General features: G+C 58.4%; 42 protein-coding genes. 27 read left to right on the top strand and 15 right to left on the bottom strand.

Annotated features, from left to right (window positions below):
- From V7665_RS03165 to V7665_RS03145, 5 genes are all read left to right on the top strand, one after another.
- Positions 1–115, top strand: a 115-nt coding sequence (locus tag V7665_RS03165; protein WP_335663087.1) for a 3-hydroxyacyl-CoA dehydrogenase family protein, incomplete at its 5' end; no start/stop codon positions are given.
- A 101-nt stretch (positions 116–216) separates the two neighbouring features.
- Positions 217–1,362 (top strand): epoxide hydrolase family protein, encoded by a 1,146-nt coding sequence (locus tag V7665_RS03160; RefSeq protein ID WP_335663084.1) that lies wholly within the window; start codon positions 217–219, stop codon positions 1,360–1,362.
- 6 nt (positions 1,363–1,368) lie between these two features.
- Entirely contained in the window at positions 1,369–2,289 is a 921-nt protein-coding gene (locus tag V7665_RS03155) for an ABC transporter permease (protein WP_335663083.1), read from the top strand.
- Between the two features lie 4 nt (positions 2,290–2,293).
- The gene (locus V7665_RS03150; RefSeq protein ID WP_335663082.1) at positions 2,294–3,082 is read left to right on the top strand and encodes an ABC transporter permease subunit; all 789 of its coding nucleotides are present in this window, start codon (positions 2,294–2,296) and stop codon (positions 3,080–3,082) included.
- Positions 3,079–4,626 (top strand): ABC transporter ATP-binding protein, encoded by a 1,548-nt coding sequence (locus tag V7665_RS03145; RefSeq protein WP_335663081.1) that lies wholly within the window; start codon positions 3,079–3,081, stop codon positions 4,624–4,626. The genes V7665_RS03150 and V7665_RS03145 overlap by 4 nt, the downstream gene beginning before the upstream one ends.
- 56 nt (positions 4,627–4,682) lie before the next feature.
- Here the strand turns inward: V7665_RS03145 and V7665_RS03140 are convergent, their stop codons facing one another.
- From V7665_RS03140 to V7665_RS03120, 5 genes are all read right to left on the bottom strand, one after another.
- A complete protein-coding gene (locus V7665_RS03140; protein ID WP_335663080.1) occupies positions 4,683–5,519 on the bottom strand; it encodes a TorF family putative porin in 837 nt (278 codons plus the stop codon).
- Between the two features lie 247 nt (positions 5,520–5,766).
- A complete protein-coding gene (locus V7665_RS03135; RefSeq protein WP_335663079.1) occupies positions 5,767–7,104 on the bottom strand; it encodes a mechanosensitive ion channel family protein in 1,338 nt (445 codons plus the stop codon).
- Complete coding sequence (metC, locus tag V7665_RS03130; RefSeq protein WP_335663078.1) at positions 7,101–8,300, bottom strand: cystathionine beta-lyase; 1,200 nt, start codon at positions 8,298–8,300, stop codon at positions 7,101–7,103. The genes V7665_RS03135 and metC overlap by 4 nt, the downstream gene beginning before the upstream one ends.
- A gap of 26 nt (positions 8,301–8,326) precedes the next feature.
- Positions 8,327–9,163, bottom strand: coding sequence for a 3-mercaptopyruvate sulfurtransferase (gene sseA, locus V7665_RS03125; RefSeq protein ID WP_335663077.1), 837 nt, complete (start codon positions 9,161–9,163; stop codon positions 8,327–8,329).
- A 134-nt stretch (positions 9,164–9,297) separates the two neighbouring features.
- Positions 9,298–10,827, bottom strand: coding sequence for a cryptochrome/photolyase family protein (locus tag V7665_RS03120; protein WP_335663076.1), 1,530 nt, complete (start codon positions 10,825–10,827; stop codon positions 9,298–9,300).
- A 117-nt stretch (positions 10,828–10,944) separates the two neighbouring features.
- On the opposite strand from V7665_RS03120, the gene queF reads away from it, so the two are divergent.
- The 3 genes from queF (at position 10,945) to V7665_RS03105 (ending at position 12,977) form a co-directional block, all read left to right on the top strand.
- Complete coding sequence (gene queF, locus V7665_RS03115) at positions 10,945–11,415, top strand: preQ(1) synthase (RefSeq protein ID WP_335663075.1); 471 nt, start codon at positions 10,945–10,947, stop codon at positions 11,413–11,415.
- Positions 11,415–12,503: a glutathione S-transferase family protein gene (locus V7665_RS03110; protein ID WP_335663074.1), complete on the top strand. Its 1,089-nt coding sequence runs from the start codon at positions 11,415–11,417 to the stop codon at positions 12,501–12,503. Before queF ends, V7665_RS03110 begins: the two co-directional genes overlap by 1 nt.
- Before the next feature lie 81 nt (positions 12,504–12,584).
- Positions 12,585–12,977, top strand: a complete 393-nt coding sequence (locus V7665_RS03105) for an acyl-CoA thioesterase (RefSeq protein WP_335663073.1) — start codon at positions 12,585–12,587, stop codon at positions 12,975–12,977.
- Between the two features lie 56 nt (positions 12,978–13,033).
- On the opposite strand, the gene V7665_RS03100 is transcribed toward V7665_RS03105, so the two are convergent.
- The 5 genes from V7665_RS03100 to hflK all read right to left on the bottom strand — a co-directional run bounded on the left by V7665_RS03100 (position 13,034) and on the right by hflK (position 18,884).
- Entirely contained in the window at positions 13,034–14,614 is a 1,581-nt protein-coding gene (locus tag V7665_RS03100) for a helicase HerA-like domain-containing protein (protein ID WP_335663072.1), read from the bottom strand.
- Between the two features lie 105 nt (positions 14,615–14,719).
- Positions 14,720–16,261 carry a Do family serine endopeptidase gene (locus V7665_RS03095; RefSeq protein ID WP_335663071.1) on the bottom strand — a complete coding sequence of 514 codons (1,542 nt, stop codon included), beginning with the start codon at positions 16,259–16,261 and terminating at the stop codon, positions 14,720–14,722.
- A gap of 287 nt (positions 16,262–16,548) precedes the next feature.
- Complete coding sequence (locus V7665_RS03090) at positions 16,549–16,989, bottom strand: nuclear transport factor 2 family protein (RefSeq protein WP_335663070.1); 441 nt, start codon at positions 16,987–16,989, stop codon at positions 16,549–16,551.
- Positions 16,990–16,995: 6 nt separating this feature from the next.
- Positions 16,996–17,847 carry a protease modulator HflC gene (hflC, locus tag V7665_RS03085; protein WP_335663069.1) on the bottom strand — a complete coding sequence of 284 codons (852 nt, stop codon included), beginning with the start codon at positions 17,845–17,847 and terminating at the stop codon, positions 16,996–16,998.
- Positions 17,847–18,884, bottom strand: a complete 1,038-nt coding sequence (gene hflK, locus V7665_RS03080) for an FtsH protease activity modulator HflK (RefSeq protein ID WP_335663086.1) — start codon at positions 18,882–18,884, stop codon at positions 17,847–17,849. The genes hflC and hflK overlap by 1 nt, the downstream gene beginning before the upstream one ends.
- A 131-nt stretch (positions 18,885–19,015) precedes the next feature.
- Between hflK and V7665_RS03075 the strand changes: the two genes are divergently transcribed.
- From V7665_RS03075 to V7665_RS03020, 12 genes are all read left to right on the top strand, one after another.
- On the top strand, positions 19,016–19,978 hold the full coding sequence (locus V7665_RS03075; protein WP_335663068.1) for an Mrp/NBP35 family ATP-binding protein: 963 nt from the start codon (positions 19,016–19,018) through the stop codon (positions 19,976–19,978).
- A gap of 18 nt (positions 19,979–19,996) precedes the next feature.
- On the top strand, positions 19,997–20,419 hold the full coding sequence (locus tag V7665_RS03070; RefSeq protein ID WP_335663067.1) for a CoA-binding protein: 423 nt from the start codon (positions 19,997–19,999) through the stop codon (positions 20,417–20,419).
- 4 nt (positions 20,420–20,423) lie between these two features.
- Positions 20,424–22,712: a xanthine dehydrogenase family protein molybdopterin-binding subunit gene (locus tag V7665_RS03065; RefSeq protein ID WP_335663066.1), complete on the top strand. Its 2,289-nt coding sequence runs from the start codon at positions 20,424–20,426 to the stop codon at positions 22,710–22,712.
- A gap of 3 nt (positions 22,713–22,715) precedes the next feature.
- Positions 22,716–23,723 carry a ferrochelatase gene (gene hemH, locus V7665_RS03060; protein WP_335663065.1) on the top strand — a complete coding sequence of 336 codons (1,008 nt, stop codon included), beginning with the start codon at positions 22,716–22,718 and terminating at the stop codon, positions 23,721–23,723.
- Entirely contained in the window at positions 23,714–23,977 is a 264-nt protein-coding gene (locus V7665_RS03055) for a ribbon-helix-helix domain-containing protein (RefSeq protein ID WP_335663064.1), read from the top strand. The genes hemH and V7665_RS03055 overlap by 10 nt, the downstream gene beginning before the upstream one ends.
- Before the next feature lie 9 nt (positions 23,978–23,986).
- On the top strand, positions 23,987–24,364 hold the full coding sequence (gene crcB, locus V7665_RS03050) for a fluoride efflux transporter CrcB (protein WP_335663063.1): 378 nt from the start codon (positions 23,987–23,989) through the stop codon (positions 24,362–24,364).
- Between the two features lie 68 nt (positions 24,365–24,432).
- Positions 24,433–25,650 carry an RluA family pseudouridine synthase gene (locus V7665_RS03045; protein ID WP_335663085.1) on the top strand — a complete coding sequence of 406 codons (1,218 nt, stop codon included), beginning with the start codon at positions 24,433–24,435 and terminating at the stop codon, positions 25,648–25,650.
- 121 nt (positions 25,651–25,771) lie between these two features.
- Complete coding sequence (locus V7665_RS03040; protein WP_335663062.1) at positions 25,772–26,428, top strand: HAD-IA family hydrolase; 657 nt, start codon at positions 25,772–25,774, stop codon at positions 26,426–26,428.
- Positions 26,425–26,727 carry a hypothetical protein gene (locus V7665_RS03035; RefSeq protein WP_335663061.1) on the top strand — a complete coding sequence of 101 codons (303 nt, stop codon included), beginning with the start codon at positions 26,425–26,427 and terminating at the stop codon, positions 26,725–26,727. The genes V7665_RS03040 and V7665_RS03035 overlap by 4 nt, the downstream gene beginning before the upstream one ends.
- The gene (locus V7665_RS03030) at positions 26,724–27,422 is read left to right on the top strand and encodes an ATP12 family chaperone protein (protein WP_335663060.1); all 699 of its coding nucleotides are present in this window, start codon (positions 26,724–26,726) and stop codon (positions 27,420–27,422) included. Before V7665_RS03035 ends, V7665_RS03030 begins: the two co-directional genes overlap by 4 nt.
- Before the next feature lie 55 nt (positions 27,423–27,477).
- Positions 27,478–28,920 (top strand): AMP nucleosidase, encoded by a 1,443-nt coding sequence (locus V7665_RS03025; RefSeq protein WP_335663059.1) that lies wholly within the window; start codon positions 27,478–27,480, stop codon positions 28,918–28,920.
- A gap of 326 nt (positions 28,921–29,246) precedes the next feature.
- Complete coding sequence (locus V7665_RS03020; protein ID WP_335663058.1) at positions 29,247–30,542, top strand: dicarboxylate/amino acid:cation symporter; 1,296 nt, start codon at positions 29,247–29,249, stop codon at positions 30,540–30,542.
- Between the two features lie 64 nt (positions 30,543–30,606).
- Here the strand turns inward: V7665_RS03020 and V7665_RS03015 are convergent, their stop codons facing one another.
- Entirely contained in the window at positions 30,607–31,563 is a 957-nt protein-coding gene (locus V7665_RS03015) for a tetratricopeptide repeat protein (protein WP_335663057.1), read from the bottom strand.
- Positions 31,564–31,804: 241 nt separating this feature from the next.
- On the opposite strand from V7665_RS03015, the gene V7665_RS03010 reads away from it, so the two are divergent.
- The 5 genes from V7665_RS03010 (at position 31,805) to V7665_RS02990 (ending at position 40,247) form a co-directional block, all read left to right on the top strand.
- Complete coding sequence (locus V7665_RS03010) at positions 31,805–34,255, top strand: cyclic nucleotide-binding domain-containing protein (RefSeq protein ID WP_335663056.1); 2,451 nt, start codon at positions 31,805–31,807, stop codon at positions 34,253–34,255.
- A complete protein-coding gene (locus tag V7665_RS03005) occupies positions 34,255–35,136 on the top strand; it encodes a hypothetical protein (protein WP_335663055.1) in 882 nt (293 codons plus the stop codon). The genes V7665_RS03010 and V7665_RS03005 overlap by 1 nt, the downstream gene beginning before the upstream one ends.
- Before the next feature lie 15 nt (positions 35,137–35,151).
- Positions 35,152–36,957, top strand: coding sequence for a cytochrome c3 family protein (locus V7665_RS03000; RefSeq protein ID WP_335663054.1), 1,806 nt, complete (start codon positions 35,152–35,154; stop codon positions 36,955–36,957).
- 27 nt (positions 36,958–36,984) lie between these two features.
- Entirely contained in the window at positions 36,985–37,833 is an 849-nt protein-coding gene (locus tag V7665_RS02995) for a phosphodiesterase (protein WP_335663053.1), read from the top strand.
- Between the two features lie 170 nt (positions 37,834–38,003).
- Entirely contained in the window at positions 38,004–40,247 is a 2,244-nt protein-coding gene (locus tag V7665_RS02990) for a M3 family metallopeptidase (protein WP_335663052.1), read from the top strand.
- A 48-nt stretch (positions 40,248–40,295) separates the two neighbouring features.
- Here the strand turns inward: V7665_RS02990 and V7665_RS02985 are convergent, their stop codons facing one another.
- Positions 40,296–41,855, bottom strand: coding sequence for an MFS transporter (locus tag V7665_RS02985; protein WP_335663051.1), 1,560 nt, complete (start codon positions 41,853–41,855; stop codon positions 40,296–40,298).
- A gap of 470 nt (positions 41,856–42,325) precedes the next feature.
- On the opposite strand from V7665_RS02985, the gene V7665_RS02980 reads away from it, so the two are divergent.
- On the top strand, positions 42,326–43,234 hold the full coding sequence (locus tag V7665_RS02980; protein ID WP_335663050.1) for a haloalkane dehalogenase: 909 nt from the start codon (positions 42,326–42,328) through the stop codon (positions 43,232–43,234).
- A gap of 112 nt (positions 43,235–43,346) precedes the next feature.
- On the opposite strand, the gene V7665_RS02975 is transcribed toward V7665_RS02980, so the two are convergent.
- The 3 genes from V7665_RS02975 to V7665_RS02965 all read right to left on the bottom strand — a co-directional run bounded on the left by V7665_RS02975 (position 43,347) and on the right by V7665_RS02965 (position 47,031).
- Positions 43,347–44,888, bottom strand: a complete 1,542-nt coding sequence (locus V7665_RS02975; RefSeq protein ID WP_335663049.1) for a M20/M25/M40 family metallo-hydrolase — start codon at positions 44,886–44,888, stop codon at positions 43,347–43,349.
- Between the two features lie 72 nt (positions 44,889–44,960).
- Positions 44,961–45,221, bottom strand: coding sequence for a hypothetical protein (locus V7665_RS02970; protein ID WP_335663048.1), 261 nt, complete (start codon positions 45,219–45,221; stop codon positions 44,961–44,963).
- 286 nt (positions 45,222–45,507) lie between these two features.
- On the bottom strand, positions 45,508–47,031 hold the full coding sequence (locus tag V7665_RS02965; RefSeq protein ID WP_335663047.1) for an acyl-CoA carboxylase subunit beta: 1,524 nt from the start codon (positions 47,029–47,031) through the stop codon (positions 45,508–45,510).
- 536 nt (positions 47,032–47,567) lie between these two features.
- On the opposite strand from V7665_RS02965, the gene V7665_RS02960 reads away from it, so the two are divergent.
- Complete coding sequence (locus tag V7665_RS02960; protein ID WP_335663046.1) at positions 47,568–48,806, top strand: hypothetical protein; 1,239 nt, start codon at positions 47,568–47,570, stop codon at positions 48,804–48,806.
- The last annotated feature ends 313 nt before the right edge of the window (positions 48,807–49,119 follow it).

The following is a 49,119-nucleotide window of genomic DNA, read 5'->3' as shown; positions in this document are numbered from 1 at the left end:
CAAATATCGTCCGGCGCCAATCTTGTGTAAATATGTCGAGGCCGGCTGGCTGGGCCGCAAGACGGGCAGGGGTTTCTATGATTATTCGGGCGAAGCGCCGGTCCCGACGATGTAGGCGAAAACCCGCTCATCCCGAGCTTTTTCGGAGGATGAAGACAAGAATAGAGCAATCGCCCGGCGACAGGCTCAGGGCGAACGGATAGAGGATGACATGTTGTGAGCGACGAAATCAGAGACTTTGAAATTGATATCCCGAAGACCGCGTTGGACGATCTCGACATTCGCTTGCGGCATGTGCGCTGGCCTGATCCGGAGCCGGTTGACGACTGGTCGCAGGGTATTCCGCTCGACTATGTCAAGACGATCGTCGACCATTGGCGGACCAGCTATGACTGGCGGCGCTGCCAGGATGCGCTCAACCAATATTCCCATCATCTGACCGAGATTGATGGCGTCGACATCCACTTCATGCATATCCGCTCTCCGGAAGCGGATGCACGACCGCTGATCATGACGCATGGCTGGCCGGGATCGATCGTCGAGTTCATGGACGTGATCGGCCCGCTGACCGATCCGGTTGCCTATGGCGGCGAGGCGAAAGATGCCTATCATCTGGTGGTGCCGTCGCTGCCCGGATATGGTTTTTCCGGCAAGCCGACGACGACCGGATGGGGTCTGGAAAAAATTGCGACAGCATGGGACACGCTGATGACCCGGCTCGGCTATGACCGTTATTTTGCGCAGGGCGGCGACTGGGGCGGGATGGTGACCTCCGTAATCGGCGCGCAAAATCTCGGACATTGTGCCGGCGTCCATGTCAATCTCGTGGTCGTTGGTCCACCATCCGAAGAGATCATGACCAATCCGACACCGGAAGAGCAGGCATCGCTGGCGCATTTTGCGGTCTATCAGTCGCAGGGCGCGGGCTATGCCGAAATCCAGCGGACCCGGCCGCAGACACTCGGCTATGGTCTGGCCGATTCACCGGTTGGGCAAATGGCCTGGATCATGGAGAAATTCCAGGGCTGGTCCGATGGTGCCAAGGCACCGGATGAAAATTTCGATTGCGATCATTTGCTCGACAATGTGATGATCTATTGGCTCAACAACGCCGGCGCGTCCTCGGCGCGGCTGTACCGCGAAAGTTTCGGCGCGCCCAATATTGATCCGGTTGAAATTCCCTCCGGATGCAGCATCTTCCCCAACGAGATCATCACCCCCTCGCGTCGCTGGGCCGAGCAACGGTTCAAGGATTTGCGTCACTGGGGCGAGCCTGAAAATGGCGGTCATTTTGCGGCGATGGAAGTGCCGGAGCTGTTTGTCCAGGAAGTGCGCAGCTGTTTCGGAGCGATGGAGCTCTAGCGGCACGTGCTTTCCCTGATCACCCGGCGGCTGATGACGGCGATCCCGACGCTGCTGGTGATCATCTTGGCGTCTTTCTTCCTGATGCGGCTGGCACCAGGCGGGCCGTTTGATGGTGAACGTCCGCTGGATCCGGCCACGCAGGCGGCGTTGCAACAGGCTTATGGTCTGGACCGGCCATTGTGGGAACAGGCGTGGCTCTATGTTTCGCGGCTGGTGCAGGGGGATTTCGGACCATCGCTGGTCTACCGCGACTTTACCGTGTCGGAGCTGATCGCGCAGGGCCTGCCGATTTCGCTGACTCTGGGAGGGCTGGCGATAGTGCTGGCGCTGATGATTGGGATTACGGCTGGTTTGTTTGCTGCCGTGCGAGCGGGGCAGGCGGCGGACAAGACGATCATGATGCTGGCGACGATTGCCACCGCGCTGCCGACCTTTGTCACCGGGCCCGCGCTGGCGCTGTTCTTTGGACTGTGGCTGGGTTTGCTGCCGGTCTCGGGAACTGGTGAGGGTGGTGCCTGGCTGATCATGCCGGTCGTGGCGTTGGCACTGCCGGTGTCGGGTGCGATCGCCAAACTCACGCGCGCCGGACTGGCCAGCGTGCTCAAGCAGGATCATATCCGCACCGCGCGCGCGCGCGGCCTTTCCGAAACCAAAATTCTGTTCAAACACGGACTGCGGCCAGCCCTGGTTCCGGTGGCGAGCTATTTGGGGCCGGCAGCGGCTGGCCTTTTGACCGGGGCGGTCGTGGTCGAAACCGTCTTCGGACTGCCCGGTCTGGGGCGCTATTTCGTCCAGGGTGCGCTCAACCGCGACTATCCGCTCGTGCTTGGCGTGGTCACGCTCTATGCGGCGCTGATCATATTGTTCAACCTGTTCGCCGACCTGATCTACGGCTGGCTCGACCCCAGAATGCGGGAAGGGTGAAGCGGTGCTGAAAGGCCATTTCCCGCTTGTTCTGGTGCTGGCGATTGTGGCGCTGGCGCTATTGCTGCCGTTCCTGCTGCCGTGGAATTATGACCAGATCGACTGGGATGCCGTCCGCGCCCCGGCGTTCAGCGGATCGCATTTTTTCGGTACCGATGAAATTGGCCGGGACCGCCTGGCGCGGCTGGCAGCGGGAACCCGGATCACGCTGATGGTCGCAATGGCCGCGGCGCTGGTCTCGCTGATCGTTGGCATCGCCTGGGGCGCGACAGCGGGCTGGATCGGGGGCAGAGTCGACGAGGCGATGATGCGGATTGTCGACGGTCTATATGCGCTGCCATTCATGTTCATCGTCATCCTGCTGATGGTGGTATTCGGACGATCGATCTTGCTGGTGTTTGTCGGCATCGGGCTGGTCGAATGGCTGACCATGGCGCGGGTGGTCCGGGGGCAGGTGATGGCGCTGAAACAGCGACCCTTCATTCTGGCTGCCGAGGCGGCGGGAACGCCGTCGATCGCGATCATCTTGCGCCACATATTGCCGAATATCGCCGGTGTCGCGCTGGCCTATCTGATGCTGACCGTGCCGCAGGTGGTGATGGTCGAGAGCTTCCTATCCTTTCTCGGTCTGGGTGTGCAGGAACCGCTGACCTCGCTCGGCATATTGGTCAAGGAGGGCGCGGACGACATGGATATGGTGCCGCTCGGTCTGGCGCTGCCCGGCGGTCTGCTGGTGGTGATATTGGTCTGCCTGACGATCGAAGGCGAACGGCTGAGAGACCGCTTTTCATGAGCCTTTATGAAATCCGGAATCTGGCTGTGGACATTGCCGGAAAGCGGCTGGTCGAGAATGTCAGCCTGACCGTCGAGCCGGGACAGTGCACCGCCCTTATCGGAGCATCGGGTTCCGGGAAAAGCCTGACCTGCCTGTCGCCTTTCGGGCTCACCCCCGGTGTCGTTTCCGGTTCGATGATATTGGATGGTATCGACCTGGGGAGCGCCGATACCCGTCATCTAAGAGATGTTCGTCGGCGGCTCACCGGATTCGTGTTTCAGCAGCCATTGACGGCACTGACGCCGCATCTGACGGTCGGCGCGCAATTGCAGGAAGCGACGATGCAGGCTGGTGCCGCCCGGCCGTCGCGCCGGGAGCTGGCCCGCAAGCTGGAGCGGGTTGGCCTTTCCCGGGCGGGTGAGCGGCTCGACCAGTTTCCGCACCGGTTGTCCGGTGGTGAACGCCAGCGAGTGATGATTGCCGCTGCGATCGCGCATAGCCCAAAATTACTGATCGCCGACGAACCGACCAGTGCTCTGGACGCGGCCCTGCGCGCCGAGATCATGGCACTGCTCGACGAATTGCGAGCCGAGCAAGGGCTGGGCATGCTGCTGGTCAGCCATGATCTTGCCTCGGTTGAGGGTCATGCCGACCAACTGGTGGTGATGGACAGGGGCCGGGTGGTTGAAATTGGCTCGGCAGGCGCTGTCATCGCCAATCCGGCGGAAGATTATACCAGGCGCCTGATCGCCGCGACGCCGCGTCTCGACGAGCCATCACCGGAACTTGGCGAGCCTCGTGACCTGTTGCTTGAAACCTTAGATGTCGGCGTCGAATTTGAGCGTCCCGGTTGGCGTCGGGGAAAGATTCGTGCCGTGGTGGATTCCGGCATCATATTGCGGCAGAACGAATCTCTCGCCCTGGTTGGCGGGTCCGGTTCCGGAAAATCAACGCTCGGACGCGCCATTGCCGGTATCGGCCCGGTGACCGAGGGCGAAATCTTGTGGCAAAGAGCGCCGCTTCCCGAGCGTCGCAAGCGCAGTCTGGACATGCGCCGGCTGATCCAGCCGGTTTTTCAGGACCCGGTCGCCAGTCTCGATCCGCAATGGCAGGTCCTCGACATTGTCACCGAACCGCTGCGCAATCTGCGCCCCGACCTGATGAAAGCCCAATGCCGTGAGATGGCGCAGCAAGCCTTGTCCGCTGTAGACCTGGCGGAGGACTTTCTGACCCGCTTGCCAGCCAGCCTGTCGGGTGGTCAGGCGCAACGGGTTGCGATCGCCCGGGCGATTATTTCTTCCCCACAGCTGCTGGTGCTCGATGAGGCGACATCCGCGCTTGATCCGTTGGTCGGAGCGGAAATTCTCGAACTGCTCCTCCGGCTACAGGTGGAGAACGGATTGAGCCTGTTGTTCATCACCCACGACATCGCTGCTGCGCGCCGATTGTGCCACCGCATTGCGGTGATGGAAGAAGGGCGGATTGTCGAAACTGGTGATATGCAGGCTGTGATCGACGATCCCCGGCATCCGGCGACGCAAAAGCTGATCGCAGCCAGTTAAAAAAAAGGCCACCCGGTTGTCCGAGTGGCCCCCTTTTCAGCGTGGCTTTTGTGAATTTAGAACGATACGCCGAGAGTGAAAATAAATGCAGAGTCGGTGAAATCTTTCTGTGCCGGGGAATCATCGGTGTCCGTATAGGCCACTCCCAGCGTCAGATTTTCGGTGATCGCATAATCAACACCCAATGACCAATCAATGTAGTTGCTGTCGGTGCCCTGCAGGGTACTGAGGAAGCTCTTGCCATCCGAATAGCCCAAATGAGCATTCAAGGTCACCGGAGTGTCGGGGATGCCCGCGCTCAGGTCGGTATAAAGATAGATATTATCCTGGTCAGCCAGCGCACTTTGTCCGCTCCACGAATAGGCAGCACCAACGGTGGCTTCAACTGGACCTATGGTAGCCGAAAGCGAGGCATAAGGTTCAAAGAAATCGGTTGCACCGCCGCCAACACCACCGGCGTCGGGGTAGAAATAATACAGCAAGCCAACATCCGCTGAAATGCCGGACGCCAGTTCACCGGACCAGCCACCGTAAATATCAAGTTCAGTGCCACCGGCAAAGTTGATCGAAGAGCCCCAGGTTCCGATATACAAGCCGCTTTCATGGCCAATATCGATACCGCCTTGAATGGCTACGTCGCCGCCGGATTGAGCGACACCGCGGAAGCGATAGTCAGTTGTGACTGCCGCGTTTCCGGAAATCGTGAAGGCGCTGGAAGATACTTCTGCATCCTGCGCCAATGCTGGTGCGGCCGTGGTGGCCAGCAAGATGGCCGAGAGGCCTACGATAGTTGATTTGGCTTTTCCGCCAAGAATAGCTTTATTGGACGTGCGCATGGAAATCCCTTTCTCGTTAATGCGTATCGCCCCTCCTGATATTGTCACGGCTGTCATTTTATTACGCCAGATGCCCCGAACGCGAACAGTCTCTAAACAACTGCAGGAAAGCTGGTCTATATTATTGCGCTGCACAAGAAAGAAAACGACAGGAAAGGTGACATAATTTCGAAATGTTGCACTTGCGCCACAAAGTGATATTTGGCCGCTTAAAATTTAGGCGGATTTGATTCTGAATGACTAATAAAGCATCATTTCGTGCTCGAAACCTTTGTCATTGCAGTTCGATCGCGCGGGCTTAGCCTTATTCGGTCGCGGTCGATTCTGCCTCGTCGAGGGACGGTTTCGAGCCAGCATCGAGCTTGACGGTTGCGTCTGTCGGCATCGACCGGATATGAATGTCGCGCTGCGGGAAGGGAATTTCGACGCCATGTTCCTTGAACAGGTCCCATACCCGTTTCAAGATCGCTGCCTTGAAATTGCCGACCCCAGATTGCGGGTCCTTGATCCAGCAGCGGATTTCAAAATTGACACTATTGTCGCCAAATTCCAGCATCCAGACGACCGGTTTCGGGTGGTTGAGTACGCGCGGCACATCGACGCAGGCCTGTTTCATCAGATCAATCGCCTGATCCATGTCGGTATTATAGGACACGCCAACCGGGATGCTGATCCGGACATTGGGACTGGAATAGGACCAGTTTTCCACCTCCCGCGTCATCAGATCCTCATTCGGGATCAAATGCTCTTTGCCTTCGCGGGTGAGAACCGAGACCGCGCGCACGCCGATCTTGTTGACCCAGCCGTAGGTATTGCCGACCGCGATCACGTCACCCGGCTTGATCGAACGGTCCATCAGCAAGATGATCCCGGCGATCATATTGCCGATCGTCTTCTGCATGCCGAAACCGATGGCGAGGCCGAAGGCGCCGGAGAAGACGGCGAGAGCGGTAAGATCGATCCCGACCACATCGAGACCAAGAACAAAGGCGCCAGCCAATATGGCGACGGTGGCCAGCTTCTGGCCCAATACCTTTTGTGCGCCGTCCAGTTCGCTATTGCCGATAATATAAGTCACCAGCTTCATCAGCACGCGGGCCACCGCAAGCATGATGACGGCGGTCATCGCCAGGGTAACAATCCAGAGCAGCGAAATCCTTCTCGTGCCGATGCTGAATCCGACCTTGTCCAACGCTAATGTGATCGGTTCTATTCCGCCGACCAATCCCGATCCGATACTGACGAACAGGGCCAGGCCAATGACCGTTCCCAGCCAATCCGGCATCCGCACACCGCGGATCAGGTCATTGGCAAACAGGCCGACCGTTATCGCGATGGTGAGGGAAAAGACGACCTGTGCGATCAGGTGCCAGGGATAGAAAGCCAGAAAGATCCCGCATAGGATGAATGTGGTTGCGCGCCGGGTCATGTCGCGGATGCGGCGGCCGGCGAGTTCGCTCTCATAGCCGGCTCTGGCTTCCCAGAGGTGGCGTAGCTTGGGACCAATATATTTGCTGAGATACCAGCCGACGGTCAGCGCCAGCATGACCAGGCCGGCGGCGACCGCTCCCTCAATATATTGGACGTTGCGCGGGGTGTCAGCGGTCAGAGTTTCCAGATATTTGAACGCATTGTCGATCATGGCTTTGCACTGTGGTAATGTTCAAAAGCTTTGGCAAGGTCCTCAATCAAATCTTCGGGGTCTTCCAGACCGATGTTCAGTCGCACCAGCGGGCCGCTTGCGGTCGATTTGGTTACCGTGCGATGTTTCCCGGGATCGACCGGCAGCGCGAGGCTTTCAAAACCGCCCCAGCTATACCCGATGCCGAACAGCTCCAGCGCATCAATGAAAGCGGCACGGGATTGGTCGTCGCCATCCGATAGTTCGAAAGAAAACAGGCCGGATGACCCGTTGAAATCGCGCTTCCAAATCTCGTGACCCGGGCAATCGGGCAGAGCCGGGTAGAAGACCAGGCCCACTTCGGGTCGGGCCTTTAGCCAATGCGCAATTTCCATCGCGCTGGCTTCGTGCTGGCGCAGACGGACGTCCAGTGTTCTTAATCCGCGTGCGGCAAGATAGGCATCATCGGGGGAAACCACCTGGCCCAGTTGCTGCGCGGTGCGCCGGAGAGCAGTCCAATATTTGCTGTGCGTGGTGACCGCGCCCATCATCACATCGCTATGACCGACGATATATTTGGTGGCAGCGATCATGGCGATATCAACGCCATGTTGCAGAGCGGGGAAAAAACGCGATGTCGCCCATGTATTGTCTAGCAGGGTGATTATGCCTGCCGCTCGAGCTGCCTTGCAGATCGCCGGCACATCCTGAACCTCGAAGGTCAGGCTGCCGGGACTTTCCATCAAAACTGCCTTTGTCTTGGGACCGAACAGGTTGGCGATGTTCGACCCGATCATTGGGTCATAATAGCGCGCTGTGATACCCATGCGTTTGAGAAAGGCGTCGGCAAAGCTGCGGCTGGGGTCGTAGCTGCTGTCCGTCAGCAGGATTTCGTCGCCCGGTTGCACAACGGCGAGCAGCGAACAGGAAATGGCGGCAACACCGGACGGATAAAGCATGGTCCCGGCTGCGCCGGGCTCCATTTCGGTCAGTGCTTCGGCCAGCGACCATTGAGTCGGAGATCCCCGGCGGCCGTAGAAAAAACGACCGTCGTCGTTGGATTTCAGGCCTTCGCGGAGATGAGCCACATCGTCATATAGATGCGTACTCCCACGCCAGACCGGTGGATTGACCACCGGCCCGGTCCATATTTTTCGGCGACCACCGGTGACCGCCTGTGTAGCGGGCTTTTTTGAACCAGAGTCGCTATTGGCCAACTAAAGTTCCAGCAGCGCCAGCATTTTCAGGCGGTTTCTTTCGGGGTGTCGGCATCTGCGCCCCATTCGGCCCAGCTGCCGTCGTAGAGAGCGGTTTTTTCAGCACCTGCGAGCGTTGCGGCAAAGGATACAACCGCAGCCGTAATCCCTGATCCACAGGTCGTGACCAGCGGTTTGGAGAGATCAACGCCAGCGTCGCTGAAGATTGCCTTGATTTCGTCACTGTCTTTCCATGTTCCGTCAGCGTTGAAGAATTTGCTGTGCGGAATATTGGTCGAGCCAGGGATATGGCCAGACGCTGCGTTGCCGCGAAGGTCGGGTGTTTCGCCGCTAAACCGGTCGGCCGGTCGTGCGTCGACAACCTGCTCGGCCTTGCTGTGCAGATTGGCGAGCATATCCGCCTTGGTGCGAACGTCCTTGTCATCTTTCCAGACCGTGAAATGGCGGTGGCGCAGGGCTTCCTTGCCAGTTTCAAGCGGTCGGCCCTCGGCCTTCCATTTGGCGATGCCGCCATCGAGAATGGCGACTTCATGGGCGCCAAAAATGGTCAGCATCCACCACGCGCGCGCTGCGGTTTTGAACGGACTGTCATCGTAAAGCACCACACGGCTGCCATCGCCCAGACCGAGCGATTGCATCCGGCTGGCAAATTTTTCCGCCGGCGGGAGCATGTTTTCGACCGGATTGTTGCTGTCGGTCAATTCACTGAGGTCCATGAAGACCGCGCCCGGGATATGGCCTGCTTCATATTCGGCTGCCGGATTGCGCCCGGCATCGGGCATGAATTTTGTCGCATCGACGATGCGTAAATCCGATGCGCCCAGTTCGTTGGCCAGCCAGTCGGTCGTTACCAGCAATTCCATATTCAGCTCCTCATGCTCGCAAGTATTTGCGCTATTCATCTCGCCGTCTAGCGATTCGATTTCAGGCCGTCGAGGCTATAACGCATTGTCCCACGAATCCACCGCTTATGTGGTTTTTGTGCATTTGACTGGCTTCACAAAGCGTCGAGAAAGGATTTGGCTTGCGAGCGGATTTGATTGCGGGCGTCCGGGTCCATCTTGTCCCATATGCGATAGGGCATGGCGAGGCGGTTATTGTCCTGCAACTTGTTCTGATTGCGATCAAGAAAATCCCAGTAGAGCGCGTTGAATGGACAGGCGTCCTCGCCGGTACGTTGTTTCACATCATAGCGGCAGTGCTGGCAATAGTCCGACATCTTGTTGATATAGTTGCCCGATGACGCATAGGGTTTGGAGGCGATGATCCCGCCGTCGGCGAACAGGCTCATGCCAAGCGTGTTGGGCAGCTCCACCCATTCATAGGCATCGGCATAGACTTCGAGATACCAGCGGTGCACGGCCTGCGGATCAATCCCGGCGATCAGGGCAAAATTGCCGGTAATCATCAGCCGCTGGATGTGATGGGCATAGGCGAAATCGAGCGTTTGGCCGATTGCCTCTGAAAGGCAAAGCATGTCGGTTTCACCCGTATAATAAAAATCCGGGAGCGGCCGGTCGGCGTTCAGGAAATTGCGCTCGACATAGTCCGGGCCCTCGCGCCAATAAATCCCGCGTATATATTCGCGCCAGCCGATAATTTGGCGGATAAAGCCTTCCGCCGCGTTCAGCGGGACCTTGCCCTCACGATATTTTTCTTCGACTTCACGGCACAGGTCGAGCGGGTCGAGCAGTCCGGAATTGATATAGGGCGACAATATCGAGTGCCACAGAAACGGCTCGCCGGCCAGCATGGCATCCTGATAATCGCCAAATCTGGGTAAGGCCTCATCGAGAAACTGCCGTTTTTGCCGCATGGCTTCCTCGTGCGTGACGGCAAAATGGAAATGTTCCAGCGAACCTGGATGATGCGAAAATCGCCTGCCGACGAGATCCAGAACTTCGCCCGTCACATCATCGGCCAGAAACCGCATCGGTTGCGGGATTCGCTCCCTGCCTTTGGCAGGCTTTCGATTGTCGCTGTCATAATTCCACTTGCCGCCCTCTGGCTTGCCCTTGTCGTCCAGCAGCAGACGGGTTTTGCGCCGCATCTCGCGGTAGAAAAATTCCATCCGGAGCTGCTTTTTCCCTTCTGCCCAGTCGTCGAAATCCTGATGCGTGGCGAGGAACCGGCTGTCGGGACAGATGCTGACGGGTGTGCCGAACTTCTCTTCCCAGTTTTCGATCATCGCCATCACTCGCCACTCGCCCGGCTCGGTGACCCGGATCGCCCCGATGTCGTGTCGTTCGATTGCCCGTGCAATCTCGCCGGTAAAGCTGCCGCTATTGTCGGGATCATCCAGCTCGACATACTCGACCGACCAGCCGCGATCTTGCAAGGACCGGGCATGATGGCGCATGGCCGAGAGGATATAGGCGATCTTGGCCTTGTGGTGGCGGACATAGCCGGTTTCCTCATCCAGCTCGGCCATCAGGATGATGCAGTCATCCGGCTTTTGCTGGTCCAGCGAAGAAATATCCGGCGAAAGCTGGTCGCCGAATATGGGTATCAGGGTTTTTCTTGTCATGGGTCGGCAGTCGCACGAACCGACGTTTTGTTCGAGACGTGCTTTCGGGCAGTGTCGGAGGCGAAGCGCGTCGCGGCAAGTGATGACATATCTCCTTCCGTGCAGTAAACATGCCGCATGACCAAAGATGATTCCGACAAACCGATTCCGCGCTTTCTCGGGCGGGACGCTCCGCTTCCCGCTTCTCCCGAAGCGGCGATACTCGACTATGTGCCCAATCCTCGTGCCGGCGAGCTCTATCTTGCGCGCTTTGCCGTGCCGGAATTCACGTCGCTGTGCCCGGTAACCAGCCAGCCGGATTTTGCCCATCTGGTCATTGATTATGCACCGGATCAGAGCATCGTTGAATCCAAGTCGCTCAAGCTGTTTCTCGGATCGTTCCGAAACCATGCTGCCTTTCACGAAGATTGCACAGTCGGAATCGGCCGGCGCCTGTTCGATGAAATGCAGCCCAAATGGCTGCGAATCGGCGGCTATTGGTATCCGCGCGGCGGGATTCCGATTGATGTTTTCTGGCAATCGGGCGAGCCGCCCAAAGGCCTGTGGGTGCCGGATCAGGGCGTGGCACCCTATCGGGGCCGCGGCTGATGACGCATAAATTATACGCCGCGCCGCTTTCACTCTATTCCGGCAAGGCGCGAGCCTATCTCGACTGGAAGGGCATTGATTACGAAGAAATCCTGTCTTCCGGAGCGGTTTACAAAGATATTATCATCCCCAAAGTGGGGCGACCGGTCATTCCGGTACTGGATACCGATGACGGCCAGACCATTCAGGACACGACCTGCATTATCGATCATTTTGAAGCTACGATCGCTGGTCCTTCGGTCTATCCTGACACGCCGAAACAAAGGCTTACCGCGTTGCTATTGGAAACATATGGTGATGAATGGCTGGTGATTCCGGCGATGCACTATCGCTGGAATTATAATGAAGAGTGGGTCTACGGAGAATTTGGCGCCACCGCAGCACCCGATGCCAGCAAGCAAGAACAGCTGGCAATCGGAAGGGAACGGGGTGCCAGCTTCAAAGGCTTCTGCCCGATTCTAGGTATCAACCCGCAAACCATCCCGGCAATCGAAGCGAGCTATGAGGCGTTGCTTGCCGATCTTGACGCCCATTTTGCGGTTCATGATTATCTGCTGGGCTCTCGTCCTTCGATTGGTGATTATGGCTTGATCGGACCGCTTTACGCTCATCTCTACCGGGACCCGGCATCGGGCGAGATCATGAAGCGTTTGGCCCCGCGTGTTGCCGCCTGGGTTGAACGAATGGTGGATGTCAAAGCGCCGCTTTCGGGTGAATTTCTGCCCGATGATGAAGTTCCGCAAACCCTGATGCCGGTGCTTGAGCGGATGATGGGGGAACAGATGCCGTTCCTGCAGACCAGCGCCGATATGCTGGCGGTCTGGTCTGCGGCCAATCCGGACGCGGAATTGCCCCGTGCCGTTGGTATGGCCGCATTTACTGTTGAAGGCATAGAGGGCCAGCGGATCGCACCTCCTTTCAGCCTGTGGATGTTGCAGCGGGCGCTGGAATATTATCGGCAATTGGAAGAGGCTGATAAATCAGTTGCGGATGAATTTTTATCGACAATCAATGGTGCATTGGTGTTTCGGAATTTTGCTATGGAACGGCCTCTGGCGTTCGAAAACTTCAAGCTTGGCTTGCGCTAATAGGCTAAGCCAGCCCGAAACTGGAGCAATTCCCTACTTTGCCCTATCAATCGGCCACCGGCATTCTTATATCTTAATGATATGACCAGTATTTCACACCATCACAGCATTGCCATCGAGGCATCCGACATTGATTTCATGGGACATGTCAACAATGCCAATTATCTGACGTGGGTGCAGGATGCTGTAGTTGCGCATTGGCAGAAATTTGCGCCTTCCGAAGCGGTCGCAGCCCATCTCTGGGTGGCGATCAAACATGAGATTATCTATCGCAAACCGGCTTTTCTGAACGATGATGTGATCGCCGAAGTATTGCTGGAAAAAGTACACGGGGCGCGGGCATTTTACAGCACGATCATTCGTCGCGGCGAAGAGGTGCTGGCCGAAGTGCAGTCAAGCTGGTGCTGTATCGATGCCGACACCTTGCGCCCAACTCGCTTGGCAAAAGATATCGTCGCCCGATTTTTCAGTTAAAATATTGAAGCGGTTGAAATTCTTGGCTCAGCAATAACAAGCTGGTGAGCCGGCCATCAACGCATCAGACCACCAATCAGATTGCGGACAAAGCGTCCGGCAACCGGCCCGGCGAGATCCGTAACCACCGAACCGACAGCAGAGGTCACGCCTGACTGCACCGGATTTGCCCGAGACTTTTTGCCCAGCATTGTCGAGGCGGCCATGCCGGCTGCGGATCCTGCCGCGACCTTGGCGCCGCGACTGAACGCCTTCTCCCAGATGCTTTTGCTCTTCCGCGGCTGTTTGCGGACCTCTTCCTCGCCTTTTTCTTCGACCTCTTGCGCGGTTGCCGTGGCGTCGATCACCTTCTGTGCGAGTATCTCCTCGGCGCTGTGCCGGTCGATCGCTTGATCATATTTGTCTTCATAGGGCGAGATCGAATTGATGATCGCCCGTTCCTTTGCCGAAACCGGACCAAGGCGTGATCGCGGCGGCTTGATCAGGGTCCGCTGGACAATCGAGGGCGCACCATCTTCGAGCAGGGTGGAGACCAAAGCTTCGCCCACGCGCAATTCGGTAATGGCTTGCTCTACATCAAGATCGGGGTTGATGCGAAACGTGTCGGCTGCCGCCTTGATTGCCTTTTTGTCGCGCGGGGTGAAAGCGCGCAGGGCGTGCTGCACCCGGTTGCCGAGCTGGCCAGCAACCTCCTGGGGTATGTCGACCGGGTTCTGGGTGACGAAAAACACACCGACGCCTTTGGACCGGATCAGGCGCACGACCTGTTCGATCTTGTCTTCCAGTGCCTTGGGTGCATCGTCAAACAGCAGATGGGCTTCGTCGAAGAAGAATACCAGCTTCGGTTTTTCCGGATCGCCGACTTCCGGCAATGTTTCAAACAGCTCGGCGAGCAGCCAGAGCAGGAAGGTCGCATAGAGTTTCGGGCTGCGCATCAGCTGATCGGCGGCGAGGACATTGATATAGCCGCGACCCTGATCGTCGCATTTGATGAAATCATCAATTTCCAGAGCCGGTTCGCCGAAAAACTGGCCGGCGCCCTGGCTGTCCAGCTGCAGCAACTGGCGCTGGATCGTGCCGACACTGGCCTTGGTCACATTGCCATATTTGGCGGATAGTTGCTTTGCGTTTTCCGCCGTATAAGCGAGCATCGACTGCAGGTCGTCGAGGTTCAGCAGCAGCAATCCTTCTTCGTCGGCAAAGCGGAAGACGATATTGAGCACGCCCTCCTGCGTCTCGTTCAGGTCCATCAGGCGCGCGAGCAGCAACGGCCCCATTTCACTGATCGTGGTGCGGATGGGGTGGCCCTGCTTGCCATAGAGGTCCCAGAATATTGCCGGATTGTCGGAATAGGCATAATCGTCCATCCCCAGTTCCTTGGCGCGGGCTTCCAGCTTGTCCGCATGTTTGAATTGCGGTGATCCTGCCATCGAAATGCCCGCCAGGTCGCCTTTCACATCGGCGACAAAGACCGGCACGCCATTGGCGGAAAAGCTCTCGGCCAGTCCTTGCAGGGTGACCGTTTTGCCAGTGCCGGTAGCCCCTGCGATCAGGCCGTGGCGGTTGGCGCGGGACAGGTTGAGGCTTTGCCGTTCACCACCGCCCAGTCCGAGAAAAATTTCTGTTGCATCGGTCACCGGCGGATCCCCTCAATCATATTGCCATCAAGCGTCATAGCTTGACGCAAAAAAAAGGCCGGCGTCAAGCGCCGGCCATTTTCTGTTACACGTGTTTAACTGCGTTTAGCTTTCCTGCAGGCGAACCGCGACAAATTGCGGATCGCGAGCGCCGCGACGAACCTGCAGCAGCACCGCTTCGCGGTTTGCGCGTTTGGCGCTGTTTATCGCACTATCCAGATCAGACGCGCTGGTCACCGGCTGTCGGTTGACACTGGTGATCAGATATCCGCGCTTGATCCCCTTCTGGGCGGCATCGCTGTTCGGATTGACCGTCGACACGACGACGCCCTTTTGCGTCGATGCAACACCGATCTGCCGCGCGATAGTTGGCGTCAGATCGACAACGGATAATCCGAGAGCCTCGGCGGTTGCCTGTGCACTGACACCATTATCATCCTGACCCATGGCATTGTCTTCTGCATCCGGGTCGAACGAATTTCCGGCCAGTTCCTCTTCAGACGGACGTTTGCCAAGCTTGGCATTGACCTTGATCGTTTTGCCATTGCGAATCAGTTCGATCGGAACATCGGTGCCGATCGGAAGATTGGTCACCAGATAGGACAAGGTCTGGTCGGGGGTGACCGTCTTGCCGTTCACCTTGGTGATCACGTCACCCGCCTGAATGCCGGCTTTTGCGGCCGCTTCATTGGGCTCGACTCGCTGGACAAATTCACCCAGGTTTTTCTCCAAACCGAGCGAGTCCGCCAGATCTTCAGAAAGCGCGCTGATCTGTACGCCGAGATAGCCGCGCTCGATCGTCTGTCCCTTTTTCAGCGTTTCGACAATCGGTGCCGCCACTTCTGCGGGAATGGCAAAGCCGATGCCGACGTTGCCGCCGGTCGGGGAAATAATCGCATTGTTGATGCCGATGACATTGCCGTTGAGATCGAACATCGGACCACCGCTATTGCCGCGGTTGATCGATGCATCGGTCTGGAGGAAGCGGTCATAAGCGCCGCCTTGGCCGGTATTCCTGTGGATTGCGGATAATATGCCCGTGGTCACAGTTCCGCCAAGACCGAATGGATTGCCGATGGCAATAACCCAGTCGCCAACCCGGGCGCCGGTGCTGTCGCCGAACTTGACAAATGGCAGGGGCTTGTCTGCCTTGATCTTGAGCACCGCGATATCCGATGCCGCGTCGCGACCGACGAGCTCGGCTACATATTCGGTGCGATCCGGCATGATCACGGTGATTGATTCGATGGTCGCGTTGCGATTGCCTGGCGCGACAACGTGGTTGTTGGTCACGATATAACCATCGGCCGAAATGATGAATCCGGATCCCAGCGATTGGGCCTCGCGGGTTTGTTCACTACCGCCACCGCCTTGGCGATTGCCGAACAGGCCGTCAAAAGGTGTGCCCGCAAACGGATTATTATTGCTCACACGGACGCGCTGGGTGGTCGAGATATTGACCACGGCAGGCTGCAATTGTTCGGTCAGGTCTGCGAAGCTCATCGGCGCGCCTGAGCGCGGCACGACGTTGCGCATCACCGAGCTGTCATTGGCGGCGGTTTGTGCTCCAGCCGGGCCAATGCCGGCCAAGGTTGCTGCACTGCCGGCCAAAAGCAAAGCTGCTGAAATTCCGTAAGCGTAACGCACTATTATCTTCCTCTCAAATTTCCGGCGGAACAAATGGATTTCTGCCGCCAGATCCGTTCAAAATCGCAGAAACAATGGCGCAATTTTCATGAACGGAAATTGAATATTCGCATATTTGTTCGCCGAGCTTGATCGCAGAACTGCGGGATATGCCCGATGCCAGTATATTTGGGTGTGGCCAAAGTGTTTCGCAAGCCGGAATTCGCTGTTTGTCGGAAAAAAACTGGCTTGGTGAAGAAAAGATGACATTTGTAGTCGAATGCCTTTGTCGGCGCTTTCCTCAAACACTAGAATTCAAACGGACCGTCGGATGCAAATTGTGGTTTTCCGGAAAATCCCAAGGCATCATTGGCCAATTGTGTGTCAAAAAATTCGTGGACCGAGGCGATTTTGCCCGCTCGAAACGAGAATATATGCGCATATCGCTGGTCGTAGCGTTGACCGTTTCGGGTCACGCCGCTGGCTTCCATGATGGCGGTCGCCCCGTCCGGCCCGTCGTTCATCACCCGCCACTTTACCGCGAACTGGAACTGCTCGAAATCCAGCGCCTCGAACACGGCGGGCAGAACCTGCTTCAGCGCGGCAAAGTTCTCGTACCGCCCCGAGATGATCGTGTTTCCTGACACATTATACACGACATCCGGGTGATGCAGCGCCTCAAAGCCCGCAATGTCCATGGTGGACAAAGCGGTATAATAAGCGTCAACAATCGTGCGGTTGGTATCCAAAGCGGCTTACTTGCCCCGGAACTGGCGCAAATATTCATTGTCAGGCGAAAGCACGAACGAACTTTGCGGATCATTCGGGCCACCGCCCTGGAATGTCGTTTCATAGCTCTTCATGGCGCGATAGAAATCATAGAATTCCGCATCCTTGCCAAAGCTCTCGGCATAGGTCCGCGCAGCGCTGGCATCGGCTTCGGCGCGAATGATCTGCGCCTGCTTTGCCCCTTGTGCCCGAATCGTCCGCGCTTCCTGATCACGCGCCGTCCGCATTCTTTGATAGGCGCTGTCGAGCGGTGTACCATCGGGCAAGTCGGCCCGTTTGATCCGCACGTCGACAATCTCCGCACCATATTGGCGCGCAACCCGGTTCAGGCCGGCCTGGATATTGTCCATCACCTGGCCACGTTCCGGGCTAAGCAAGGCGGCAAACGGACGCTTGCCGAGTTCGTTTCTCAGAGCCGAGCCCAATATTGGCCGGAGTTCTTCCGAAACCCGTTCTTCGCTGCCGGCTGCGATATACATGCGCAGCGGATCGGTGATCCGGAACCGGGCAAAAGCATCAACCTGCAGACGAAGCTGGTCGGTGGATAGCACTTGCTGCTGCTCCATCTCGACATCGCGGATGCGTTTGTCGATCCATACGATCTGCTCAAAAAATGGTATTTTTGCGATCAGACCGGCGCCGGTTTCACCAAAAGCTTCGCCAGCCTGGTAGCGGTTGACGATTCGCTTGGGTTCGCCAAGCTGGACAACGACGCCTTGCCGGGTTTCCGGCACGATGACGATGGTGTTGAGCAAGATGAACAGCCCGGCGATGATGATCACGCCAAGCGCAACGGGATTTTTAAATATCTGTCCCATTATTTGCCCTCCACGGTTGTAATCGCGGGTTGCTGCGCGCGTTTTTTCAATTCCGGCAAGGCCAGATAAGGTGTAACGCCCTTCACTTCGACGACCGTCTTGTCGACCTTGGACAATACACGCTCCATTGTTTCATAATACATCCGCTGTCTCGTCACTGTCGGAGCAAGCCGATATTCCTCGTAGACCTTGTCAAAGGCGGCAGATTCGCCCTGAGCCTGCGCGGTTAGCTGTTGTGCATAAGCACGGGCTTCGTTGAGATAGGTTTGCGCTGTCTGCTGAGCGGCGGACACTTCCTTAAACGCATCGTTGACCGCAGCCGGGGGATCGGCTTTCTTGATGGCAATACCGCGAATGACAACGCCAGCGCCGTAGCCATCAAGCAATTGTTGCATATTCTGTTCCACCTGCTGTTCGATTTCGGTCCGCTCGGAACCAATCGTATCATCCAGCGTGAAATTCGCTACCGCTGCCCGCATCGCCGATTCGGCGACTTCCTTGATCGTTTCTTCCGGTTCGGCGATCTGGAAAAGGAAAAGCTCTGGCGCCTTGATGTTCCAACGCACCGAATAGGCAAGGTCGACAATATTCTGATCACCGGTAAGAATAAGCTTTTCGGTCTCTCCTTCGGGAATGTCGATCGTCCGGATGTCTTCGACGTCAAGCTTCGTTACCTGTTCCAGCGGAGTGGGAAGCGAAAAGTGCAGGCCGGGTTGCAAGGTCCGCGAATAGGAACCCAAAAATGTTACCACACCACGTTCCTGTGGGCTGACACGATGGATACTGGTCAGCAATACCCAAAGGATGACAAAGCCAATGGCCATAAGGGGCCACCAGGAGCGACCGCCCGGGCCCTTGGGAATGCCGCCCCTGAAACCGCCGCCGGTGCCTCTTTTAAAAAGCTCTTCAAGCGAACTGGCACCCTTGCGTCCGCCGCCCGAAGGCGCACCGGGAGGGTTGCCCCATGGGTTGCGCGGACCGCCGCCATTTCCACCATCGTTGCCGTTGTCACCATTATTGCCCCAGGGGCCGGCCATGTTCAATATTCCGCCCAAAACTGATTTGCGGCGCGCTGTGCTGTTAATATTATCATTCATATATTCTGTATAGGTAGCACGCGGCCAGAAAAACAGTGTCAATCCGAGAAAAGTGTAACTATGTCGATCGGATGACCGATATTTCCACAATCGAAGCAGCGCTTGACGGTGTTGCCAAGGGCCGTTTTAGCGCCGTAAAATTTGCGCAAGGCCGTATCACTCTCGTGCTCAACGTTGGCGGGCTGGATGTGCGTGAGCGCGGCCAGATCGAAATTGCCGTGAAAGGCAGTCTGCTGGCATTGGACGGTGTCGAGAAAGTCGATGTCGCGATGACGGCCGAGAAAGTCGAGCGGCGCCTGATCGCCGTCGCCAGCGGCAAGGGCGGTGTCGGCAAGTCAACACTTTCTGCCAATCTGGCGATTGCCATGCAGCGGATGGGCCGCAAGGTCGGGATGGTGGACGCCGATATATATGGTCCGTCCCAGCCCCGACTGCTCCACTGCGAGGGACGGCGGCCCGAGGCCGAAGGCAAGCAGCTGATCCCGGTGCCCAATGATTATGATGTGCCGGTATTGTCCATGGGCCATCTGGCGAAACCCGGGCAGGCGATCGCCTGGCGCGGGCCGATGGCGGGCAAGGCGTTAGAGCAATTGATCGACGCGCATTGGGGCGATGTCGAGGAGCTGATCGTCGATATGCCGCCCGGCACCGGTGATGTGCAACTGTCGATGATGCAAAATCACAAGCCGGTTGGCGCGGTGATCGTCTCGACACCGCAAGATCTGGCGCTGATGGATGCAACCCGGGCGGTTGATCTGTTCAATCAGGCCAAGATTCCGATCATCGGCATGGTCGAGAATATGGCAGGCTATCAATGTCCGCATTGCGGCGAGGTCAGCGATCCTTTCGGCGCGGGTGGCGCTGAAGCCGCCGCCAAGACGATGGGCATGCCTTTTCTTGGCCGAATTCCGCTGGATATAGAGATTCGCAAGTCCAGCGATGGCGGCACACCGCCAGCTTGCTCCGACGATGTGCACGGGCAGGCTTTCCGTGATATTGGCAAAAAGCTCGCGACTTGGTTGGATAACCAATAGCCGGAAGGAAAGGGCGTCATGCTGCTGGAAAGCGATCAGGAAATAGCCGCCTTGCTGACGTCGACACGGCGAATCGCTCTGGTCGGCGCATCGGCCAGATCCGAGCGTGCCAGCAACCGGATATTCAAATTTCTGCTCGAGCAGGGTTATGATGTGACGCCGGTTAATCCCGTTCTTGCCGGACAGATGTTACACGGTGTGCCGGTGGCTGAATCTCTGGGGGACATTGAAGGCGACATCGATATGGTCGATATTTTCCGCAATAGCGCAGCCGCTGGTGATGTCGTCGACGAGGCGATTGCGATTGGCGCCAAATCGGTCTGGATGCAGCTTGGTGTCATCAATGATTCGGCGGCCCGGCGCGCGATCGACGCGGGGCTGAAAGTCGTCATGGATCGTTGCCCGAAAATCGACATTCCCCGCTTGGGCCTGTTAAAGTAACCCCATGGCGGCTGAACCTGACATCGAGCAGCCCGAGAATGCATCCAGCGGGTTGAATCGCCGCAAATTCCTGATCGGAAGTGGCGCGGTGGGCGGTCTGGTGGTCGCTTGGGCCCTTTGGCCGCGCAGCTATGAGCCCAATGTCGCAGCGACCGAGAATGAAGAGGTTTTTGGCGCTTTTCTGAAAATATCCGAAGATGGGCAGGTCACGGTGGTCGTGCCGCAAAGCGAAATGGGGCAAGGTGTCTATACCGTCTTGCCGCAGATCCTCGCCGACGAACTGGGCGCAGACTGGCGCACGGTCGCGGTTGAACCGGCACCGATCAATCCACTTTACAGCAATAGCCTGCTGGCCGAGCAGTGGGCAGAAACGCTGATGCCTGCGGGCACCGAAAAATTGGCCGAACATGCTGCGGTCCGATGGGTTGCACAAAATGTGGCGATTCGCGAACGGTTCATGGTGACGGCCGATTCCACATCAATCCCGGCCTTCGCAGAAAGTTTCCGCGAAGCGGGTGCGGCGGCGCGCGTATTGCTGACCAAGGCAGCGGCGGCAAAATGGGACGTCGCCTGGGAATTTTGCACGGTCGAAAATGGTATCGTCTCGAACGGTGACAAGAAACTGCGGTTCGGCGAACTGGTTCGCGATGCCGTCACCCAGAATTTGCCCGATCCGGTGCCGCTCCGGCCAGCCGGTGCGGGCAATCTGATCGGACAGGATGTTCCGCGTCTTGATCTGCCCAGCAAACTCGATGGTTCTGCCAATTTTGCCGGTGACATCAGGCTGCCGGACATGGTGTTTGCGGCGATAAGGCAAGGACCGATTGGCGATATAAGGTTGAAATCCTTCAACCGCGAAGGGGCCCGCAAGATCACCGGCTTTATCGACATTGTCGAAGGCGAGAAATGGATTGCGGCGATCGCCACCAACTGGTGGGCCGCCAACCGGGCATTGGATAAAATGAGTCCAGTTTTCGAAACCAGAGGCTTTCTTGCCGATAGCGACAAGATCGACACGGCTCTGAGCAAGGCTCTGGACGACGGACCGGGGATTCGCTTCCTGTCGCGCGGCGACACCAAAGGCGTGTTTGACAAGGAAAATGCCTTTCAGGCCCGCTACCACGCGGATGCCGCGCTGCATGCACCGATCGAGACGCGGACGGCTACGGCAGAATATAAGGATGGCGGTCTGGAACTCTGGATGGCCACCCAGGCGCCGGTTGCGGCGGTGCAGGCGGCGGCCAATATGTTGAATATCAGTCAGGATCGGGTGACGCTTTATCCGATGCTGAGCGGCGGGTCGTTCGACCGCAATCTCGATAATGATATCGCCGGCCAGGTCGCGGTGATCGCCAAGAAAATGGGCCGGCCGGTTCAGCTGGTCTGGTCCCGCGCCGAAGATCTGATGCACGATCATTACCGGGCACCCAGCCAGGCGCGGCTTGATGCGGCCATGGCAAAGGCGGGGCGGATCGAGGCGATGCAGATCAAAATCGCCGCGCCACCATCCGCGCGGGAACAGGCCAGACGGCTGTTCGACGGCATGGACAATGTCGAAGCGATGCGATCCTCGATCGGGGAAGCCGATATCAAGGCGATAGCCGGTCTGGATATACCCTATGATATTCCCAATCTGACCGTCGATCACCATAGTGCCTTTGTCGGCGTGCCGACCGGAAACTGGCGCAGCAATGCCCATAGCAGCAATATTTTCTATCTCGAATCGTTCATCGATGAGCTGGCTGCCAAGGCCGGCATAGAGCCCTTGTCCTTCCGCATGCAGATGATGAACAACCAGCCAAGACTGGCCCGCTGCCTGACCGGCGTGGCCGCGATGGCCGGATGGGATGGTGGCCTGGATCGCAGCGGCCAGGGCCTGGCCTGCCACAGCATGCGCGGTGGCTATATTGCGGTCATCGCCAGCGCAAGCCGAGGGGCCAGTGGCATGGAAGTTCGCCGCATTTCGGCAACCGTCGACATCGGCCGGATCATTCATCCCGATATCGCCCGGCAGCAAATTGAAGGCGGCATCATATTCGGACTGGCGATGGCGCTGGGCAGCGCGACCCGATTTCAAAAGGGGCTGCCAACGGCAAAGCGGCTGCGCGATCTGTCCTTGCCGCGATTGGCTGAAATTCCACCAATCCAGATCGAATTTATCAGAAGCGAGGAAGAGCCAGTGGGTTACGAAGAACTTGGTGTTCCGGCGGTCGCTCCTGCTGTTGCCAATGCATTATTCTCAGCAACCGGCCTCCGGCTCCGGCAATTACCACTTTTCGGGGAAGTATCATGAATCATGCGTGAAACAGGACCATTGCCAAAGGATCATCCGCCGGTTGCGGCGAAGAAAATCGGCGTTTTGCTGGTCAATCTGGGCACGCCCGATGCACCGGACAAGCAGGCGGTCAAACGCTATCTCAAGGAGTTTCTGTCGGACAAAAGGGTGGTCGAGATTCCCTCGATCATCTGGCAGCCGATTTTGCGTGGCGTGATTCTCAACACCCGTCCGGCAAAATCCGCTGAAGCCTATCGTCTGGTCTGGACCGAAGACGGTTCGCCGCTGGCTTTCTACACAAGAAAGCAGGCCGACAAGCTCGCCGGTAAAATCGATAATGTGATGGTCGACTGGGCGATGCGCTACGGCAATCCGAGCATCACTTCCCGGTTGAATGAAATGAAAGCGGCGGGTTGCGATCGCATATTGATCGCGCCGCTCTACCCGCAATATAGTGGCGCCACCACTGCCAGCGTGCATGATGCGGTGTTTGACGCGATTGCCGCGATGCGCTGGCAACCGGCGATCCGGCTGCTGCCGGCCTATCATGATGACCCAGCCTATATCGATGCGCTGGCGGCCAGCCTGGAGCGCGATATTGCCGCACTCGATTTTGAACCGGATGCGATTGTTGCCAGTTTCCATGGCATGCCGCAACGCACACTGGAGCTGGGCGATCCCTATCATTGCCATTGTCAGAAGACCGCCCGGCTGCTGTCCGAGAAAATGGGCAAGGAACTGGTGGTCGCCTTCCAGTCGCGCTTTGGCCGGGCGAAATGGCTCGGGCCCCCAACCGATGAAGTGCTGGAGTCTCTGCCCGGACAGGGGAAGAAGAATATCGCGATTTTTGCGCCGGGATTTTCCAGCGATTGCCTGGAAACCTGCGAGGAGCTGGCGATCAGGGGCAGGGAGCAATTTGAAGCCGGCGGCGGCGACAAATTTGCCTATCTGCCTTGCCTGAATGACAGCGATATCAGCATCAACATGCTGGAAAAACTGGTGCGGCGGGAATTGTCCGGGTGGATCTAGAGAAGCCTGAAATCTTCCATCCGCCAGTCAAGCGCAGCATCACGATTGCCGGGCATCAGACATCGATTTCCCTGGAACCTTTGTTCTGGGATATGCTGAAAGCGGCTTCCGATGTTCGCGGTCTGCCGCTCAACGCATTGGTTGCCCGGATCGACGTTGAGCGGATCGCAGCGGCGCAGCCGCCGGGTCTTGCCACTGCCATACGCTTGTGGCTCACCAATGATCTGCTTGGAAAAATGCGTCAAGCCGACTAAGGGACGCCCATGAACGCGACCCTTCTTGTTATGACCGGCGGTGCCATTGGCGCTGCAGGGCGATATCATCTTGGTCGGCTGGTATTCCACTTGGGTGGCATGGGCTTTCCTTATGGAACCTTGGTGGCCAATGTGACCGGCGGCTTTTTGATGGGCATACTGGCTGGCGTACTGGCTCGCGGTAATTTTGCCGATGAGCCCTGGCGACTGCTGCTTGGCGTGGGTCTGCTGGGCGGTTTTACAACCTTTTCGACCTTTAGTTTGGAAGTACTTAATATGATCGAGCGAAGCGAATGGGGCACCGCAATCGGTTACGCCCTGCTCTCTGTTATCGGTGCGGTGCTGGCGCTGTTCGCTGGCCTGATGACGGTCAGGGCGCTGGCATGAGCGGTTTTGATCCCACCGCCGAAAGCGGCTCCGAAGAAGAAGAACCCCAGGGTTCGGCGAAAGAGCAGATGCAGGCGCTGAAGACACTGGATGTCCGGCAGTTCACGATATCTGCCGATGATGATGATATCCGTGTGGACCGCTGGTTCAAGCGGCATATGGACGATGTGCCGTTCAACATTGTTTCGCGCTGGGCGCGGACCGGGCAGTTGCGGGTGGATGGCAAACGGGTATCACCCGGCGATCGCCTTCAGGCCGGGCAGATATTGCGTGTACCGCCACAGGAAATCGAACGGCCGGGCCGCGTGGCAAAAGCCAAGTCGGACCTGTCGCAGGATCAGATCGATTTTGTCCGGGAAATGGTGATTCACAAGGACAAGGCCGCGATCGTCGTCAACAAGCCTCCGGGCCTGGCGACTCAGGGCGGCAGCAAGACGACAACCCATCTCGACGGTCTGCTCGACGGGCTGACCTATGACGGGAAATCACGACCGAAGCTGGTTCACCGACTCGACAAGGACACCAGCGGGGTGATCCTGCTGGCGCGCTCGCCGGGGGCAGCTGCCTTTTTCTCCAAGCGCTTTTCTGGCCGCGACGTGCGCAAGGTCTATTGGGCGATTGTGATGGGCGTGCCGGAAATTGCCGATGGCGTGATTGACTTGCCGCTTTCGAAGCAGCCGGGTTCCGGCGGCGAGAAAATGCATGTCGATGAAGAAAATGGCCAGTCGGCCAAAACGCGCTACCGAATTATCGAACGGGCCGGCAACCGCGCTTGCTGGGTCGAATTGCAGCCCCATACCGGGCGCACCCATCAGCTGCGTGTGCATATGGCGGCGATCGGGCACCCGATTGTCGGCGACGGCAAATATGGCGGCAAGGATGCGTTCCTGACCGGCTCGATCAGCCGCAAGATGCATTTGCACGCGCGGCGGTTGCGGATCGAGCATCCCGACGGTCACAATCTCGACGTGACGGCGGAATTGCCAACCCATTTTGCCGAAAGCGTTGAAAATCTCGGGCTGGATTTGATCCTCGGTGACCTGCCGCTCGACGAGAAAACGCCGGCCGGCAAAATGGTCCGCAAGCAGCAAGCCAAGGCGCATGCCAAGATGATCCGCAAGGACAAGCGCGGCGAACGCCGTGGCCGCGGGGATAATGAAGGCAAGCCGACCAAGGCGGGCAAGCCAAGCAAGCGGGAACGCCCGAATGCCGGCAAGGCCACGCACAAGAAAAACATGCCGCACAAGGCAAAAGTCAAACAGGCTCTCTACAAGAAACCCAAATAATGCATCCCGACCCCGCTTTTCGATGGCCCAAATCTGGCGAAGTAGGAAAACAGGTCGCTGCTGCGCTTGATGCTAGGGGGCGCCGGGCCATGGCCCATTTGATGCAGGAATTTGGAGAGACATGATCAATAAACTCGCTCTGTTCGACTGCGATGGCACGATGGTTGATAGCCAGGCCAATATCTGCGCCTCGATGGATCAGGCATTTGAAAAACATGGCCTGATTCCGCCCGATCATCATCTGGTGCGGCGGATTGTCGGCCTCAGCTTGCTGGAAGCGGTGGCGCGACTGCTGCCGGAAGGCGACGAAGAGATTGTCGCCGCGGTGACCCAATCCTACAAGGATGGCTTTTTCGAACTGCGCCAGAGCGGTGGCGTGCACGAGCCGCTTTATGACGGATTGCTCGAAACATTGGAACAATTGGAAGCATCCGGCTGGGTTCTGGGTGTGGCCACCGGCAAGTCGGATCGCGGCCTCCACCATGTGCTGGAAACCCACGGCCTGCTGGATCGGTTCGTGACGCTGCAAACGGCAGACCGGCATCCGTCCAAGCCGCATCCGGCGATGGTCGAACTGGCGATTGCCGAAGCCGGTGCCGCGCCGGAAACCACGGCGATGATCGGCGATACCAGCTTCGATATGGCAATGGCAGTCAATGCCAGGGTGCGCCCGGTCGGGGTCGACTGGGGCTATCATGACGAGCATGAACTGATCGACGCTGGCGCAGAAATAGTCGTGGCCAATATGGCCGACCTGAATGGAATATTGAACCGATGAGCGAACCGATTGACGACCAGCCCGAATATATTCCAGATCCGGTGAAGGAAAAGCAGGCCAAGGCCGTGCACTTCACGGTCAGCATGATCCGTCTGCTCGGTGTGGTGCTGGTGATGCTGGGACTGGCGATCGTGCTCGATCGCTTGCCGCCGGTGCCCGGCCCGGCCGGCTATGTGCTGATCTTTCTCGGTCTGGCGCAAATGTGGGTCGCGCCGGTCTGGATCATCCGTAAATATATTCGCGCGCGGGTCGCCGAAGAAGAAATGGCCAAGGCCGCTGAAAGCGCGGACAAGCTATGAAACGCTTTTACAAGGACGTATCGGTATCGCCGGTCGGCGACGCCTTTGCCATCTCGCTCGACGGGCGTCCGATGAAGACCCCGCAGCGCAATGCGCTGGCGGTTCCGACCTCCGCTCTCGCCGATGCGATTGCAGCGGAATGGGCAGCGCAGGGGAAGGATATCATCCCCGCGTCAATGCCGCTGACCGGACTGGCGCAAGGCGCGCTCGATCAGGTCGACAACGAGCGGGAGCGGATTGTCTCCCGCATTGCCGCTTTTGCCGACAGCGACATGCTCTATTATCGCGCTGACCGGGGCCAGCAGGCGCTGATCGACCATCAGGCGGAACATTGGGACCCGCTGCTCGACTGGGCGCGGCAACATTATGACGTCGACTTCAATCTGATCCACGGAATCCGATATGAAGCGCAGCCGGAAGCAACGATCCAGCGCCTGACCAAAATAGTCGACGCACAGGACGGCTTTGCCATCGCCGCGATGCTGTCGCTGGTCGGTCTCGCCGGCTCGCTGATCGCTACACTGGGTCTGGTTGAACAGACCCACGATACCGAGACGCTCTGGCCGCTCGTCAACCTGGAAGAGCTTTGGCAAGAGCAGCAATGGGGCCGCGACGATGTGGCCGTTGCCATGCGCAATCTCAAGCAGGCAGAATTCGAGGCTGCAGCCCGCTTTCTCAAGCTGTCCCGTAGTTAGCTTTTCCCTTCTCTCCGTTTTTCCGTTAAAGGGCTGAAACTGTAACGGAGACCGCATGACAACCGATTCCACCCTATGTGCGACGCCCGCCGAAGCGGTCGCGTTGCTTGAAAAACTCTACGCTGCACAAATTGAAATCACCGCCGCACGCTTTCGCCGCTATGCGACATCCAAGCTGGCCAGCGATGACCGTCAGCAGGGCCTTTACCCGCAGATCAGTGTCCAGATTCCCGCCGATCAGGCGACCGAGACCAGCCATCTGGCGTCCGGCCATCTGGCCGACATCAACACCTATCGCACGACGATTACCGAACCGAAGCTCTATCGCGCCTATCTGCTCGACCAGCTGCAGCGGATCGCCACCAGCTTCACCGCGAAAATCTGGGTCGGGCTTTCCGACACGCCGATTCCGCTGGCTTTTGCGCTGGAAGATGCCGGCGCCGGTCTCGATCGGGCGAAGAAGGAAAAGCTGCCGCATTATTTCCACACGCCGAATCTGGTCAAGACCAATGACGAGATTGTCGATGGCGGCCAGATTTTTCAGGGCGAGCAAGCCTCGGCGCTGGCCCTGTTCACCGCCGAACGGGTCGACTATTCGCTGCACCGGATCCGCCATTATTGCGCCACCGATCCCGAGCATTTCCAGCCGTTCATCCTGTTCACCAACTACCAGCGCTATGTCGACGAATTCATCGAAACTGGCCTAGCGGAAGTGAAATCCGGCCAGGCGACCATGTTGGTCGAACCGGGCAACAGGATGACCGGCAGCGATGGCGAACCCTCCGTCCCGCCGATCGCCAAGCCACCGCAAATGCCAGCCTATCATCTGGTGCGCGGTGACGGACGTCCCGGGGTGACCCTGGTGAATATCGGCGTCGGTCCGAGCAATGCCAAGACGATCACCGACCATCTTGCGGTGCTGCGTCCGCATGTCTGGCTAATGATCGGCCATTGCGGCGCGCTGCGCCGGACCCAGCGGCTCGGCGACTATGTCCTCGCCCATGCCTATCTGCGCGATGACAATGTGCTCGACGATGTGCTGCCACCGAGCATCCCGCTACCGACGATCGCCGAAGTCCAGCTGGCGCTGACCCAGGCGGTGCAGGAAGTGACCGGAATCGACAAGTCCAGGCTCAAGCAGCAATTGCGCACCGGCACCGTGGTGACCACCGGCGACCGCAACTGGGAGCTGCGCTTCGAACAGATTGCCAAGCGGCTCAACCAGTCCCGCGCCATCGCCATCGATATGGAATCGGCGACGGTCGCGGCCAATGGCTATCGCTACCGCGTGCCCTACGGGACGCTGCTCTGCGCTTCTGACAAGCCGCTGCACGGCGAAATCAAGCTCCCCGGCATGGCCGATGCCTTCTATCAGGAGCGCGTCGGGCAGCATCTGGCGATCGGGTTGCGCGCGATCGATCTGCTGGCGAAAGAAGCGGACGCGGGAACGCTGCACAGCCGTAAGCTCAGGAGTTTTGGCGAACCGCTGTTTAGGTGAGGTTGATCCTCTCCCCTTGAGGGAGAGGAAACCAAAGCCTTGGCAGCTTGCTGCCTAGGCGACGTTGGTGAGGGGGTCTTGCGCCAACACCCCTCACCGACTGCGACTAACCGCCTTCGCTAAAGCTGCGGCGCTAAGTCTCCGTAGCCCTCTCCCTTTGAGGGAGAGGAAAATTCCGTCTTCAACATGTATTTCGTATATCGGGCCAGCAGCGCCTATAGCGGACTTCAGATTTGCCGCGCTTGCTATTCAAAGACAGGCGCAGCGCGTCATTGATTCCGAATTCACGCAATTTTGCGTCGGCGTCCGGGGAGGAAAAGACCATCATGTCGAACGGAACTGCTTTCGAACTGAACCACCTTATTCAGCAGAGCAGCAAATTGCGTATCTGGGCGCGTTCGCGGCTGTGGGCACAAGTGCTGGCCGCGATGGTGATCGGTGTCGCTACCGGCACATTGCTTGGGCCGGCGGCAGGTTTGGTCGAACCGAAAACGGCCGGGATGATCGGCGATTGGCTTGCTCTTCCCGGGCAACTTTTCCTGGGCCTGATCGCGATTGTCCTGGTGCCCTTGGTCTTTTCGTCGATCGTCAATGGACTGGCCGGTGTTCCTTCGAACCAGGCCATGCGCAAGCTGGGCGTTCGGCTGGGATTGTTCATACTCTCGACCACATTTCTGGCGGCCTGGATCGGCATCTCGCTAGCGCAGCTGTTCGAACCGGGCATGGGGCTGGAATTGCCGGTTGTTTCGGTCCCTCCGCCAGCAGGGACCGTTCAAAGCTTCGACTTGACGCGGCTGCCGGACATGGTCGCCGGGGTGCTGCCGACCAATCCGGCGGCGTCGGTGATACAGGGAGACTTGCTGGCGATCGTGATCCTGGCGGTGCTGACCGGGGTTGCAGCCACCCAGATTCAGAGGGAGAAAGCGGCACCGTTCCTCGCTCTGCTCGACTCGCTGATGTCCATTTCCATGACCATCGTAAAATGGGCGATGCTGTTGTCGCCGCTTGCGGTGTTCGGGCTGATGGCACAGTTGATGATCCAGATCGGACTGGACTCCCTGCTGGGCCTGCTCAGCTATGTCGGCACCGTCCTGCTGGGTCTGGTGCTTCTCTTTATCATCTACGCAATATCCTTGCGATTGATCGGCGGTCTTGGTTTCCGTTCCTTCCTCAAAGTGGCGGGCCCCAATCTGTTGCTGGCCTTTTCCACGTCCAGTTCCTCGGCGGTCATGCCCAGCACGATTCAGACCGCACGCCAGTTTCATGTGCCGGACGATGTCGCGCATCTGGTGATTCCACTCGGAGCGACGATGAACATGGCGGGGACAGCGCTCTATCAAAGCGTTGCGATCCTCTTCCTCGCCCAAATATCGGGCATTGACCTCAGTGTAACCGAAACCATTCTGCTGGTCGGCACGCTGGTCGCCTCATCGATCGGTGCACCGGGCACCCCCGGCGTCAGCATCGCCATATTGGCGAGCGTCGCGGCGGGATTCGGCATTCCGGCAACCGGGCTGGTGATCATATTGGGCGTCGACCGGCTGCTGGATATGTCGCGGACGGTGGTCAATGTGACCGGCGATCTGACCGCCGCCGTTATCATGAGGAAAACGCTGGCTTGAGTGACGGATGGACTATCTCGCCCCGGTGTCCGTCGTCGCGCAGATTGAGGGGTTGGGCGTTTAGCTAAATCCCCAACGCCGACGCCGCCTCCCTGATCCTTTTCGCTTCTGCCCCATCATTTTTGAACGCCGCCAGTCCCCGATCTCGCGCCTGTTTGGCCTGCACCGTCTGGCCCAGTTGCATGCGGCTGCGGATCAGCATGATCCAGCCATTGGCATCCTTGGGATTGGCCTGGAGGCGCTTGTCGAGGCCATCGACCATATTGGCGATCATCGCTTCCTGTTGGCCAGGGGGCAGGGCGGCCGCCTCTTTCATTTGCTCACGGCTCGGGCCGGGGATCGCGGCGGTGGCGACGGCAGGACCGTCGGTGGAGATACCACCGGTTGGCGCAGCGGGCGCGGCCTTCGCGAGACGGGCCGCGACATCAATGCCTTCATTCTCCGCCACCTGACCGATTACCCGGCGGATGTCGGCGGCATAAGGCGCGTCGGCGGGCGTGTCTTTAAGCAGCGCGAACCAGTCATTGATCGCGCCCTTGTGATCGCCGGAGATATCTTTCTGTACCGCCAGGAAATAGCGCGCGCGGGCATCCTTGGCGTCATGTTTCAGCGCATTGCGGAAGGCAGCGGCGGCGTCCGGCGGCACTTGCTGGCCGTCGCTGGCCATGACCAGAGCCTCGCCGAGCATCGACCAATATTCCGGATTGTCCGGGTCGAGCGTGGTCGCGCGTTTCATCGCGGTGGCCGATTCTGCAAATTTCGCGGTTTCAAAATAGCTCCAGCCGAGCATCCGCCAGCTTTCCGCATCGTCGGGGCTGTCCTGCAGCTTTTTTTCCAGACCGGCGATAACTTCGTCGACACTGGGCGCTGCTTCGCCCTCGATCCCGGCAACAGACGTGTTGGCGCCAGACTCGTCATTCATGCTGCGGTAGACCTGCACCGCGATTGCTCCCAGCGCCAGCAAAGCTGCTATAATCAGCGCGATACGGTTGATATTCATCGAAGAAGCTGATTTCGCCATGGTCAATCCTCAAGCCTATTTATGTCGCGATATTGCCGCGCAGAGATACGGAGCCGATCGCTGCCTGACAAGCGCAGAGATGACTGTTACATTTTGCACTGGCAATGGAGAGCCATTTTGGTAAGATACTGCCAAAGTTCAATCTTTTGGGTCGCGCTACAGCCGAATAGAAAGCTGATCCGGATCGCCTTGGCGCATGAGGGTGCGTTGGTCGGGGGAAGCATAAGGGGGAAGCAAGCGCGTGTCGGACAAGTTTAGAGTAGTCATTATTGGGTCCGGACCAGCGGGCATGAGCGCCGCCGGGCGCGCTGCACAGCTGAAGCTGAAGCATGTGCTGCTTGAGAAAACCGATCATCTTTCCGACACCATTTACAAATATCAGAAGGGCAAGCATGTCATGGCGACGCCGAGCCAGCTGGTGCTGCGCTCGGACATGGATTTTGACGCGGGCAAGCGCGAGGCGATTCTCGACACATGGGATGAGCAGACCAGCAGCCATGGCGTCAATGTCATGTACAAGGCCGAACCGGTGAAAATCGAGGGTGAGGAAGGCAATTTTACCATCACCCTGAAAAACGGTGAGACGGTTCAGGCCGAAACCATCGTGATGGCAATCGGGACGCAGGGCAATCCCAACCTGATGCGCTGCCCCGGCGGCGACAATCCGCTGGTGCAATATCAGCTCGACGATCCCGGCGAATATTATGACGAACATATCACGGTAATTGGTTCGGGCGACGCCGGTATCGAAAATGCCCTGGGTCTCGCGGCCGATGCGGCGCAGAATAATGTCGTGACGATTCTCAACCGTTCGGCGGAATTTGCCCGGGCGAAAAAGGCCAATGTGAAACTGCTGATGGAAGCGGGCGAGCAGGGCAAGATCATCATTCGCAACGAGACATCGCCTGCCGAGGTCAAGGATGGCGAGCTGGTGCTGGAAACCCGCGATGGTCAGGAAACCATCAAATGCGACCGGATCATCGCCCGCATGGGCAGCGCGCCACCGCGCAAATTTGTCGAAGAATGCGGGATTGAATTTACCAGCGAGGATCGCGAGGCCTATCCCAAATTGTCACCGGCGTTTGAGAGCACCAAGAAGGGCATTTACGTCATCGGTGCGCTCGCCGGCTATCCGCTGATCAAGCACTGCATGAACCAGGGCTATGATGTGATCGAGTTCATCAATGGCAATAGCGAACTGAAACCCGCCGACGAACCGATACTCGAAGCGAAATTCCGTGACCTGCCGCACCGCCGGTCGGTTGATGAATGGCTCGAATTTTTCCGCTCCAATGTGACCATTCTGAACGATCTGTCGCCGCTGCAGATGCGCGAATTCATGCTCGACAGCGAACCGCAAAGCTATCGCCGGGGCGAAGTGATTTTCGAGAAAAATGATCCGGGAAGCTCGCTGTTTGCCATTGCCGAGGGTTCGGTCGCGGTTGAAATCAATGCCGATGATCCATCGATTATCGTGCCGATTGAACAGGGTTCGATCTTCGGCGAAGTCGGTCTGATTTCGGGTCGGCGGCGCGGCGCAACGATCAAGGCGGCGGAGGATGTCATCGTCGTCGAAATTTCGCGAACGGCGGCGCTGAAACTGCAAGCGTCCGTGCCTGCGGCCAAACGCCGGATCACCCAGATTTCGACCGAGCGGCAATTGCTGCAGATGTTCGGCTCGGGTCTGACCAAGGAAGATATTGCCGAGGTCGTCGAGTCCAGCGAGATCATCAATGTCCGCGCCGGTGAAGCGATTATCGAGGAAGGCGCCGAGGGCAATGACATTTACGTCATTCGCGTCGGGTCGATGGTGGTCCAGAAAGAGATTGGCGGCAAACCGGTGTTTCTTTCCTATCTGCCGGCCGGTTCCTATGTCGGCGAAATGACGCTGATCGCGGGCGGCTATCGCACCGCGACGGTGAAAGCGGCGATCAAGTCCGAAGTCATCAAGATCAGCGGCGATGCGTTCAAGAAAGTGCTCGACGCCCATCCCGATCTGATGCGCAAGGCCAAGAAGGAAATGGCCGCCCGGCAGGATATCAACGCCTTTGTCGAAGCGAAAAAGGACAGTTTTTCGGGTGTTGTCGACTATTATTCCGGCGTCGCCAATTTCCTCGTCGACAATGGCATTGGCGAAGCCACGGACGTGCTGCTGATCGACGAGAATCTGTGCGTCGGTTGTGACAATTGCGAGAAAGCCTGTGCCGACAGCCATGAAGGATTGTCGCGGCTCGATCGCGAGGCGGGACGAACCTATGCGCATTTGCACGTGCCGACCAGCTGCCGTCACTGCGAGCATCCGCATTGCATGTCCGACTGTCCACCCGACGCGATTCACCGTGGTCCCGATGGCGAAGTATTTATCGATGACAGCTGCATCGGCTGCGGCAATTGCCAGCGCTATTGCCCTTATGGCGTGATCCGCATGGACAAGGAGCCGCCGAAGAAGCCAAGCCTGTTGAACTGGCTGTTCTTTGGCTTCGGCCCGGGACCGGGGGAACCCGACAAGCAATGGGCCGCAGACCATAGCGACCCTTCGGTTGAAAAGCCCAAAAAGGCGATCAAATGCGACATGTGCGCCGGGATCAAGGGCGGGCCTGCCTGCGTGCGCGCCTGTCCGACCGGGGCGGCGATCCGCGTGGCACCGGAAGAATTCCTCACCGTCTCCAAGCTTGAAACGGAGGATATCTAATGGCGACCCAGGCAATGTCCGCCCAGTCCGGCCGCAAGAAAGTCGTGATGCACGACGGTTTCCTCAGGCACGCCGGTTTTCGCTGGCTGAAAATTTCGTCCGCGATCATGCTGATCTGCATCGTCAGCTATATGTTCATTGACGTATCGCCGCGCCACAATGGCGGCAGCTGGTATGGCTATACGCTTGGCACCATCGGTGCGCTGCTGATCCTCTGGCTGACCTTGCTCGGGGTGCGCAAGCGGGCCATGACGCCCGGTCAATGGTCGCTCAAGGCCTGGACATCGGCGCATATCTATCTCGGGCTCAGCCTGATCGTGATCGGCACGCTGCACACCGGGTTCCAGCTTGGCTGGAACATCCACACGGCCGCCTATGTGTTCATGATGATCGTGATCATTTCCGGCATAGTCGGGATTTATTTCTACGTGACCATCCCGAAGGCGCTGTCCGACAATCGCGACGAGATGACCGAGACGGAGATGCTCGAAAATCTGCGTTCGCTCGACCGGCAACTGCACGAGGCGGCCCAGCCCCTGTCCGGAGAACATGCCACGCTGGTGCTGCAATCGCTCGAACAAAATCCTTTCGGCGGCGGCTTCTTTCAGCGGATTTCCGGCAGATATCCGGATTGCGCAACCCGGCAGGCGCAGGCGGATCTGCGCCGCGAGCGCGCCTATCAACCGAAAATGGGCGGCGATGATCCGCTCGACAAGGTCGATGCGCTGCTCGAGAAAAAGGAAGCCACGCTGGCCCGTGTCCGCCGCCATCTCAAGCTCAAGGCCTTGTTGCAGGTCTGGCTGTTCGTCCATGTCCCGATGACTTTCGCGCTGATCGCCTCGCTCACCGCGCATATCATCAGCGTGTTTTTTTACTGGTAGGATGGAGAGCCCAGCATGACCTTCATTGTTCGCCAGATTGCGACCACCGCCGACGGCCGGGAAATTATCCGGTCCAACCCGTTTCCTTCAGATGAAATCGGTATTGGCCGCAGCACAACAAATGCGATCCACCTGCCCGACCTTGCGGTCAATCCGGACCATGCGGTCATCCGCAAGCGCGACGATGGTCAGATCATTGTCGAAAGCACGTCGGGCCAGAATTTTACGCTCGACGGAAAACACCGGATTTCTGTCACCATCGATCCGTCCGCTGGCGCGGAGCTTGGCTTTGGCGGCCATGTCATCATCGTCAGCGAAGAGGGCGAGGATATTGTCCTCACCGTCAAGCGGGTCGACGCCGTGTCCGATTCCGCGGAAACGCGCAGCGTATCGACGCTCTACACGCTCAAGGGCCTGCTCCCAAGCAAGCGGCTTACCGCCTGGGGCTTCGTTGCCCTGATACTGGCGGCGTTTCTTGTCTGGCCGATCTATACCTGGTCGACCTGGCAGGGAGTCGAGGAACGGCCCGACCAGTTCCACGCCGACACCATGTGGTCGTCCGGAGAGCTGAGCAGCGCGCATCATGCGCTCGAAAAAGATTGCCAGGCCTGTCATGTCGACGCCTTTGTCACGGTGAAGGACGAGACCTGCCTCACTTGTCATCAAGAGGATGCGCATGAACATGCCGCCAAGCCACGGCTGCTGACCGCTCGCGGTGCACCGGAAGGCCTGGAGAAAATTGGTGCCGCCTTTGCCTCTGCCTTCAACAAACCGCCGGGCAGGTGTGTCGAATGTCACAGCGAGCATGAGGGCAGCGGTGCTATGGAACCTACGGCGCAGAAATTCTGCGCGGATTGCCACAACGGGATGGATGGACGCTTGACCGACACGAAACTGGAAAATGCGTCGGACTTCGGCATTGCCCATCCGCAGTTCCGGCCAGCCGTGCTGGTCAGCCCGGGCGGCAAGAACCCGCTCCGCAAGCGTGTCTCGCTCGATCAGAAACCGACCGAAAATAATGGCCTCAAATTTCCCCACGACGTGCATCTGTCAAAGACCGGCGGTGTTGCGCAAATGGGGCGGAGACTGTCAGCGGAATATGGTTTTGGATCCTCGCTCGCGTGCAAGGATTGCCACACAGCCGATCCCAAGGGTGTGCGCTTTGAACCGGTCGACATGAAGGAAGATTGCAGCATGTGCCACAGTCTCGCCTTTGACGAGATCGGCGGCACCGTGCGGACGCTGCGGCACGGCGAACCGGCGATGGTTCAGGCCGATCTGCGCGCTTATTATCGTTCGACCGGGCCTACTCGCCCGATCAATCTTGGCGGGATGGCGCGCCGCCGTCCGGGGGCCGACAACGAGGCCCGCGTCGCCAGCGACTATGCCCGTGCCGTCCAGTTCCGCCCGAGCCGGGCCAATCTGGCGATCAGCCAGGTGTTCTCGCGCGGAGGAGCCTGTTTCGACTGTCATGGCGTTACCCCGCCGACAGCGCGCGGCCGGGTCGATTATGGCATCACGCCAGTGACCCAGACCGATCGCTATATGCACAACGGCTGGTTCAGCCATGATGCCCATATCGAAGAAACATGCACCAGCTGTCACAATGCAACGACGTCCAAGCAAGCCACGGATCTGCTGTTGCCCGGAATCAAGACCTGCCGCGAATGTCATGGCGGAGAATTTCAGAAAGCATCCGACGTGCCATCGACATGCGCCATGTGCCATGATTATCACGCCGATGATGGCACGCCCTGGCTGATCAAGGAGCAGCAGAAAGACAAGCAGACCAAGCCGGAGAAACAGATTGCCCGGCACTGAAGCAGAGGGAAAAAGGGGAGAGCGTCCATGTTGATGGCGCAGATCACGGATATCCATCTGGGTTTTGACCCCGATAATCCGGCAGAATTTAACCGCAAGCGGCTCGATCAGGCGATCAAGACGATTTGCGCCATGACCCCGCAGCCCGATCTGTTGCTGGCAACCGGTGATCTCGTCGATCGCGGCGATCAGGAAAGCTACCGCCGGCTCGAAAATGCCTTGTCGGTCGTGCCTTTCCCGGTCCACATGTGCATGGGCAATCACGATCTGCGGGCGCCGTTCCGCAAGCAATTTCCCGATGTTCCGACGGTGGACGGCTTTGTCCAATATGAGGTCGATACGCCGAATCTCCGGTTGCTGATTCTCGATACGCTGGAAGAGGGGCGGCACGGCGGCGCCTTTTGCGACACCCGTGCAGCATGGCTCGCGGCAAAGCTGGCGGAAAAAAAGGACAAGCCGACGATCCTGATCCTGCACCATCCGCCGGTCGAAAGCGGCATTGAGTGGATGACCACCCATCCGGACGAGCCCTGGGTCACGCGGCTGGCCGACACCGTGGCCGGTCATGATCAGGTCAAGGGCATGATCAGCGGCCATTTGCACCGCAATATTTCAACCTGGTGGGGCGATGTCAGTCTGGCAATCTGCGCCTCGACCGCACCGCAGGTGGCGCTGGATCTGAACCCGATCGATCCGGAAAATCCCGATGGCCGCAATATGATCGTCGCCGACCCGCCAGCCATTGCCGTGCATTATTGGAACGGCCGTCAGCTGATCAGCCATTTCGAAAATGCCGAAGAACATGTCATGCTGGCCCGCTATGACGAGAATCTGCAGCCGCTGGTCCGCGCGCTGCTGGCCGAGAGGCCGGAATAGCCATATTTTCCGATGTCGTTCATCGACGCTAAATCGTCGTTCGGCTAATAATTGATTTCCAGCGCAACCTTTTTTGCGTTTCCGCTTCGCTTTGGCTAGACCAGCCCCAAATACACCTCAGGCGCTTTGGAGAGACCCGCGATAGCGGTCCCACATTTGGAGAAATATACATGCGATTCACGATATCCACCCGCAAATTCTTTCTGGGCGTGTCCAGCGCCGCGCTGTTCGGCGCGACTGCGACACCCGCTCTGGCCGACCATCATGGAAAAAAAATGACAACAGCAGAATTGAACAAGATGAGCGCGATGCAGGCGGCACCGGCTGACACGACCGGGAATAGCATTCTCCAGCCCTGGACCGGCCCCTATGATGGCGTGCCGCCATGGGATACGGTCAAGGTCTCCGATTTCCCTGCCGCCTTCCACGCCACGATGGACAAGATTCAGGCCGATGTGAATGCGATCCGCGACAATCCGGCGCCCGCGACCTTTGAAAATTTCACCGTGCCGATGGAACTGGTTGGCAATGAAGCCAATAATCTGTTCGCGATCTGGGGTGTGCACTCGAGCAATCTTTCCAATGATGAAGTCCGCGAAATTCAGGGCGAATGGCTACCCAAGATTTCCGCCTTCTTCGATCAGCTGACCCTCGACCCGAAATTGCTGGCCAAAACCAAGGCGGTTTACGACAATCGGGAGGCAGCCGGACTGGATGCGATGCAGACCCGGCTGGTCGAGCGCAATTACGAGCAATTGGTTCGCGATGGCGCGCTGCTGGGCGGCGCCGACAAGGAAACGCTGATTGCCTATAATACCGAATTGTCGAAGGCGTTTAACGATTTTTCCAACAAGGTATTGGCCGATGAAGAAACCTTCATTTTCCTGACCGATGAAGCGGATCTGGCTGGTTTGCCGGACAGTTTTGTCGCCTCGCTCAAGGAAGCGGCGCAAGAGCAGGGCAAGACCGGCTGGGCGCTGAAAAATACCCGTTCGGTGATGCAGCCATTCCTGCAAAATTCGACCCGTCGCGATCTGCGGGAGCAGGTTTACAACGCCTATATCAACCGCGGCGACAATGGCGATGCGAACGATACCAATGCGACCATCGCCAAGATCCTGAAATTGCGCGCGGATCGTGCCAAGCTGCTGGGCTTCAAGACCCACGCCCATTATCGCATGGCCGACACGATGGCGAAAGAGCCGGAAGCAGCGATGGACCTGATGATGAAAGTCTGGCCAGCCGCCGTCGCCCGGGTCGGTGAAGAAGTCGCCGACATGCAGGCGCTTGCAGATAGCGAAGGCGCCGGTATCACGATCGCGCCCTGGGACTATCGCTATTATGCGGAAAAGGTCCGCAAGGCGAAATATGATCTTGATGCCGCCGAAATCAAACCCTATTTCCAGCTCGACAAGATGATGGATGCGCTGTTCGATGCAGCGGGCAAATTATACGGGCTGACCTTCACTGAAACCACCGGCAGCATTCCGGTCTTCGATCCGGAAGTCCGCACCTTTGAAGTCAAGCGCGGCGACAAGGTCATCGGCGTGCAGTTTTTCGACAATTATGCGCGCAACGGCAAACGGTCCGGGGCGTGGATGACCACCTACAAGGACAAGTACAAGCTGGGCGGCCACAACAATTACACGATCTCGTCGAACAACAATAATTTCGTCAAGGGCGGCGACGGTGAGCCAACCCTGATCAGCCTCGATGATGCGACGACCCTGTTCCACGAATTCGGTCACGCGCTGCATTATCTCAACTATGACATCACCTATCCCGGTCTCGCCAACACGCCCCGCGACTTTGTCGAATATCCGAGCCAGGTGAATGAAAACTGGCTGATGACGCCCTATATCCTGTCGACCTACGCCACCCATTACAAGACCGGCGAGCCGATCCCGAAGGAACTGGTCGACAAGATCCAGGCGTCCAAGACCTTCAACGAGGGTTTCTCGACGGTGGAATATCTGTCCTCGGCGATCATCGACATGAAGCTGCACAATCGCGAAACCCCGGTCACCGACCCGGACAAGTTCGAGCGCGAGACGCTGACCGAAATCGGCATGCCGAAAGAGATTGTGATGCGGCACCGCCTGCCGCAGTTCAACCATCTGTTCTCGTCGGACGCATATTCGGCCGGCTATTACAGCTATCTCTGGTCGGAAACGATGGATGCCGACACCTGGGCCGCCTTTGAAGAAACAGGCAGTCCGTGGGACAAGGCAACCGCCGACCGTTTCCGCAATATCCTGCTGTCGACCGGCAATGAAACCGACCGCAAGGAAGCCTATCGCAAATTCCGCGGCCGCGATCCGGAAGTCAAATATATCCTCAAGAAGCGTGGTTTCCCGGTACCGGGCGAAAGCGCTGATGCGGCCAAGGGCGGCAAGGATAGCGCGGCTAAATAAGTGGCTGGAACCACTATTGATTGAAAAGGGGGCCTCTTGGCTCCCTTTTTATTCGTCTCGCCGTTGCCGCGCGATCACGGCTTGAATCTGTAACAAGCGCTCCTCGGTCATCGAGAAGCGGAAGGTAAAGAAAAGCGCGATCAGCATCAGCGGGATGATTGCGGCGGCGCCAATCCAGACCAGGGCATCAAGCGAGTTTTGCGCCACCGCCCCCGGTCTCATGCCCTCTTCCAGCCCGACCATGTCGAGCGCGAAGCCACCATAGAGCGGCCCGACAGCGCCGCCCAGCTTGGATGTGAACTGCAGCACGGAATAGAATCCGCCCTCCTGCCGCAGGCCTGTTTCGGCCTCATGCTCGTCGGTCAGATCGGCGGTCAGGGAACTGATCGCAACGATCCGCAAGATGAAGAAGCTCATGAAAATCGCGTTCTGGATGACCAGTATCGCGAATATCACGGGATCGCCATTGTCCGGAATCAGGGAGAACCAGCGCAGCAGATAGGGCCAGGACAGATCGAGCAGCATGACAATGACCGCCCATTTGACGATGTCGTGCTTGGGCATCCGCCGGCCGACCGTCTTCAGGAATATCATGGCGATCGGCACGGCAATCAGCACGGAAATGCCCAGCAGCAGTCCCGTCTCGGTCGCCTGCAATTCCCAGAAATAGGTCCAGAAGATGATATTGAGCGCAACCGTGATACCATAGGCCGCGGTCGCGCCCAGATCATAGCAGAGCACGTTGCGGAAATTGCGGTTGCGGAAGGTCGAAAGGAAATCGCTCCATAATCCCAGAAATCCGGGCGTCGAGGGCGCTCGCTTGGGGTCAATCTGGGTATGGCCGACAAACTTCCAGGTGCCGACGATACAGGCCGTCGCGGTGATCCAGACGATCAGCGCTGACAGCCATCCATAGGTCACGTAATTGCTGGCAACAAAGCGGCCATCGCCGCCCGCGCCTTCGTCGAACAGGAAATAGAGACAGGTGGAAGGCAGCAGCAGCGTGGTGAGAAACAGGAACGCCGTGCGCTGCCCCATCAGGGCGCTGCGGTCGTGATAACCCTGGGTGATTTCCGCGACCAAAGTATAATGCGGGATCGAGAAAAAGGTCAGCGCGGTGCGGATCCACAGCGAACAGAGCAGCAGCCACCCCGCCAGCCACAGCTGGCTGTCCAGAACAAAATCCGGCGGCATGAACAGCGCAATAAAGCCAAGGCCCATCGGCACGGTGCTGTAAATCATGAATGGATGCCGCCGGCCCCAGCGACTTTTATACCGATCGGACCAGCCGCCGACCATCGGATCCGACACCGCATCCCACAACAGGCTGAGCGACAGGACAATACCCGTCGCGGTTCCGCTAAGCCCCAGCACCTGCGTGTAGAATAGCAGGACGAACATGATGTACGCCGCTTCCTTGACCGCATAAACCGCGCCGCCGAGGCCATAGGACAGGCGGTTGGGGAGGGTCAGGTGCAGGGGGGCTGGTGCTCGGTTTTTCAAAGTATCGTCAGCGTCGCACAATAAGGCGTTGGAAGCTACGGAAATTGCGGTGATCGGCGCGCGGGCAGGATTGACGGATTTACGATTTACGGTGACAAAGTGCACTGTGACCGTAATTCCGAGATCTCCGCCGGACGCGGCCAGCAGATGCAATATCTACAGCTGGAATCGTCGCGCCCGTTCGGGACGGTTATGCAGCCGGCGGCGTTGGAAGCGCAATAGTGGCGAGCCTCTGCTCCATCGGACAATCGCCGCTTTCCTACACCACCCGATCGCGCTTATGCTCCGCGTCGTGATGAGTCTTTGCTGCTTTTCTCCCTTCGATGACCGGCGCGTCCCGGCCGGTCGTTTGAAAGGTTACACTCGGGGCCGGTTGGGCGTTGAGAATCTCTCGATATTCGGCGGCTTTGGGGCAAAAGTTACAGACAATAAAAGCATCGGTCTTTGTAAAGTTTTCCAGGATATTTTCACTATGGTCGATTGCGGGCGCAGATCATTCAGGGCGTTCCATTCGCCCTTGACCCGCTCTCTGCACCCTGACAGATTCGAGATCAAAAGCTGAGAGGAACCCGACCATGACGATATCCGCCATTCGCACGCCCGAGGACCGCTTCGCCAATCTTCCGGACTTTGATTTCCCGGTATATTATGCCGATGACCTGCCCGGCTATGAAGGGCTGCGCGCCGCCTGGGTCGATACCGGGCCAGCCGATGCGGAACGAACCTTCCTCTGTCTGCATGGCGAGCCGAGCTGGTCGTTTCTCTATCGCAAGATGATCCCGCATTTCACCGCCACGGGCGCGCGGGTGGTCTGTCCGGATTTCTTCGGCTTTGGTCGCTCCGACAAGCCGACCGATCTCGATGCCTATACATTCGACTTTCACCGCAATCACATATTGGCACTGGTCGAGCGGCTGGGCCTGACCAATATCACCCTGGTGGTCCAGGACTGGGGCGGGTTGATCGGACTGACTTTGCCGGTGGATGAGCGTTTCAAGGCGCGGCTGTCACGGCTGATCATCATGAACACCGCTTTGGGTCTCGGCACCGGTGCGGGCGATGGCTTCAACGCGTGGAAAGAATATGCGCTGACTGTGCCGGTTTTTGACGCCGGCCAGATTATCGCCCGCGGCACGCCGCAGATGACCGAGGCGGAGACGGCGGCCTATAATGCGCCTTATCCGGATGACCGCTATCAGGCCGGGGCGCGCAAATTTCCGGCGCTGGTGCCGGTCGAGCCCGATATGGACGGCGTCGAGGTCGGCAAGCGGGCAGCGGGCTTCTGGAGTCGGGAATGGTCGGGTGCCAGCTTCATGGCGATCGGCGGCTCCGATCCGGTGCTTGGTCCGCCGGTGATGAAGATGATGCACAGTCTGATCAACGGCTGCCCGGAGCCGCTGCTGATCGAGGAAGCGGGGCATTTCGTGCAGGAATGGGGTGACATTGTCGCGCCGGCTGCGCTGAAGTCATTTGGCGATGTCTGATGGTTATCAATAGCGTTCGGGCCCACTCCGTTAGTGGTGAGCCTGTCGAACCACGCCTCTCGGACGAGAAGCGCCCTTCGACAGGCTCAGGGCTAACGGAAACGGTTACCGGTTACTTGATCGCCGCCAGCTGATAGAGGAAATCGGCATAGCCCATGGTCGCATCGACCAGGCCGGCGACCTTCGGATTGGTTGACTCGATCACATAATATTCATCCGGCGCATGGGCGCCGGCGCCGTGGCCCATGCCGAAATGGCCGGCGGGGATCGACACCGGCGGGGCGGTGAAGGTGGCGCCCGGCCATGATCCGGCCAGCCGCGGGTTGAGCGTCGCCTTGATGCCGGCGCGCTCATAGGTGGCCAGTTCGGTGCGGATCAGCAGGCTGTTTTCATCGACTTCGGTCGGGTCATAGCCGCCGCTGACATTGACCTCGACGTCGGGAAAGCCATGGGCGTCGAGATGCGCGCGCAATTTGGTCTCGGCTTCGGCGCGGGTCTGGTTGGGGACGAGGCGGAGATCGATTTTGGCGGTGGCCACGCCGGGCAGAACGGTCTTGCCGCCGGGCCCGGTATAGCCGGCGACCAGGCCTTCGATATTGACCGTTGGTTCCTGCGCGAGCCGCTGCAGCGCCTGTTCATAAGGCAGGTCGTCGATCCAGTGGGTGACGCCGAGGATCTTCTTCTGCGCCGCTTCATCGCCGTTTCTGGCGGTTTCCGCGATCAGTGCCTTTTCCCGGGCGGTGAGCGGGCGGACATTCTCAAACCACCCGTCGATTGCGGGGGTATTGCCATCCGGCGTGACCAGCGTCTGCAGCGCCTGCACCAGCCGCCAGCTCGGGGAATCGACCATCGCTTTCAGGCTGGAGTGGATATCCCCCTTCGGCCCGCGGCCCCATTTCTCGCCGCTGGCAACCAGTTCCAGTTCGATAATGCCCTTGGAACCCAGATTGACGCTGACATTGCCGTTCTTGTCCTGCCAGCTCGCCGGAATGAATATGCCCTCGCATTTCTGGAGCGCGGCCAGCACATTGGGCTTGGTCGCGACCTGCTTGAAATGGGGCGAGCCGATTTCCTCCTCGCCCTCGCAAATCAGCACGATATTGACGGGCAGCTTGCGGCCGGCGGCGCGAATGGCGTGCAGAGCGGCGAGGAAGGTCGCTTCCGGGCCTTTCTGATTGACCGCGCCGCGGCCCATGATCGCCTTGCCGAAACCGGGCCGGTCGACAATCGCCGCTGCGAGCGGCGGGGAGGACCATTCGGATGGATCAAATTGTTTCACGTCATACATGAAATAGATGCCGAGCGTCCGTTTGGCGCCAGCGTCCAGGGTGGCGAAGACGCCGGGATGACCGTCAGTCGGGACAATCTCGACATGCTGGAATCCGGCATCCTTGGCAAGTTCTGCCATATATTGCGCGCCCTCCGGCATATTGCGGTCTTCTGCCGCGATCGAGGGGAGCTTGATCCAGTCCTGGATCCGCTTGACCGACGCGTCGCGCCCGGCTTCGGCAGCCTTGCGGATCGCCGTCATGTCGCTGTCCGCGGACAGGGCCATGCCTGGGGAAATGAACATTGCGCCCGCTCCGGCCATGGCGGCTCCGCGCAAGGCCTGCCGGCGGTCAATCGGTAGCTGTTTGATATCTGCGGTCATCATGATCCCCTTTTTTATGGAACCAAGAATGGCCGCAGATTGCCGTTATCGCAAGACTATATTCGCTTGCCTTGTTCAGGCCGCCATGGCGGTCTTGCTGAAATGTTCGGTGAAGCGCGGCTGCATCGGTTGCGTGGCGACCATCGCCAGCGGCAGGGCGGTCTGGCAATGGGCGCATTCGGCGCTGAACCGGCCGACATGCCAGTGCGATTTGCCGCAACCGGGGCAGCGGTTGACGATATCGAGATGATAGAGCGGCTGATAGCCGCGCTGGATTCCATGTTCGGCCAAGGCTTGAGCAGGCTGATTGATGAATGATCGTGGTGATAAATACATCGTTTCTTCCTTCTTAATTGCCAGACGATAGACGGACGCAATGCCATTTCATTGCTGAATCAGCGATGAACCGTTTATTTCGGTAGATGAAATGATATCCAGTACCTGCAAAAGCGATAGGAGATAATCGCCACATTGTGGTGACCAGCATCACAATTGCACCCAAGCAACTGATTTCGAGCGACAATATCTTTCACATTCCGGTCCCGCTCTGTCCGCGCCGGTGGACGCTATCGGTCAGCGCAAAATTTCGCTCAGCACTGCAGCTGAATCGAAATCCGGCGCGTCACGATGATCCCAGTTTCCGCCACGCCAGATCGGCAAATTCGCACAACAAGGGCCGCGTGTCGCGCGGGTCGATAATATCCTCGACGCTGAACTGTTCGGCGGTGCGGAACGGCGAGGTGACCTTGTCGAGCTTGGCCTTTATCTCCGCCAGCCGCGCTGCCGGATCCTCGGCGCTTTCGATGTCGCTCTTGTAAGCGACCTCGAGACCGCCGGCGATCGGCAGCGAGCCCCAGTCGCCCGATGGCCAGGCAAAGCGATATTGAAAATTCTCCGCATTGCTCATCGCGCTGCCGGCGATGCCATAGGCGCGGCGGACGATGACGCTGCACCACGGCACGGTCGCCCGGTAGATCGTGTTCATCGCCTGCACGCCATAGCGGATGGTGCCGGTGCGTTCGGCCTCGGCGCCGATCATGAAGCCGGGATTGTCGACCAGATGGACCACCGGCAGATGAAATTGTTCGGCCAGCTTGGCGAAGCGCTCGACCTTTTCCGAGGATTTGGCTTCCCAGGAGCCACCGAGGAAAGACGGATCATTGGCGAGCACCGCCACCGGCCAGCCGTCGAGCCGGGCAAAGGCGGTGATCGCGGCGCGGCCCCAGCGCTTGCCCATTTCAAACACCGAGCCTTCGTCAAACACCGAGGTCATGATCTTGCGCATCGAATAGACCTGCTTGTCGGCGCGCGGCACCGCGGAGAGCATGCTTTCGTCCTTGCGATCGGCCGGATCCCAATTTTCGGTGCGCGCGGCCAGCTGGTTCACATTGCTCGGCAGATAGGAGAGAAATTTGCGCGCGGTGACAAAGGCTTCCGCCTCGCTGGCGACTTCCTCGTCGATCACGCCATTGGTCGCGTGAATGTCGGAGCCACCCAGCTGCTCCTTGGTCAGTGTATCGCCAATCGCGGCGGCGACCGCCGGGCCAGCGGCAAATATCTGGGAGAGGCCCTTGACCATGATCGAATAATGGCTGGCGACAGCGCGCGCCGCGCCCATGCCCGCTGTCGGTCCGAGCGCCAGCGCCACCACTGGCACCGTGTCCTGATTCTTGATGATATCTTCCCAGCCGGGCACTGCCGGGACATAGGTGAAACCCATGTCTTCCAGGCTTTTGACCGACCCGCCGCCGCCGGTGCCGTCGATCATCCGGATCATCGGGATGCCCAGCGTATGCGCCATTTTCTCGCATTGGGTGAACTTGCGGTGCAATGCTGCATCAGCGGCGCCGCCGCGCACGGTAAAGTCATCGGCGGAGGCGACCACCGGGCGGCCCTCGATATTGGCGCGGCCGAAGATCAGGTTGCTCGGCGCGAAATCCTCGAATGTGCCATCCTCGGCATAGGTCCCGCGTCCGGCAATCTTGCCGATCTCGCGAAAGCTGCCTTCGTCGACAATCCCGGCAATCCGCGCCCGCGCATCAAGCTTGCCACGGCCATGCTGGCGCGAAACTTTTTCCTCGCCGCCCATTTTTTCGGCAAGGCGCTGGCGCTCGGCCAGTTCTTCGAGTTCGGGTTTCCAGGTCATTATTGGGTCCGGTCATCTTTACAGGAATAGAGGTTTTTATTTTCTGTGACTTTTGGCTGGATGCGGCAGAAAAATGCCATTTTCTCCGCGGTCAGTAGCTGGCCAGTGTGACCTTCCGGGAAACCGGGTTCCGGCGGTCGGGAGAGGCGAGAATCCAACATTTCCGCAGCATAGCGCGGCGTGGGGATGTAGGACAGGGCCGATTGGGGGCGGGGTATTGGCTGGATCATCAGGTGTGTTTAACCGAGTGGTTAAGGCAGGGGAAGCGGGAAATCGCCGGGTGGGGTTCCGGGTCATTGTTCCCCGGCGAAGGCCGGGGGCCATCTCGGATGCGATGCTCCAAAAACAACGGCTCGTATGCCGCATATCCTTGAGGCTATCGCTACACGCCCCCATTGCACCCCGTCCCCAATTCTCGAGATGGACCCCGGCCTGCGCCGGGGAACAGCAATTAATTTCATGCTGGGAAATTTATTGCCTCAAATCTATTGGTGTATTATATTTATAAAACAGCAAAATAGATTGGGGGCAGGGAGATGTTCAAATGGGTCCATATTGTTGGGGCGATGTGTCTTTATGCCGTTCCGGCGCAGGCGCAAAGCGCCGATCCCAAGGCTGCGCCAAGCGAACCGGTTGAAATATTGGAGATCGGGTTCAGCGATACTGGACTGTCGGGCGCTGGTGGCGAGCGGCTGAAAGCGGCGCTGGCCGACGCCCAATTTGTCGCTGTCGGTGAAGATCATGGCTTTGCCGGTTCGCCCCGACTGGCGCAGGCGCTGGCAACGGAAGCGCGAGTCTACGGGCCGCTTTATCATGCCGTGGAAGTCGGGCCCGAGACATTGAAGTGGTTCCGCGCGCGGCTGGCCTCAGGCGGGCTGGATGCCATAGAATCCGGTCTTGCCGGCAGGCCGCTGGCCTTCCCGTTTCTGAGCAACCGCGAAGATGCGGTGCTGGCGGATGGTTTTGATCATGGCAACAGGGTCTGGGGTATTGACCAGGAATTTGTCGGCGCGCCGATGCTATTGATGGACGAGCTTGCGGCCCTGGCGCCGGATAGGGCCACCAGAACCAGGCTGCTGGCGATCCGGGATGCCGACATCGCGGCCCTGGCGAAAGGGGATTTTGAAAATATCTGGCTGAACACGGCCGATGCGGCGCAATTTTCCGCGCTCGCAAAGACTTTTGCCGGTTCGCCGCCGGCAACGGCGATCATCGATGCGCTCGCCGCCAGCGCCCACATCTATCGGTTGAACAATCAGGGCGCCTATCTGCAGAATAACGAACAACGATCGGCGGTGATGCGCGGCTATTTTCTAGCCCAATATCGGGCAGCGCCGGAAGCCGCGCCGCGCGTATTGTTCAAGATGGGCGCCTATCATATGGGGTGGGGCACGACGCCGACATCCATCTATGATCTGGGTTCCTTGCTGCCGGGGCTGGCTGCTGCCAATGGAATGACATCGGTCCATATCGCCTATCTGCCAATGGATGGCAGGGTGCGGGTGATCAAGCCTGCCGATGCCAAGGCGACCGCTGTCCAGCCTTATGACGACGAAGGCATCGCCGCGATTCTCGCGGCGGCGGACATTGCGCCGGAACGGATCGGACCTGCAGGCCATTATCTAATCCCGATAGCCCCACTGCGTCACGCGCTGGCCGGGAAAAAACTGAACGCGCTGCCCGATTTCTCGAAATTTGTATTGCTGGGCTATGATTATCTGGTGACCACGCGGGATGCAGAGGCAGCGACTGCGTTCGAGGCGCTGGACGAATAAGCGGGGGTTGTTCCCTGGAACAATTTCTACCAATGAATATTCGTAATCCAAACATCCGTCCAAAGCGGACATTAAAGGTAGCCAGCATGAATGTCCGGAACTGGGTGGAGAGCTGTCATTACGATATGCCGTCGGAAATGGCTGTTTAATCCCGAAAGCGGACATTAGATTTTTCATCAAATCAAGCAGATGAAGGGGTTTAAATGTTTGTTAACTATGTTCGGTTCATGGTCGACCAATGATGATTATCGACACTATTCGTTCACTGATGCGGCGTCTTCGCAATCGCCTTTTCAGTTACAAACTTTCACAG

Source organism: Parasphingorhabdus sp. (assembly GCF_036964675.1).
In the GTDB taxonomy this organism is placed as follows: Bacteria; Pseudomonadota; Alphaproteobacteria; order Sphingomonadales; family Sphingomonadaceae; genus Parasphingorhabdus.
Note: the sequence above shows the minus strand (reverse complement) of the source record. Positions and strands in the feature narration are given on the sequence as shown.

Coding starts and splice junctions, on each gene's coding strand:
- V7665_RS03145 (WP_335663081.1), top strand. CDS start 3,079: ATGAGCCTTTATGAAATCCGGAATCTGGCTGTGGACATTGCCGGAAAG.
- V7665_RS03140 (WP_335663080.1), bottom strand. CDS start 5,519: ATGACAGCCGTGACAATATCAGGAGGGGCGATACGCATTAACGAGAAA.
- V7665_RS02970 (WP_335663048.1), bottom strand. CDS start 45,221: ATGTATTTATCACCACGATCATTCATCAATCAGCCTGCTCAAGCCTTG.
- V7665_RS03065 (WP_335663066.1), top strand. CDS start 20,424: ATGGCGGCTGAACCTGACATCGAGCAGCCCGAGAATGCATCCAGCGGG.
- V7665_RS02995 (WP_335663053.1), top strand. CDS start 36,985: ATGTTGATGGCGCAGATCACGGATATCCATCTGGGTTTTGACCCCGAT.
- hemH (WP_335663065.1), top strand. CDS start 22,716: ATGCGTGAAACAGGACCATTGCCAAAGGATCATCCGCCGGTTGCGGCG.
- V7665_RS03105 (WP_335663073.1), top strand. CDS start 12,585: ATGACCAGTATTTCACACCATCACAGCATTGCCATCGAGGCATCCGAC.
- V7665_RS03020 (WP_335663058.1), top strand. CDS start 29,247: ATGTCGAACGGAACTGCTTTCGAACTGAACCACCTTATTCAGCAGAGC.
- V7665_RS03070 (WP_335663067.1), top strand. CDS start 19,997: ATGCTGCTGGAAAGCGATCAGGAAATAGCCGCCTTGCTGACGTCGACA.
- V7665_RS03040 (WP_335663062.1), top strand. CDS start 25,772: ATGATCAATAAACTCGCTCTGTTCGACTGCGATGGCACGATGGTTGAT.
- V7665_RS03030 (WP_335663060.1), top strand. CDS start 26,724: ATGAAACGCTTTTACAAGGACGTATCGGTATCGCCGGTCGGCGACGCC.
- V7665_RS03015 (WP_335663057.1), bottom strand. CDS start 31,563: ATGGCGAAATCAGCTTCTTCGATGAATATCAACCGTATCGCGCTGATT.
- sseA (WP_335663077.1), bottom strand. CDS start 9,163: ATGGAATTGCTGGTAACGACCGACTGGCTGGCCAACGAACTGGGCGCA.
- V7665_RS02965 (WP_335663047.1), bottom strand. CDS start 47,031: ATGACCTGGAAACCCGAACTCGAAGAACTGGCCGAGCGCCAGCGCCTT.
- hflC (WP_335663069.1), bottom strand. CDS start 17,847: ATGGGACAGATATTTAAAAATCCCGTTGCGCTTGGCGTGATCATCATC.
- V7665_RS02980 (WP_335663050.1), top strand. CDS start 42,326: ATGACGATATCCGCCATTCGCACGCCCGAGGACCGCTTCGCCAATCTT.
- V7665_RS02990 (WP_335663052.1), top strand. CDS start 38,004: ATGCGATTCACGATATCCACCCGCAAATTCTTTCTGGGCGTGTCCAGC.
- V7665_RS02975 (WP_335663049.1), bottom strand. CDS start 44,888: ATGATGACCGCAGATATCAAACAGCTACCGATTGACCGCCGGCAGGCC.
- crcB (WP_335663063.1), top strand. CDS start 23,987: ATGAACGCGACCCTTCTTGTTATGACCGGCGGTGCCATTGGCGCTGCA.
- V7665_RS03005 (WP_335663055.1), top strand. CDS start 34,255: ATGGCGACCCAGGCAATGTCCGCCCAGTCCGGCCGCAAGAAAGTCGTG.
- V7665_RS03110 (WP_335663074.1), top strand. CDS start 11,415: ATGACGCATAAATTATACGCCGCGCCGCTTTCACTCTATTCCGGCAAG.
- V7665_RS03120 (WP_335663076.1), bottom strand. CDS start 10,827: ATGACAAGAAAAACCCTGATACCCATATTCGGCGACCAGCTTTCGCCG.
- V7665_RS03000 (WP_335663054.1), top strand. CDS start 35,152: ATGACCTTCATTGTTCGCCAGATTGCGACCACCGCCGACGGCCGGGAA.
- V7665_RS03025 (WP_335663059.1), top strand. CDS start 27,478: ATGACAACCGATTCCACCCTATGTGCGACGCCCGCCGAAGCGGTCGCG.
- V7665_RS03035 (WP_335663061.1), top strand. CDS start 26,425: ATGAGCGAACCGATTGACGACCAGCCCGAATATATTCCAGATCCGGTG.
- V7665_RS03135 (WP_335663079.1), bottom strand. CDS start 7,104: ATGATCGACAATGCGTTCAAATATCTGGAAACTCTGACCGCTGACACC.
- V7665_RS03075 (WP_335663068.1), top strand. CDS start 19,016: ATGACCGATATTTCCACAATCGAAGCAGCGCTTGACGGTGTTGCCAAG.
- V7665_RS03045 (WP_335663085.1), top strand. CDS start 24,433: ATGCAGGCGCTGAAGACACTGGATGTCCGGCAGTTCACGATATCTGCC.
- V7665_RS02960 (WP_335663046.1), top strand. CDS start 47,568: ATGTTCAAATGGGTCCATATTGTTGGGGCGATGTGTCTTTATGCCGTT.
- hflK (WP_335663086.1), bottom strand. CDS start 18,884: ATGGCCGGCCCCTGGGGCAATAATGGTGACAACGGCAACGATGGTGGA.
- queF (WP_335663075.1), top strand. CDS start 10,945: ATGACCAAAGATGATTCCGACAAACCGATTCCGCGCTTTCTCGGGCGG.